Raw genomic sequence first — 56,346 nt, forward strand, 5'->3', positions numbered from 1 at the left:
GCCGAGCCCCGCCAGCGAGTAGGCGAGGGTGAGGATCGCCGTGGCCCAGGTGAGCTCACCGAAGAGGGCCTGGCCGGCCCACCAGGGCAGGGCGATGTAGCTGGCGCCGAGGGCGTAGTTGCCGAGCCAGCCGTTCTGCTTGAGCTTCAGCGGCGGCGCCGAGTAGATGAAGCTCACCAGCGAGCCGCCCAGGGCCAGCAGCAGCAGCACCGGCGTGTCGTGACCGGCCCAGACGTCGAGGCCGTAGGCCACGCCCAGGCCGGCCAGGAGCAGGATCCAGATCTGGGCCTTGACCTGCCCCAGCGGGATCGCCCCCGAGGGGATCGGCCGGTAGGGCTCGTTGATGGCGTCGATCTCGCGGTCGTAGTAGTCGTTGATCGTCTGCGTGTAGCCGGCCAGCAGTGGCCCGCTCATCAGCATGCAGGCGATCGAGGCTCCCACCTCCGGCAGGGTCCAGTGGAAGTTGCCGGAGGCGGCGGCGCCGCACACCACGCCCCAGATCAGGGGGATCCAGGTGACCGGCTTCATCAGCTGCAGCCGGATCCGCCAGATGTTGTCGCTGCCTGCGGCACCCTTCATGCCCAGCAGTTGTCGCGCTGCTGAACCGCTGCTGGCTTCGGGGTTGGGGCTGCTGGTCAAGGCCGTTGGCGCTGGGGACTCAGGCGGGGGTGATCTCGTCGTCGAAGAACCAGGCGGTCTGGCCGCCGGACAGTTCGACCACCACACCGATGCCCTGGCCGTCCACGGTGCGGAAGCCCTTCACGGTGCCGCTGGGATCACTGCGCAGGGCCTCGACCAGATCGGCGGGGATGCGGTCGCGCACGCGGGCGACGCGCACCCGGGAGCCGATGTTGATCGTGGCAGCCTGGGCCATGGGCTCTCGGCGCGGTGCAAAAGTGGCGCAACCTTATCAGTATCAGGGCCCCAGACCGGCACAGCGGTTTCGCCCGCTCCCCGGGCGCTCGGCTGCCGCCTGCTGGAGCCCCTCCTCTGGCTGGCGCCCCACTTCTGGCTGACGCCCCCGGGCGGCCCTGGCTTCAGCTGACCAAGTCCCTAGGCTCGCCCAATGGTTGCCAAGCGGATCATCCCCTGTCTCGACGTGGCCGAGGGCCGGGTGGTGAAGGGCGTGAACTTCGTGGGCCTGCGCGATGCCGGCGATCCGGTGGAGCTGGCCTGCCGCTACAGCGCCTCCGGAGCCGATGAGCTGGTGTTCCTGGACATCGCCGCCAGCCACCAGGAGCGCGCCACGCTCGTGGACCTGGTGCGCCGCACCGCCGAGGCCGTGACCATCCCCTTCACGGTGGGCGGCGGCATCAGCGGCGTGGAGGGGATCACCGCGCTGCTGCGCGCCGGCGCCGACAAGGTGAGCCTCAATTCCGCCGCCGTGCGTGATCCCGAGCTGGTGGCCCGCGGCGCCGAGCGCTTCGGCTGCCAGTGCATCGTGGTGGCGATCGACGCCCGCCGCCGCCAGACCGGTGGCTGGGACGTGTACGTCAAGGGAGGCCGCGAGAACACCGGCCTCGATGCCGTGGCCTGGGCCCGGCGGGTGGTGGCGCTGGGGGCCGGCGAGATCCTGCTCACCTCCATGGATGGCGACGGCACCCAGGCCGGCTACGACCTGGCCCTCACCCGGGCGGTGGCCGACGCGGTGGAGGTGCCCGTGATCGCCTCGGGAGGAGCGGGCTGCATCGACCACATCGCCGCCGCCCTCGACGCCGGGCCCGAGGGCGGCCATGCCTCGGCGGCGCTGCTGGCCTCGCTCCTGCACGATGGGGTGCTCACGGTGGAGGCGATCAAGACCGACCTGCTCGGCCGCGGTCTGCCGGTCCGCCCGCCCGAGCCGGAGCAGGTGCAGCCGCCGGAGCCGATGGCGCGGTGAGCTCCAGGGGCGCCCCGGCCCGGGCTGTTGCGGCACCCTGCAGTGCTCTCATCTTTGCCCCGCTGCCGTTACCAGCCGTTACATTGGGTATCAGCCGTTTCACCAGCCATCTCCTTTCTTGTGGCCGCCCTGCACCAGCCCCTGATCACCACCATCGCCCTGCTGCTGGTGGCGGCCGTGATCGCCCTGGTGGCCTGGGCATTGCAGCTGATGCAGGCCGCCACCGACCGTCAGGAGTTCTCGCTGATGCTGGCCGGCTGCATGGTGTGCTGCTCCGCCGTGGGGCTGGCCACGGTGATGGTGATCACCCTCACCGGACCGCGGCCGCTGCTGGCCGGCGCGCCGCCGCTCGACGCCGGGGTGACCCTCGATGCGGTGCTGCTGCCGGATACCCTGACCTGGCCTGACGGCGGCTGGGTGAGCCTCGATGCCGACCTTCCGGCCCGGTGATCCCGAGGCGGTCGACGACCTGTTCGAGCAGATCGCTCCCCGCTACGACCGCCTCAACGACCTGCTCAGCCTCGGCCTGCACCGGCTCTGGAAACGCCAGGCGATCGCCTGGCTGGCCCCGGTCCCCGGCCAGCGGCTGCTCGATCTCTGCTGCGGCACCGGTGATCTGGCCCTGCTGATGGCCGCCCGGGTGCGGCCCGGCGGCGGGGTGCTGGGCCTGGACCGCGCCGCCGCCCCGCTGCGGCTGGCCCGTCAGCGTGCGGCCCGCCAGCCCTGGCTGCCGCTCGACTGGCGCCAGGCCGATGCCCTGGCCACGGGCCTTGCCGACGGCTGCGTGGACGGCGCGGTGATGGCCTACGGCCTGCGCAACCTGGCCGATCCGGCCGCCGGCCTGGCGGAGCTGCGCCGCCTGCTGCGCCCCGGCGGCCGGGCCGTGGTGCTGGATTTCAACCGACCGGACACCGCCAGCGCCGGCGGTCGCCGCACCGCCGCCCTGCAGCGCCAGCTGCTGCGCCGCCTGGTGGTGCCGGTGGCCGCCACGGTGGGGCTGGAGGAGCACTACGCCTACCTGGAGCGCAGCCTGGAGCGCTTCCCCACCGCCGCCGGGCAGGAAGCGCTGGCCCGCCGGGCCGGCTTTGCCCTCGCCCGCCACCGCCCCCTGGCCGGCGGGCTCATGGGCCTGCTGCAGCTGCAGGCCCCCAGGACGACACAATGACCGCCAGCAGGCCGGCCTCCGTGCACTTCCAGGACATCATCGCCACCCTGAACCGCTTCTGGGCCGAGCAGGGCTGCCTGATCCTCCAGCCCTACGACACCGAGAAGGGCGCGGGCACGATGAGTCCCCACACGGTGCTGCGGGCGATCGGCCCGGAGCCCTGGGCCGTGGCCTACCCGGAGCCCTGTCGCCGCCCCACCGACGGCCGCTACGGCGACAACCCCAACCGGGCCCAGCACTATTTCCAGTACCAGGTGCTGATCAAGCCGTCGCCCGACGGCATCCAGGAGACCTACCTGGCCTCCCTGGAGGCCCTCGGCATCCGCGCCGCCGACCACGACATCCGCTTCGTGGAGGACAACTGGGAGTCGCCCACCCTCGGCGCCTGGGGCGTGGGCTGGGAGGTGTGGCTCGACGGCATGGAGGTGACCCAGTTCACCTATTTCCAGCAGTGCGGCGGCCTCGACTGCCGGCCCGTGTCGATCGAGATCACCTACGGCCTCGAGCGCCTGGCCATGTACCTCCAGGACGTGGAGAGCATCTGGGATCTCAGCTGGAACGGCGAGCGCAGCTACGGCGAGATCTGGCTGCCCTTCGAGAAGGGCCAGTGCACCTACAACTTCGAGGCCGCCAACCCCGAGCGCCTCCAACAGCTGTTCGCCCTCTACGAGGCCGAGGCGGGGGATCTGGTGGCCCGGGGCCTGCCGGCTCCCGCCCTGGATTTCGTGCTCAAGTGCAGCCACACCTTCAACCTGCTGGAGGCCCGCGGCGTGATCTCGGTGACGGAGCGCACCGCCACCATCGGCCGGATCCGCACCCTGGCCCGCCAGGTGGCCGAAGCCTGGCTCGCCGAGCGCGAGGCCCTGGGCTTCCCGCTGCTGGCGTCCTGAAGCCGCCCCGAGCCTCCCCACCCATGTTGCTGATTCCCGAGCGCAGGGCCCTGTTCCTGCACATCCCAAAGACCGGTGGTCAGACGATCGAGAGCCTGCTGGGGTACCCGCACCGGCACAGCCACCATTCCAAGCGCGGACTGCCCGTCGACTGGCAGCAGTGGTTCCGGTTCACCTTCGTGCGCCATCCGGTGGACCGCTTCGTCAGTGCCTGCAACTACTACGTCGACATGGCGCAGCGGCATGAGCGGCGCTACAGGCAGATCGAGGATCCCTCGCCAATGGTCCGTCTGCGGCTTTGGCTGCTGGATGACGCTCCCAGTCTTGGCGACGTGGTGGACCGGCTGCGGTCGAACGGCGCTTATAGAAAGATCTCCGGGTTCGCTCCACAGATGAAGCGTCTGAAGATCATTCAGCCCCAGTTCATCGGTCGCTTCGAGCGCTTTCACGATGATGTCAACACGCTGCTGACGCTGCTGGATGCCAGTCAGCGCCTGCAGCCCACCCTCCCCCACCTGAACCGGTCGCAGAAGCACTACCGGATCGAGCAGCTGGATCGCCACAGCCTCAACCGTCTGGCTCGGCTGTACCAGGCGGATTTCCGGCGCCTCGGCTACAGGCCAGGCGCCATCCCCTGATCTTCAGCACGTGGCCATGAACCGGCGGACCGTGCTGCTGGCGGTTGTGCTGCTCGGCTCGTTCCAGCTGGGCCGCCTCAGCGAGCGGGCCTACTGGCCCTGCCGGCTGCGGCCGGTGGCCTCCCTGGTGGCGCCGCTGCTCGGTCAGGAGCTGCCCAGCGCCCAGCTCTGCGACCTGCTGCTGCGGATCCCACGTCTCTGAAATCCCCTGGTCTCCGCCACCGATCTCCGCCACCGGTCTCCACCTCCGATCTCCACCTTCCATCGCCCCGGTGTTGGTGGCAACCCTGAGTTCCGGATGCAGCGGGAACGGCGGCCATGGGCGGACGCGGGCTCAAGGGACTGATCTGGGGGGTGCTGCTGGGCCTGGTGCTGCTGCGCGCCGTGCTCGTGTGCCTGGAGCCGCTCGCTCCGGCCCCGGGGGATCCCGCCCTGCGGCTGGATGAGCGCGGCGGGCCGCAGGCGGTGCGCCTGGTGGGCACCATGATGGCCGATCCCAGAAGCCCGGGGGGCCGTGGCGGCGACGGGGGGGAAGGGGGTGGGCGCTGCAGCGCTCTGCTGCAGTTGCCTGTGGGCCGCAGCGAGTTGCAGTTCAGCCCCTGCCCCAGTCCGGCGCTGCAGCAGGGTTGGCGGCTGGCGGTGGAGGGCCGGCTGCGGCGGCCCCGGCCGGCGCCCCATCCGCTGCTCGCCGGTCCGGCCGAACGGCTGGCCCGCCACCAGGCCGCCAGCCAGCTGCAGGTGGAGCGGTTCGAGGTGCTGGCGCGCCCCGCCACGCCGGTGGCCGACCTGCGCCGCCACCTGGCGGGGACTCTGATGGAGCGTGCCGGGCCCGAGCGTGGCGGCGTGCTGGCGGCTCTGGTGCTGGGCAGCGCCGTGGTGCCGCTGCCGGCCGAGGTGCGGGAGGCGTTCCGCGCCGCGGGCCTCTCGCATGCCCTGGCCGCCTCGGGCTTTCACCTCAGCGTGCTGCTGGGGGCGGTGCTGCCCCTGGCCCGAAGGTTGCCGCGCCTCCCCCGTGTGCTGCTGGCCGGCGGGGCCATGGGGCTGTTCGTGCTGCTGGCCGGCCCCCAGCCCTCGGTGCTGCGGGCGGTGCTGATGGCGGCGATGGCGCTGCTGGCGCTGGAGTGCGGGCGGCGCGGCCGGCCGCTGGCGATTCTGCTGGCCAGCGCCCTGCTGCTGCTCCTGGTGGTGCCCCGGTGGCTGGCGGACGTGGGCTTCCAGCTCAGCGTGGTGGCCACGGCGGCGCTGGTGGTGAGTTCAGGTCCGATGGAGCGAGCCCTGAGGCGCCGCCTGCCGGGCTGGTGCGGCGGGCTGGCGGCGGCCGCGGCGGTGCCCCTGGCCGCCTCTCTCTGGACCCTGCCCCTGCAGTTGCATCACTTCGGCGTCGTGCCGCTCTTCTCCCTGCCGGCGAATCTGCTGGCGGCGCCGCTGCTCACCCCCCTCACCCTGGGGGCGATGCTGCTGGCCGTGCTGGGTCTGATGGCACCGCCGCTGGTGGGTCCTGCCCTGGTTCCCCTGGCTGGCCTGGCGGAGCTGCTGCTGGCGATCGCCCGTGGGGTCGCCCGCCTGCCGATGGCCCAGTGGCAGCTGGGTCGTCCTGTGCCAGGGCTGGTGCTGCTGCTGTGCCTGGGGGTGCTGGGGCTGGCGATCCCCGGCCTGGCGCGGCGCTGGCGACGGCTGGCCCTGGCCCTGATCGCCGTGGCGGTGGCGGCGCACCTGGCCCTGCTGCGGGCCGATCAGCTGCTGCTGGTGCACCAGGGCCACCGTGATCTGCTGCTGGCCCGCCACCGGGGCCGTGCGGCGCTGGTGGCCCTGCAGGCCGACGGCTTCAGCTGCCACCAGGCCGGCCAGCTGGCCCGGGGCCTGGGCATCGACCGTTTCGACTGGGCCCTGCTGCTCGATCCATTGCCGCCTGAGCCCACCGCCTGCTGGCACGACCAGGCCGGTCTGGTGCTGGCCAGCGCCGATGGCAGCCCGCCGCTGCAGCCTGGTCAGCGCCTCAGGAGTGCGGGTCTCAGCGCCGAGGCCATCGCCAGCTTCAGCCGCGGGGTGCAGCTGGAGGTGGGGCGGCGCCGCTGGCTGCTGCTGCCGGATGTGCAGGACCTCTGGGCCTGGAGGGAGGCGCAACCGGTGGGCGCCGGGGCCCTGGCGCGGGGCAGCCCCAGTGCTCCGTTTGACGGTCTCTGGCTCGGCTTCCGCCCCGGTCCCCGTGAGCGCCGCTGGCTGGCGGCCCATGGGCCACCGCGGGTGTGGCTGAGCGGGGATCCGCTGGCGCAGGGCCCTCCGGGCTGGCGTGCGAGCGGCCGCAGCGGCTCGCTGCAGCAGGGCCTGGGTTGACCGGTCCCTACAGTGCTGCGGTGCCGGTGACGCAAGCGCCGACACGGTCCACCGGGAGAGGTGGCTGAGTGGTCGAAAGCGAACGACTCGAAATCGTTTGACGGGCAACCGTCCGTGGGTTCGAATCCCACCCTCTCCGTTTATAATTTGCCCCTCGGAGTCTTAGAAAGTCCCAAAACCCCTGCAATGCAAGGGGTTAGAGGGCTTTTATGGTCCCTATCAATCCCAGTAAGTCCGGTGGTACCCCGGCAAGGTGTTGTGGGATGTGTTGTGGGATGTGGACGATGTGTTGGTGGAATGGCGGCGTGTTGGTGGATACCTGGATCAAGAGGGTCTGCTGCCGAGATTGCCCACAGAAAATTTGCATTCGTGTGCCAAGTTCAGGCAGAGGGAGAAGTCATGCCTTCACTGGCATAACGCTTCATATCCAGACAACTGATAGTAAGGATTTCCATGAGACTGAGTTCTAAAGTGGACCATGGGCAACACGGATCTGGATTTGTTGAAATGAGCAGGAGTGGGCAGAAGCACTGCAGCGCAGTGGGTGCCACTTATACAACTGGCACAGTAAATCCCTAATCAGCGGAGAATTAAGATAAATTAAAGGTAATGGAGAGATGGGCGCAAAAATGCCAACTAACCAGCAGCAAGAGTAAGGCAATAAATTCAGGTCTTAAGTCTGCGCTACTGCCCTGCTTCTCAAAAGGGAAGCAGGGCATTTATTTAAACATTATTATTTAGGTGAAATCTATGAAATTAAAAGTTATTCCTACTGACTCTCAAGTGAAAGCACTTAAAGCAGGGTCAAAACGACAAAGCGTAGGTATGGGCGACTCGCTTTATCTGATTATTGAACCAGTGAAGGTTGGTGGAGGAAAGTCCTTTGAAGGTAGAACGCGATTTCCACCAGGTCGTGGTGGAACACAGGTATCGGTGAGAATTGGTTGCTATGGAAAGGGTACTGGTAAATGGACACTTAAGGAGGCAAGAGATGAGTGGAGTCGTATCAAGAATTGGTCAAAGGAAACTGGTAGAGATCCAAGAGACTTCAAAAAAAGAGATCAACCATCAGGAGAAACAAGAGTCAACCAGACGCTTGAAGAAGTAGCAAAGTCATACTTATCTGAGTCTAAGATTAAAGATTCTACTAGAAAAGACTATCAGAATATGTTATGGAACCAGATCATTCCTGAGTTCGGAGCAGAGACACCAATAAACTGCTTTGCCTGGGACTATAAGCATAGTTCAGGAAAAACTGGTAGAGAGACCGTGCTTGCTCTTTACAAAAAAGTAAGCGTCCGTGCACCAGTACAAGCGAAGAAAATTCTTATGGTATTGCGAGCAGTTTTTGATTATGCAATTGATCAAGGATGGATGGAGCGAGACCAGAATTCTGCACTAAAGGTTAAGATAGCAGATAACATGCATGAAGTAACACACCACCCAACACTCTCATGGGATCAACTACCAGCATTCTTTAACGAGTTAGAGGAAAACAAACCAAAAGCATCGTGCGTGACAATCTGCGCTGTCAAAGCATTGTTCTTAACATTTCTGCGTGTCGGTTCACTTGTCCCCATGCGATGGGATGAACTAGATTTGGAAAATAACATATGGGTTATACCTGGAAAGCGAATGAAAAATGGTAGAGATCATATTGTACCGCTGACTAATCCATTCAATGAACTCCTGAACACGCTAAGGAAATTTAACGGAGAAGAAGAGTTTGTGTTTGCATCACCAAGATCCGGCGAGAAGGGGCATATGAATCCCTATTCTATAAATCAGCATCTAATCCGTATGGGATATAAATCAGTACTTCGTGCACATGGAGTAAGATCCATTCCGCTAACTGCAGGACAAGAAGTTCTTGGATTCCCTGCACAGGTAATTCAGCGTCAAATGGCACATGTAATTGGCGACAAGGTTCGCCAAGCGTATGATAGATCAGAGTTGTTACCAGAGCGAAGACAGTTTATGGAGAGATGGTCTGAGGCACTATTAGAACAAGGTCTTAGACTCTGATACATAAAAAGCATTTAGTGACTTTAAAAGTATCTGGAAAATTCTCTTTCAAGAACTTGCTAGGGATTTACTTAGACTACCTCTTGTAACTAGCAAAATCTTGGAATGAAATGAAAAAGCAAGTCTTATGACTTGCTTTTTCATTTCTAAGAACAAAAGCAGATACAAATCTGCACAAATTATCTATTATGTCCAACCACCAAATACATCAAATATTTATAGAGGCAACAAATTATGGCAAAGTTTATCCGTCTTAAACAAGTAATTGAAAAAACAACACTGTCAAAGTCTGAGATCTATCGTTTAGTCTCCACAAACGAGTTTCCCTCTCAAGTATCCTTGGGTGGACGATCCGTTGCATGGGTTTACGATGAGGTAGATAACTGGTGTAACCAAAAAATCAATAGTAGAAACTAAACCTAAAGCATGTATAATAGGATGATTACCGTGCAAACTGGTGATCATCTTGATGTACAAAGAATGAAAATAAAGTGATTAAAAACTTGGCGCGACTCTTGCTTTGGAGATGGGCATACCATCGGTCATGCAGCATGATTGCGATTCTAATTGTTTCCTTTCTATTACTCTTCTTGTGCCTTTAAGAACTTAGAAGTAAAGTAGAAATCTCAATTTGGGTGGATGCTTATCTATAGGCATTAGGTTTTGTAGGTAAATGAAGTTTATCACTACTGGGTATTTGTACTCAGTGTCTAGTGATCTAAGAGTGCTAGTGCGAGTGCGTTGGGCAAACAAACCTCCATCGCTCCCACCAGAATCACGACATAAATCAAGAATACAACAAATAGTGGAGAAGCATTGTGCGTTTGTTCCGCGTGAGCACGAGTCACAATCATGAATGGGAACTTTGCTCATCGTGATTACAGTATAGGATAAAGGCGAATGTCCAATCTATAACACCTGGAGCGAGTGCGAAACAAATTTCTGCCCCAAAAAATTGCCTCAGGAAGGTCTCTGAGGCAAAAAGGGTCATAGAAATGAGTTAAGAGTCCTCTTCTAGTTTGGCAAGAAACTTCTTTAAATCTTGTTCTGCCTTTTGGCGCTTATATTTGTCTAGTTCACGAATGTAGTATCCTATGGTTTCGGTCAGACATGGATCAGTATTTTCTATGCGGGACTCAAGCATATCAATGATCTCTTGATTGGAGTCTTCATTACTTGGATTTGGCATATAGTTCTCGGATAATGGACTTTAAGTATTCTTGTGGTTTCTTATGCTTCTTTTTGGCGATATGCGCCAACATTGCCAACTCAACATCATCTAACAAAAATTGCTCCTTCATGTTTCTGAGGAATGAAGGGCACCAGACTTCACCAGAAGAGATTCTTCCTTCTGAATCAGGAACTTGATCAGATCGCTCTTGTTTAAACGATAATAAGAACATAGGCGATCACGAGAAGTGCGAATATGATATTCATTCTGCTTGTAGGAAATTGAATCTCGGAGTGGTTTATATGGAAATGGATAGGTCATAAATCAAAAGTGGACAAAAAGGGCAGATGAGAAATCAGAAAGAGGCATCCTGTGGTAGAACTTTCTAGACTCAAATCAATGCTGACCATTCATCTGCATATCTATTTATACATTTCAGATTCTAGAGATGTGACTATTCATTCAGGAGTGTATGCATCCTGAGGTACAGGAGAGAAAAGGAAGTCTCTTATGAGCGGAGATTTTTGAAGTGATTTCTACTCGGCAATCAAGAATATTGTTTCAATCCAATCAAGAGCGGCATCTGTAGACGAGAATCCAAGGTCCGGAAGACTCTCATGAGGAATACTACAGATATGATTAAAGACATCAGAATAGAGATGATACTGTAGTGGTGACGGTTCCTTCTGATACTCGTATTGATCTTGAATGTTCATGTTCTACTTGCTGGTTGGGTTATGATAGATTTCCAATGGTCGGGCGACTATATGACTTCATAGAATCGCCCAGAATACACATCTTGTTGGAGTGATGACGATTATGAAAGTTCAAAAGGTAGTCCAAGGTTTGGGTTCTTGAGAAACCGAGAGACTTACCCAAGAACTCAAACTGCTCAAGGGTTTGAAGGTGCCTGGTATTGAAGAATAAACTAATCACCCTGGAGTCTGATGAATGAAGATGTTGCATATTGTTCTGATGCCTCAGGTTCACTACTATTTAGTTTGGCGGAAACAATAGATCAGAGTTCTCATAGTCCAGAACAAGGTCAGCATCTTGAGAGAACTGATAGCGGTAATAGTCTTTTAGATTGTAGTTCTGGTGTCTTATTTCAATCCATGGTTTCAGAACGAAACCCTTATTGCCTTCTGATTTGCTTTTGGAAACTCTTTGAAAACCTTTAATGACCTTTTCGCCGATGAGTAAGTATAGGGATTCAAAACTATTATACTGATCGGGGCACTTGCCAAGATGAAAGTGTGTATGGTAAACAGTCTTGAAACGAGGAGTACGGTAAACAGTCTTGAAACGAGGATTCTTGGAATTTGAAGGATTGATATTGACTAATTTCTTTTCATGAAACCAGATTATTCTTGGTCTTTCTGCAGGATCAGGAATCTTAGTGGGTTTTACATTAAGAAGGGCACATAGAAGTTTATTTCTAAAGTGTCTTGCTTCTGCTTCTGCCTCTGAGTAATTTAGGATAAAAGGTTGCCATTGAATCGTACCGAACCAATGAGGTTTAAAGACTCTAGAGAATTGATAGTTGATCAGTTCTCTGGTGATCTTAGAGTAACTGATGGGATCAAGACCCTTTTGTGAATTCCAAAGGTGTCTATGATTCCTTAATGAATTCACTCGCTTTGCTCGTGAATGTTGCTCACTTCGTTCGCAACCCTCTTTGTGATTTGACATATGATATGCTCCTTATGAATAAAGTTAAAAGGATGTTATAACTGAGATTGAGTTCAATGGCAGAGACTGAATGCAATCCAGGAGTGACTTCTCATCTGCTGTGAGGTCAGTGCTGGAAGCAGATTTCACTCACCCGCCAGAATATAAATGATTGAGATTCTTGTATAGATTAAACTTGAAGATGATATAAAAAGAAATCCAAGAGATTGATTATTGAATCAGAAAGGAATCTAGAATGATTCTTCTTGAATACTTTAATTCTGATTCTTCCTTAATTCTGATGTTCTTGTGATTGAAAGACTTATGAAGAATTTGAATTCCTTAGTGGAAGATACTTCTTAGTCCTCTGCGGATCAGACCCTTCCCAGCAAATCTATAGTATTTACGCCTCTTTCAAACACAAAACCTCTGCCTTATGATCTTCCGATTTGATTGTATTAAGTTTTGTCCTCCGGAATTTCGCGTACACTTCCCATAATACTATATAGAAAATTGATAATCTTGTCAAGTCGGACAACCGTACAATCCGCAAATCTGGGGTGCCGAATGGGGCGCAGGTTGCGAAGTGGGATGTTGAGACTGGGCAGGACGCAAAAAAGGGGCAATGAATGCCCCTCAAGAATCTAATGAACCTTGCTGCTTTGGGTGGTTTAGAAGAATAATTGCTCTTGCTGAGTCCCGAACAGAACCGCAGTTGGATCATTCGGGGATACAGTCAATCTCAAATCTGATGCCGTTGAGGCACTTGTAAAGTCTGGAGAGGCAATGGTTGCAACCAGTTCATCACCTGAGCGAATTTCAAAGGTGTAGGTTGTAACCTTCTTTTTCCCCTTGCCTGAAGTTGTCTCAATACGAGTGGTAGAGAATCCATCATTTGCCATAAGAACGTAATCCTCACCTACCGTAAAGTTGCTGATGCGGGCAGATCCAGAATTTGCAGCAGCATAAGCATCGTCTAGATAGTTACTGGTTCTCAGATCAAACACATCAATAGCACCAGTGGTGCCAGTCAGAGAATCAACCAATCCTGTGGCATCACCACCTGGGGCGACGATTCCACCACCCTGAAGAAGATTCCGATAGGTTCCACCTGTGATGGAATCGGTTCCCAATTCACCCTTAATGATCAGTTGACCATCAAAGGCGGGACGACTTAATCCATCGGTGCTATTTAGATCACCTGCTCCACTGATGTTGTTGGCAGCGTCTCCTCCAGTGAAGGTGATGCCATCTACATCTGTGAATGAGTCAATCAGTGTATAGGTCTTTTGCTCTTCCCAAATTGGTTTTCCTTTGTCGGGATTAACATTCACCCTCTCTGTAGTGACACTCTCAATCTTCGCGGTGTTACCAGTTCCAAGGCGTTGTGAGAGTCCTGATATCAGAATGTTGGGATCATTTCTGGATGCGCTTGCAATGTCAAAGACAGAACTTACAATCTGTTCTGCTGTCTCAAGGACTCTTGTGTATCCTTGTGCATCAGTATATTGTAACTGAACCTTGTAAGTCCCTGCTCCATTGCCAGGAACTAGATAAGTCTGATTGATTGCATCAGCAATTTCAACGCCATCAAGGAACCATTGATACTGGTAGTTCGGCGTTGCAGAGTCACCATCAGGATCTCCCGTAACTGCTGGAGCACTAAGGGTGACTCCCTCTTCAAACACACCCGGATCTGATGAGGTGATTACACCTATTGTGCCTTGACCATTATCAACCTCTAGGATATCACGAGCAGGAGTTTCAACGGTTGCAATATTTCCTTCTGCATCCGTGTAGGTTAGTGCAACCTTGTAGGTGCCAGCACCATCATTGGGTACTGCATATGATGACCCCGTTTCACCGACGATCTCTGAGTCATCCAGGAACCATTTATACTGATAGTTCGGGGTGGCGGAATCACCGTCTGGGTCAGTAAACACAGGTGGTGCAACTAGTGTGACACCTTCCTCAAAGATACCATAGTTAGGCGGATGCGATATAATTACACCCGCAGTTCCTTGACCATTGTCAACCTGTAGCACATCCTGTGGGGCAGAATCTACAGTAGCAATATTTCCTTCGGCATCTGTATAGGTAACTGCCACCTTGTAGGTGCCAGATCCATCATTGGGTATAACAAGAGATGCTCCAGTTTCACCAGGGAGTTCCGCATCGCCCAGGAACCATTGGTACTGATAGTTAGGGGTTGCAGAATCACCATCGGGATCACCTGTCACTTCTGGCGCAAAGAGTGTGACTCCTTCTTCATATATGCCTGGAGTTGATGAGGTTATCTGACTTGCAACCCCTTGACCATCATCCTGAACCAAAGGAGCAATTGCAACATTATCAAAATATGCATAAATACCCTCCTCATCAGACGTGATATTGCCTCCTAGTTCTAGACTAAGAGTATGGACTCCCGCCTCAAGATAAATTGAACCCTCTAGGTTGCCGTGGACGTAAGTGTTCCAATTAAGGTTTCCTGTAGACCATGTATCAAGTAAAACATTGTTTACAAGAAGTCGTGTGTCTCCGTCGTCCTCAAATGATGACGAAGGTTGAGATGACATATACTTACCCGTGTATGCATCAACAACATAATTCCCGCTCTCTACAACTTCAAACGTTGTCCTAAATCCAATTATCCCATAGTTTCCTTGTGTTCGTCTAATACTTAGACGTAGTGCCGAACCATCCCCTCCCCAAATAGGTTCTTGTCCGTCCCCAACCCATGTTGGTTGGACGCTAAATGTATTTGAGACCCACTCTGGGGTGCCAAGGTCTAACCGAGACACCTCAGTGTATGGCGTACTTACGTAAGAAGTCCAACCGTCAAGAGTGTTAAAGATGCCATTTGAAATAATTGGAGTTGACGATGCCTCGGCAATAAGCGTATCTCCATTGTCGCTTCTCAACAAGACCATATCATCTGCGTATAGACTGCTATCGGATTCATGTCGGGTGTACTTTCTATGATGCAAAAGTCGTGCAAATACTTCTCCTTCGTCACCTGCAGTATCCACCTCATTGAACAAACCATCCAGATGGTGTCCAAGTTCTTCGGTGAGAACCGAAATCACCTGATCTTGTGATGCAGTTGCCAACCAGTCCCGATTGAGATAGATCTTGCCGGTGCTAAGTGCATAGGCACCCAGAGCACCACTAATGTCCTCATTGGAGAGCAGGACGATTTCGGGTAGGGCACTGAAATCTCCTGCTGACCACTGCCCGATCAGATTCGTCAGTTCCTGGGGTTCATCGTCCAGCAGCAGTGCTTCTTGTGCTGCTGCGCTCAGCGATCCATTGACAGACCACTCAGTAAGCATGTCGTGCCATGCTGGGAGAATGGATGCAAGGGCGCTGTCTGTCCTGGTAATCGTCATTGAATTTGATGCAGGTTATCAATTCAACCTCATGCCCCTTGGACACGAGACAAATCTCCTCCTGCAACCTCTACTCTTTCCTTACCGTAGCATTCTTACCGGCAAGCGTCATCACTCTGATGAACTCAATGCATAATGCAAACCGCTCTCAGTTGCAATAGCGTCAAGGTTGAAAGGGGGGAATCAGTCTGATTCCTCTTCTCGCCATTTAAGTCTCATCAAGAATCACCTCCAATGGCAACTCCATAAGAATTGGCATCGCCTCCATCTGCTCCCATATAGGCGCAAGCATCATGTTCAGCATGGTTGCAATCCATAGATCTCCATCTTCATCAAAGAGTTCAATCTCCCAGGCATAACAGAGTTCTTCTTCGCTCTCGTTTTCCATTTTCAACTCTCACACCAAAGGTCAAGTCCAAGTCCAGAAAGTGCAGATGCGCGGCGTAAACAGGAAGATGCAGCGGTTTCAACTTTCGGTGCCATTGATTTTCCGTTCAGGGGTTCAGAGGCAACCGCACTGAAATGAAGCAATCCATCCGTAGTTGGAATGCTCAACCTCCCAGTGACTACAACTGAATCAGCGATCTGTTGAACCGCCTGAATCTCAAAGCACCACCCAGGAGCACGATGATGAAGGTGCTTGGCAAGAATCGCCCAGGGGACATAGGTCAGTGTGATCGCGCCTTGCTTGCGAGTTCTGAAGTGCCTTGGATCAATCGGACGATTCAGTTCCGCAAGAGTCTCTTCGGTGGACTTCTGTGTGAACCTGACGGGTGCGGAAGATCCGTTGCGAGTCGTAAGTGTGGTCATTGAACCTCTATGGGTTTCTAGGAAGAATTATACCAGAAAAATCAGAAGTCTTCTTGCGTAAGGACCAGATAGGTCGTTCTCAGTTCGGTCGCTTCTCCGGATTCCTGAGCATCCTTCTGAATGGCACGAATGACATTTCGGATCTCAGGGGCATACTGCCAACTGGTTCGGGTTCGTTGGCGCAGGATGCATCCACCAGGGACACGAATCCCACGACGAAGTTCAGCGGGTGAGTAGGTGGTGGAGAGTTCCTCGTCAATCGCCTGACGCTCCTGCTCCAGCACCTTGAGTTGCTCTGAGACCTCCACACGCCTCTGTAGCAGTCCTTCAGGCGTGAGAAAGGCAAGGTGAGGGAATGGATCCTCACGTTCCTTTGGAAGCGCTTCCAGGACCTTCCGAAGGTCTTGTGGATTGATCGGTGTCATGCCTTGTCATTGATTTCTCCTCGCTCCACCAGAAGGTCGTAGTACGCCGTGATGGCATCCTCTACGATGGAAGCAAGAGTGAATGATTGTTGATCATGGCGTCGCTGCTCCTGAATCACCGATACCAGTTCCATCACCTCTGATGAGAGGCGAATGCCAAACTGCTTCGGTGCATCAGGATGTTCTTTTGCCATTGCTGATTCTCTAAGTGTCTTCAGTCTGCATGAAACGACTGGCAGATTCAGCAGGGTGCGAATGCATCATGATTGAACCTCTGAGTGGGTTTCTGAGTAAAAGAGTTTGAGGGGCGGATTTCTTTGAATCTCTTGCCCCTCGGAATCCAAATTATAGATTGATCGTTCAGGTCACGGGAAGAACAGTGGACACTTTCTCTGGGGATGCCCGTTCCTCCTGGATCACCAGACCCTCCAGCAGCACGGGTTCTATCGCTCCGAATCGCGCGGTCAATGTCTCGGAGCACAGAGACGAACACTCGCTGCTGATGATGCCTGCAATGACCGCAGCAGCATCCGCCCAGTGCTCCAGCACCAGGGCGTGAATGAGTTTGCCTTCGGCAGCAGCAGTGGTGGATTCTGTCTGCCACCGAGAGGATCGTTCCCGAACTGCTGTAACCAAGGAGTCCTGAACCACTCTGAGCGTGGTCAGATCAATCGTGGAAGTGTCGGAAGGCATGGTCTGAACCTCTTTGGGTTTCTTTGACCATTCAATGATATCAGATCTTCTTGATGGGATTGCCACTCTCTGAGAAGCAATGAGCAAGGAGAGTTCTGCCACCTTCTCCTAGTTAACTTAGAATATGACGCTAGAACTCACTAGTGTATTCCGACAAGATGTTGTCTACGGATAGCGAGGCAACCCTTGATGCGTCCAGGCATCCAATAATACTCCGCATCTCCAGTACATCTGAAAATGATAGTGTTCTACCTTTTCTATCCAGTATCCACTTCTTCACAGGATAGTACCCTCCAAACCTTGCGCTTAAGAGTTCCTCGCTAACGCAGTCTAGATACTGTGTTTTATTGATATATATTCTTTGACCTTCTGATTTATAGTTAACAATTGTATTGTTTCCGCTTCCTTCAAAACTTGGCAGGTTGCCCCAGTCTTTCTTCCTTAAGTGATAACATGCTAATTCGTGACCTACCGCTACTATCCTGCCAAAAACCTCATATGAGTCCACGAGAAATACATGCATAAAGTCTCTTTTTAACAGATCATCATACTTCTCCCTAAACAGATGAGACTGGGACAACCCAAATATATAGAACAAGATATCTTCTGGGTGGATTACCTCCCTATGCATGGGACGCTCTAAACCCCAATCTAGTGGCGTGCAGTCAAAACTAACGCCATACAGTTTCTGGATCTCTTCTATGAACCTCTTATCATAGTGGTTACTCCTTTGAATACTAGAACTTACTGATTGACTTACTCCTAAACCCGACTTATTGCTATATAGAGGGAAAACATAGTTAATATCATAATTGGCAAATGCTTTATGGGCGACAACGCAATCACTTATAGCGCACCCCCAGTTATCCTTTGTTTGCCTTGTTGTAACAAGAGCAAGATTTCCTGGACACAACAGATGACTATTAACACGTTCTCGTCGGTGAACTGCTACACTGCTATCAAAGACCGTGTAGCGGAAATTAAACGGTCTATACAACACCCTGACAATCATGCTTTTCCAGTCTTTAGCGCATAAACTATTCTTCGCATTAACATAGTTCCACTGATTGGTTGAGCAAAGTCGAAAACGTCGCCTTGCTTCTTCTTCTGTCTTTGTCTCCAGAAACCACTCGATCTTCTCGACTAGTTCATCCTGCGTTAATGCAAACGCGAATTCATCGTGAGTCGAAACTAGTCCTGGCGCTGGACTGCCGGCACCACTAAATATAAATGGCAACGATGGGAATCCCATGTAGTCCTGTGAACTACTTTCATTGATTGGTACAAATAACCATCGATTCTCCTGAGAAGGACTCAATATCTTCCAATCAAAGTCGTCGAGGGATGATTCCATAAGATCATTGTATTTTCTTTCCCTTTTTCCTTTAATAGATGCATAATAGACTTTTGCATCATGGTTCTCAGAACCTCCATCTGATTCATCCGATTTCTTGATAAAGAGCGTAATGGCAACCCCTTGTCCGACACCCACGAATACGTTCTCATCGCGCATACCTTCACTTGTCTTATCTTTCTTCTTTTGATTCCCATGAAGATCGATTATATAGATACTATCATATGTCAACAACAGACTCTTTCTCATCCCAAGAAACGTTGGATTATCTAAATATGAATTATCCGTGATAAAGGCAACTATTCCCTTGCCCGTTCTTTCAATTCTCCACTGGGCAAAACGAATAAACTTTACGTAGTCGTTATTTAACCACTTTGCTTGACCTGGTTTTGATAATTCACTATATCCCTTTTTGTAATCGTCTACGAGTCCTCTGATCCACGCCGTATTTGTCTGAGAATGCCCTTGGTATGGAGGATTACCTATTACTACCATCACATCCTCCTTTGACTTTACCCTTTCTGCTCCTATAGTCTCCTGCGCAATTTCATGTGCAAAGATCGAACCATGGGTTGACTCTTCTGGCGCTATGAGACTATTAGTTAAATATATGCCAATTCTGGCATCCTCATCTGGATGTACGTCAAGACCCAGTTGTGCGCTTACCAATAAGTGTGCAATAGTATATGGTGCACACTCAAGTTCAAAACCAAAGAGACGTTTGACCATGTTTTCACGAATATAACTATCCCAAATTCCTTCCATTCCTTCATTCTTAACCTCCCCTGAGATTAATCTGATTATTTCAAGCAGGAATGTACCTGTCCCTGCAGCAGGATCAAGAATTATTGGTTGCTGGAGAATTCCTGATCCAAAGTCGCCTGCAAGACCATTTTTAAATCTAAACACGTCTTTAAGTATAAGATTAATATTTCTGCATATAAATCTCACAATTGGTTTTGGAGTATAATAACTGCCTGTCTTCTCTCTGAGGTCCGGATCATACTCACTCAAGAAGGTTTCGTAAAAGTGTAGTATTGTCTCGCTATGTGGATCTCCGGTGCTAAATCCTTCTGTTATGCGACGCAGATCTGAGGCATTTAGCGTTGAGACAATATCATCTAATATCCACACAGTATTCTTGTCAGCATTGTATCCTGCTACCTGCGCTAGTAATTCACGCAAGAATGGATTCATTGCTTCAAATAACGCATTCTGTCTAGTCACTAACTTTCCATCCTTGCTTGCATTAATAGCGGCAGCAAACAGACCGTAGACAGCAGTTTGCGCCTGCATATCACAGAAACGATTAGCATCAAGATTAGATACTAGCGTCTCTTTATATGTCTGATATAACGTTGATAGTCTGCCTGCTCCGTTTTCTCGTTCGAATGCTATTTTAATACTGCTTTTTAGTAGGCGTGCTTTACCAGCAAGATTAACTGCCAGCGTTTTGGCACTTGATATCCCTTTGCCTGAATACGACAGAAAAGTGTTTATGAGAGTCTCCCACTCCGATTCATCTTGCTTTATGTTTGCGTGAAGAACTACGGTCCCATTCCTTATTAATATAAAATCTAAATAGTTAGTGAAGACTAGATTCGGTAACGCTTCTCGATATCTTTTCAATTGCTCTGACTCTAGCGATGAGGTTAGGTTATGCCCTATATCCTTGCATTCTATATATCCAATAATCACGCCTTCTCTGTATACATGAATATCTGGTGCACCGCATTCAATGTGGGCGGGATCGTTTACCGCCCTTATACCTTTGCCGCCAAGTAACTCTATCAAACTTTCAAGTTCACTTCTGTAACTTAACTCTTTTCCCCCAATCTTCCGCTTCTCTTCAATCCTCCGCAGATACCTGTTAAGTTCTTGCATTGTCATCCTCCATTCAATATGCGCTGGAAATGTTATGATGCAATCTCTGCCTGGACTCTGATACGTAACGACTGCCCAATGCTCCCATTCTCATGGTCTCCCTTCTTCTGCACTGCTCCCCAACCATTTCTGAGGTCCATATCTGTCCCCAATGTATGCTAGAGACGTCAAGATCTCGGTCACCACACTCCCCCAGGTCCTCGTCCTTGTCCTGGACGGTCGTAAAGGTCGCTGAGTCGGTCACTGGGGATCTGGATCGTCTTACCAGTTTGCCCAACCTCACCTGATTGTGCAGCGGATAGGCGTCATCCGATGCACTTTCCAACTGCCTGATCCTTTTTGTCGTATTTCTGCATTCTTGACTTCTGTTCTTCCAATAAAAGGCGCCCTCATCCGTAAGGACAAGGGCGCGGTTAACGTACAGGGTCAAATCCATGATAGGCAAAACCTTTATTTAATTCATAGGCATACTTGCAAAGGACAATATGACTAGATGATGGACCCAATATTTACTTTCTATCTGACTAGTGCTTATAATTATGGGTGTCCATCACGCCTACGAGTTCGGCACTAGCATCCAATCTTCCACAACTTACCAATCTGCATTTGCGAGCACTATTCTCGCTAAGTATCTTAGATAACCACTATACCCAGAAATCTGTGTACATCTAGAGGATTCAATGTCAATCCCTAATCCTGAAACATGTCCATTACACAAACCACATATTATGAAAACTATTGATATCTGTAGTTCCCACTCCAATTCCTGTAACGGAATAGCAGTATCAGCATACGCTGACGAATTGCGACAGTGCCCGTTACGAGCAGCAGGCAAGCAATGCTGCTCGTTGTAACTCTTTAGACCCTCAAGCAATGTGGCAGCATGATCGTTATATTTTGCCGCTTCTCTAAGGTCGAACCATTTGAAGTCTTTAGTCTTGCCTCCTCGCGTACATTCTTTCTTATAATCTAGAACAAAATCCGGGATAACATTATTCATAATTGATACACGATCAACATGAATTCCGTTCTCCCCCTTGATTTCCTGATTGTTCAGATACTTGCAAATATCTGCTTCTGAGACGCAGATTTCTTCGGGAATGCTTAGATTCCATAGATAGAGTCTTTTCTTAAACTCTTTATTCTGGATTCTTCCATCAACTACGGTCGGAATCTTGACCGTTGTGTATGCACATAAATTTTTTAAAACCATAGTCTTTATGAAATATAGGATAATTTGCCCTGTAACCCCGGATCAAGGGAAAATATTCTTTAGATTCTCTCTAAACGGTATTATCTTCCGCCCACTTGAGGCAAATTGCCCCTTTTGGTCTCCAAACTATATCACAAACCTCGTGTGCCGGCAACCGCCAATGTGCCACTTCTGCAACTGTCTCTTTATGCGTGTCTTCCCCTATTCAATCCGCTGAGAACGGTTCTCTTAGGGCAAGTGTAGTCTCCTCACACCCTTTGAGCAACCGACTCTGTGAGACAGCGCAACCCTGTATGTGCTCAACACCCTCCTGACCATTACCGCTAAACCCAGTGCCGGACAGCAATGCTGCCGTACTTGATGCTTGCTTAGACCGTGTACTTCTATGAGTTAATATACTGTCTGATATATTCAGAACTATTCCGTGCTTCAGTCACTGCTATAAGCACATATCAACAACAGTGCTGTGTATAATGCTGCTCTGTAATCACAGGTCTGCTCTTGTCTTTATATTGAGGTCTTCTGTCAAATCGTTCCGGATCAGATGTGTCAACACTGAGAGCAGTCGCATTCAACCCATGCCCTTTGCTGCTGCTGCTCCCGTTCCAGACCTTGCTACTGCCGTCCTGCTTGCTCAGGACGATCTGAGCACCCGCCTTACGGTTTTGACCCTGAGCGCACAAAGCAGATCCGAGCAGGTCGCCCAGGTGCTGGAACTGCTGAAGGATCTCTCGGATCTGGTGGGTGAATGCGAAGAGGCACTCGGTCTCTCAGGTGTTCCTAGTCTTGCCGTGCACGATTTCTAGGTGGTATCCGCTCATGCCTCTGATTCCTCGTTGGCGCTATATGACCGATGACGCAAAAGCACTCACAAAACGCACTGCCGTTTCCGGACTGGTCATTCTGGTGGTCTTGCTGGTCTTCAGATCGCTGATTCCTTGGGTGCTGGTGGCAGTGGTTGCTTGGTGGATCTGGAAGGTGTTTAGCAAGTAGTGACTTGGAACTTAGGACTTCTTTGACCACATTTTTTCTAGGGTCTTCCGAAACTCATTACCACTCATGGGTCTTGCCAGATTTCGCCTGCGAAGGAACACGCTGCCGATCCACCAGATCTGCAAAGCAGCGAAGGCAAGGGCAACCAGACCCAGTTGAATGTATCCCCAGTTCAGGTGCTCCATCACGCCCTCTGCTCATCTTTCTGCCAGATCCGTTCCAGCGACTGCCGGAAGCGATCAGTGCCGGTTGTGGCGTTGCCCAGGTGCTTTCGGAACAAGGCAGTGAGACGCCAGAACTTCATCCCTGCGGCAATCGCAAAGATTGTCCAGGGAAGCAGCATCCAGAGAGGATTGTTCATCAGGACATTCTGATTGATTAGTCGCATAGTAAACCACTCTGGATCGTGAAGTAAGTCTTTTCTTCACGGACTTTGCTGCCGGAGGGTGACTTTCCTCCTCTTGTTCTACCGATTAACCTGAATTCTTGATTATTAATATAGAAGTAGTACTGCTCGGTCAGAATTGCCAGCGTCGTGAGTTTTTGCTTGGGAGCAGTTTCGCCGGGGACTGTCTTTTTCTTTGACTGCAATGCTTTGTTGTCTCGTCCCAGGTTGTCCCCTGTTGTCTCAAATATGTGTTGTTGGAGGTGTTGGTGGATTGCCTCCTCAAGGGTATCTGCGTTCCTGTCATCTTTCTATTATTAAGGGATGATGCCCGTGCTGTGACACCTGTCTAACTGTCCTGGCGCCACACTCGCTCTTCCCTCTTCGTCCCCTGGCGTCCCCTGAGGTTTCCTTGGGTGTTGATGGAAGTGTTGTTGGAACGGTCACGCACCGCCCTAGTGCCATTGAGAAGTCTTGCGGTATCAGCACTCTTGAACCCATATTGACGGACACCCTCTCCGTTGCTGCCGACGCCGCATCCCCGCCTGCCCCTGCGGCGATGTCCAGATTCAGGCCCGGCCTCCTTGTGCGCGATCCGGGCGGGCTGCACGATGAATCGGCGTTCCCGAGTGCCGTGACCACAGCCTTCGCCTTCCTGGGAGACAGCACCCTGGATTTCGGCAACCTCAGCGAGGCCGCCGCGTTTCTGGGTGAGCCCGCTCCATTCCGCCAGAAGCGCTATGCCGGCGGCGGCAAGGTGAAGGCTTCCGATGGCTTCGTGCTCGGCGAGCAGATCGTCCGCCAGCTCGGGGCCGGCAGCCGGAGCTCGCCGGCCCGGTTGCGCTCCGCCGAGCTGATCAACCTCTCCGATCAGCCGCTGCGGCAGGGGTTGCGCGGCAAGGATCCCAATGCCCAGGTGTTCAACTTTGCCTACGCCGGGGCCACCTCGGGCCGCCGCGGATCCGATCTCGCCGGACTGCGGAACTTCGACATCGGACTGCGCCGACAGGCCTCCACCCTGGCCAGCGCCGCCCGGTTCCTGCCGCGCGGCAGCGATCTGGACGTGATCATCAGCGCCGGCAGCAACGACATCTTCGACTTCCTCGAATCCAACCGCGATCCGATCACACGGGTGCTGGTCACACCGGGTGGCAGCGACAATCGACGCCTCGCCAACAAGGTTGCCTCCAGGATCGTTGGCAACATTGATGCTGCCCTTGATTCAATCACTGGGCTTTACGATGAAGCGGTTGTCTTCGGCCCGGCTCCACTCAGTGATATTCCCATCATTCGATCTCTGTCCAATGATTTCAAAGACAAGGTGCCACTGCTCGGCGGATCTCTGCGCAGTGAGTTCAGAAGCTTCGTGAATCAGATCAGTGCTTCGGTGAACCGGAGACTGGATCGCAAGTACAACTCAAGCACCCGCAATGGGATCTTTGCCGTCGACGGGATCGAAGCCTGGAAATCCGTGAGATCTCCCGGCTTCGTCGACTCCATCCATCCTGATTCCCGCACCAACGGCCGTCTCGCCAGCAACGCCGTGACCCAGATTGCCAATGCCGCCGGTTTCGACAGCTTTGGATTGTGAGTCTTCGCTTCCCAGTGGTCAGCTGTGATGATGCATCGTGATGCATGGGCAGTCATGTGATGACTGCCGTCTGCAGTTCCTGCTTCAGATCACCTTGGATGCCGCGATTGCGTCCGTGATCTCGTAGATCGACCAGCCGTGCAGGATCAGGTGGCGCACGAAGCGAGCGGTTTCATCCTCGCCGGAAAGGCTGCGCTCTTCAAGCATCTCAGGGGTTGCCTTCCTGGCGCTCTTGAGGTGGTGAATGGCGCAGTAGTGGTGGCTGCCATTGCTGGTGCCGTTGTTGTAGACCACCCACCGGCCGCGGTAGGGAGCCTCGCAGTCACGCAGGCAGATCAGGGGGATCATGGCCGGCGGCTGGACCGGGGCCGGAGTGCCTGGGCGGGCCGCCGGTGGCGGAGAGTCCTCGACGGCTGGGCTCGAACTGGCGGGCTGGGGGATCAACATCGGAGCAGGCCGGGAGAGCGATGAAGTCTTGGGTCCACACAAGGGCGTTGCCGATGCCTCTCTCTGTAGGGATCACTACAGACTTCACGGGTTGTCATCACCCGGTGTTCGCACGGGTTGCGGCTCGTCGACGCCCGGGCGTGGCGCCATCTCTGTTTCCGGCAGCCCCTGCCGCTCCTCAGCGCTGTTCTCCTCCCCAGTGGAGCCTCCAACGGACTCGTCGGCAGGGGGGCCTGCCGCGTCGGCCTCCTGATGGCCGAAGCGATAGCGCACCCCCACCAGGTAGGCGTTGTTGTCGCAGGCCTTGATGCAGTCGAGCGTGCCGAAAATCCCCGAGCGGTGGTGCAGCCGCCCCACCAGAGACCACTGCCGGTTGATCTCGGCATCCACCTCGAAGGCCAGGTAGTTCACCAGCTGCCGGCCGTTCCCGCCACGGTCCAGCTGCAGGCGGCTGCGGCTGGTGTACAGCGACAGCCCCTCCACCACGGCAACAGACAGCCAACGGCTGGGGTAGGCCTTGAGGCCCATCCCGATCGTCCCTTCCCCGAAGCTCTGGCCGGGGGTGGTGGCTCCCTGCACGGCATCGTGCGCCATCAGGTTGGCGTCGACAATCAGCCCCAGGCGTCGCCTGCGCCAGAGGGTGCGCTGCACGCCCACGCCGCCCAGGTATTCGGAGCGGAATCCGTTGCGCAGGCGCAGGCTCTCCTCCATGTTGCCCTGGGTCATCGCGCCTCCCCAGAGCGTCAGGGTCCAGTCGCTCCAGCGCGGCGGGTCGATGGCCCAGCCGCACTGCCAAGCCCCCATCACCTCCAGCACCCCCCGCAGCACCGTGCCCAGGCCGTCCCGGCGCGCCGCCGGGTCGTCGGGCTCGCACACCGCCGGCAGGCTCAGGCGCAGCTGGGCCGGCGGTGCCACAGGCCCGGTGCCGGCCCGGACCGGCCTGCAGACCCCGGAGGCCAGGGCGATGGCGCCGGTCATGGCGGCTGTGAGCACCAGCCCCGTGCGGCGTGCAGCTGATCCCATGCCCGTGGCGGGCCTCCGGCCAGGCATCCAGACTTACCGCACACCGCCGCTGCCACCGCGCCGATGCCCTGGTACGTGAAGCTCGAGGAGGGGATCGTTTCCAAGGACCGCTTCGATGCGGTGGTGCCGGCCCACCTGGCCTGGCTGGCCGAACTCGGGCGGGAGGGGCACCATCCGCGCAGCGGCTACTGGGCTGACCGCAAGGGATGCACGGGCGATGGGGCCGGCGGCATGCTGCTGTTCCGGGCGGACGACTGGGCCCAGGCCGATCGCCTGGTGCGCAGCGATCCCCTGATCCAGGCCGGCTGCGTGCGCTGGAGCCTGCACGAGTGGAGCCTGGTGCACGGCAGCCTCTGAGTGCCGGAGCACCGGCGCCTCAGGAGTGGAAGAGCAGCACGAGGCCGGAGTTGAGCTGGTGGAATTCCCGCTCCTCCCGGCTGAGGTCCAGCCCCACCTGCAACCCTTCCTTGAGCGCATCCTCGAAGGGAGGGGAGGACGGCGCCGCACCGGCGCTCCAGAGGGCAGCGATGCCCACCGGGGTGGCATGCCAGCGAAACCGTTCGGTCGTTCCGATCTCTGGCTCGCTCAGGGCTTCTTCCAGAAGTTCGCGAATCGGCATCAGACCCAACACCCGAGAGCAGCTTCGGCAGAGGCGCGCGGGCGGGCAATCAGCTGAGAGCTTTCGTGATGAATGCCGCCGTGCCGAGCAGCAGCCATGTGCCGAGCAGCCACAGCAGCACCAGCCGCCGGTTCAGGGCCAGCATCCGCTGCACCGCTTCCCGGTCGGGCTGAGGCTGGCCGGCGGCCAGCAGCGGCTTGATGCGCTGGATGCCGCCGTAGTGGTTGACGCCCCCCAGCTGCACGCCCACCAGGTGGGCGTAGGCCGCCTGCGACACGCCGGCGTTGGGGGAGGGATCGGCACGGCCGTCGCGGCAGGCGGCGTGCAGCAGTGCCGGCCCCAGCCAGGGACGTCCAACCGCCAGCGGCAGGCTGAGGGCGGTGAGGCGGCAGGGCAGCCACACCAGCAGATCGTCGAGCCGGGCGCCGGCGGTGCCCAGCCAGGTGAGCCGGCCGCGGCGGTAGCCCAGCATCGAATCGAGGGTGCTGGCGGCCTTGAAGCCCCAGGCCAGCGCCAGCGGACCCGGCAGGCCCCAGCCGCCGGCGGCCCAGAGCCCGGCTCCCACCAGCATCCAGAACAGGGGCGCGAACAGGCCGTCGACCCCGTTCTCGCTGGCGGTTTCCGCCAGGGCACGCAGGATGCCGGCGGCATCGAGGGCCCCGCTGTCGCGGCCCACGATCCAGGCCAGGCGCCGCCGCGCCTCACCGAGATCGGGGGCGGCCGCGGGCCGGGCCGCAGGTTCCAGTGCCTCCAGCACGGCGGTCACGGCCTGCTCCAGGCTGCGGCCGGCCAGGCTGCTGGCGAGGCCCACCACCAGCAGGCCCGCGCCCAGCCAGCGGCTTGCTCCACCTGCCAGCCCGCGCCAGCTGTATAGGGCGAGGCGCTCCAGACCCCAGCCCGCCAGGCCGCTGGCCCCCAGCAGCGCCACGGTGATCAGCCCGCCGGCCAGGCGCAGGGCCCAGGGGCGATCCCCGGCCCAGGCCTCCGCCGGCCGCCTCAGCCGGCCGATCGCCCAGCCCATCACCACCACCGGGTGGGGGCACCAGCGGGGATCGCCTACCAGCCGGTCAAGAGCACAGGCCAGCGCCACCAGGGCCAGGGGCAGCAAAAAAGGGTGGGCTCCCGGTAGGGAACCCACCCCGAAAGGCTCCAGCGCCTCAGCCATGGCTGGCTTGACCCGCTCGGCTCAGGCGCTCTTCAGCCAGCTGAACATCGAGCGCAGACCCTTGCCCACCTGCTCGATCGGGTGCTGGCTGTCGCGCTCGCGGATCCTCGCCATCTCCGGCTTGCCGGACTCGCACTCGGCCACGAAGTTGCGGGCGAAGGTGCCGTCCTGGATGTCGGCCAGGATGCGCTTCATCTCGGCCTTGGTGGCGTCGGTGATCAGGCGCGGACCGCTCACGTAGTCGCCGTACTCGGCGGTGTTGGAGATCGAATCGCGCATGGCGGTGAGGCCGCCCTTCACCATCAGATCCACGATCAGCTTCACCTCGTGCAGGCACTCGAAGTAGGCCAGCTCGGGCTGGTAACCCGCCTCCACCAGGGTTTCGAAGCCCGCCTTCACCAGCTCCGAGAGGCCGCCGCAGAGCACGGCCTGCTCACCGAACAGGTCGGTTTCCGTCTCCTCCTTGAAGTTGGTCTCGAGGATGCCGGCGCGGGTGCCGCCGATCGCCTTGGCGTAGGCCATGGCCAGGTCGCGGGCCTTGCCGCTGGCGTCCTGGTGCACGGCGAACAGGCAGGGAACCCCCTGGCCGTTCTGGTATTCCCAGCGCACGGTATGGCCGGGGCCCTTGGGGGCGATCATCACCACGTCCACATCGGCCGGCGGCTGGATCAGGCCGAAGCGGATGTTGAAGCCGTGGGCGAAGCTCAGCACCTTGCCGGCGCTCAGGTGGGGAGCGATCTCGGCCGCGTACACCGCCTTCTGGGCCTCATCGGGCAGCAGCACCATGATCCAGTCGGCCTTGGCGCAGGCGTCGCCGACGCTCAGCACCTCCAGGCCGTCGGCGCGGGCCTTTTCGGCGGAACGGCTCCCCTCATACAGCCCCACCACCACGTCGATGCCGCTGTCCTTGAGGTTGAGGGCATGGGCGTGGCCCTGGGAGCCGTAGCCGATGATCGCCACCCTCTTGCCGCTCAGCAGCGAGAGATCGGCGTCGGCGTCGTAGAAGAGCTGGGCCATCCGAGACTGGTCTTGGTGCAAACGGTCACTGTAGGCCCGCATCGGTCTTGGCCTGTATGGGGGTCAGGTTCGTCCCCTTACATGAATGGCGTGGTCAGGGTAGTTCACCATCAGGCGCCTTTGTTCGGGCGAATTGCGCCAGTTGCCAGCGTAGATCTGGCGAATGTAATTTTCAGCTCGGTCTGCGAAGCTCAACGCCTTGACCTTTTTGTTGCCCCAGCTTTTGAATTCACGATCGAAACAGTAAACAGTTCTGAGATGGCGGGACAACGCTGATACTGCACTGCAAAACGTTCCTTTGCCGCTGATGAGGTTGCGAGCGTTCAATAGCACGCTCAAGTCATCGCGGAGTTCTCCGCTCACTGGAATCATCTGACGGCAGTGGTCGGGAAGCCACTGCAGCAGCGGTTCGATCACCGGATTGCCAAGGTCCTGAAACACAACGCGCACGGTTTGCCACTTGCGCTTGCGGAACAGAACAACCTTGCGATAAAAGGCAAAGGGTGGCTGGCCGTAACTTGGATGTGGCGAGGAACCGCTGAAGACATCTCCTGAGCGGATGTAGATGACGAGATCATTGTTGCCGTAGCCTTGGCTGTCGATGTCAAGCGTCAGCAGGTTGCGGACATCACGCAGAAGCCGGCGATGCCTGAGCCGTTGTCGCAGCAACGGTTTGAGAGCTACGGTGCGGAAATAGTTGCCAGACAGTACGAGCTGGTCGCGGGATAGGTCAGGTTGTTCGTTGTTGATCAGCTCTATCTCCCCATCAATCAGATGGCTGCCAGGCTTGACGTACCAGAGGTTGGGTAAGTGGATGCGCGAAACCCCCAGTGAACCTGCCATCTGTATGGCATTGCTCAGCTGCATCACGCTGTTGGCGAAGCGCTTGCCGTAGGTGATGCGCAAGGCGGTGATTGATGTGGTCGCAGAAAAGTCGCTGCAAGACCCAGGTTCTGGCGTTGGCCAGCGACCTCCTAGATCGAAGTGGTATGGATCTGTTCGATCGTGGTTGTTTGGGCCAACGGCAAAACTTTTTGTACCCTCAAGGATGCCGATGTCGAGGTTGTTTTCGGCTGCGAAACGGTTCAGGAGTGCCTTGCTGTCCAGGCCATGCATGCCGTCGGTTCAGGCCTCGCTGGGGTGGGCGATCACCCGGTCGATCAGGCCGTAATCCTTGGCTTCGGCGGCGCTGAGGAAGTAGTCGCGGTCGGTGTCCTTCTCGACCTTCTCGAAGGGCTGGCCGGTCATGTCCGCCATCGCGTGGTTGAGCATGTCCTTGATGCGCAGGATCTCGCGGGCCTCGATCTCGATGTCGCTGGCCTGGCGCTGGCTGGTGCCGCCCAGGGGCTGGTGGATCATGATCCGGCTGTGGGGCAGGGCCAGGCGCTTGCCCTTGGTGCCGGCCGCCAGCAGGAAGGCGCCCATGCTTGCCGCCAGTCCCACGCAGATCGTCACCACATCGCTCTTCACGTACTGCATGGTGTCGTAGATGGCCAGGCCGGCGGTGACCGATCCACCCGGGGAGTTGATGTAGAGGTAGATCGGCTTGGAGTTGTCCTCCGAGTCGAGATAGAGCATCTGGGCCACCAGGGCGTTGGCCACGGCGTCGTTCACCTCCGAGCCCAGGAAGAGGATGCGCTCCACCCCCAGACGGGTGTAGATGTCGACCCAGCGCTCGTACTGGCTGCCGGGCAGGCGGTAGGGAACGCTGGGGGTGCCGATGGGCATGGCTGCGGGAAGTGGTGGAGAGGAGGGGAAAAGGAGAGAGCGGGGTGGGGCCGCCGGCCTGGGCCTCGCGGGCCTCAGCCGATGCCGGCCGCGGCGGGCACCGCCGTGGGCAGGTCCTTCTGGCTGGTGAGAACCCGGTCGATCAGGCCGTACTCCCGGGCCTCCTCGGCGGTGAGGTAGGTCATGCGGTCGGAATCCCTGGCCAGCTGCTCCACACTCTTGCCGGTGTTCTCGGCCAGCATCTCCAGCATCGTGTGCTTGTTGTGCAGCACCTCCTTGGCGCGGATCTGGATGTCGCTGGCCTGGCCGCGGGCGCCGCTGCGGGGCTGGTGCAGCACGATCGAGGCGTGGGGCAGGGCCGCCCGGTGCCCCTTGGTGCCGGCGCTGAGGATCATGGCGGCGGTGCCCATGGCCTGGCCGATGCAGATCGTGTGCACCGGCGGCTTCACGTAGCGGATCGTGTCGGCGATGGCGAAGGCCTCGGTCTCGAAGCCGATGGCGTCGCCGGTGAACCAGGAGGTGCCGGTGGAGTTGATGTAGAAGAAGATCGGCTTCTCCGGGTTGTCGAACTCCAGGTAGAGCAGCTGGGCGATGATCAGCTCGGTCACGTCCACGCCCATCTGGCGCTTGGCGTCGTCGTCGCTGAACAGCGGCAGGCCCAGGTAGACGATCCGCTCCTTGAGCAGCAGGGAGGGCAGATCCGGCGGCGGGGTGCGCAGCACGGCGGAATCGCCGTAGTAGGGGGCTGACACCGACATCCGCAGACCTTGCTCGGGCACTGGGAAGGAGCCTAGCGGGGCTTGCCCGGGGCCCGCTCCGCCCGGGGGCGGCCCTGCTCCAGCTGGGCGAAGACGATGCGGCCGGTGGGGTTCTGCAGGGCCCCGGTGACCACCACCGGCAGGCGCTCGCCGAGGCGGTCGCTGGCCCCTTCCACCACCACCATGGTGCCGTCGTCCAGGTAGCCCACCCCCTGCTGGGCCTCCTTGCCCTCGCGCACGATCTTGAGCTGAAGCTCGTCGCCCGGCTGCACCTCGGGCCGCAGGGCGATCACCAGTTCGCTCAGGTTGAGCACCTTCAGTTCCTTCACCTCGGCCACCTTGGCCAGGTTGTAGTCGGCCGTCAGCAGGGTGCCGCCGGTGTCGGCGGTGAGGGCCTGCAGCTTGTCGTCCACCCCCTTGCCCTCGTAGCGGGTGCTGTTCACCACCAGCCGGCGGCCGTAGGTCTCGCGCAGCTGGCTGAGCAGCTTCAGACCGCGGCGGCCGCGGGCGCGCTTGTCGGCGTTGCCGGAATCGGCCAGGGCCTGGAGTTCGTCGATCACGCACTGGGCCACGATCACCTGGCCTTCCAGCAGCCCGGAATCCAGCAGGCCGCGGATGCGGCCGTCGATGATCACGCTGGTGTCGAGGATCTTGGCGCTGGCCGGCCGCAGCACCCCCTCCGCCACCAGCAGGGCCTCGGCGTTGCCGGGGCTGAACAGGCGCAGCAGGGTGCGGCCGTGCACCTCCGCCAGGTTGTAGCCCGACACGCCGAAGAACACGTTGCTGAGCACCGCCGCCAGGGGCTTGATGAAGATCACCTCCCAGGGCAGCGGCAGCAGCAGGATCGGCGCCAGCAGCAGGTTGGCCACCAGCAGGCCGAGGATCAGGCCCACGGCGCGGCTCACCAGCAGGTCGGTGGGCATGGAGCGCACCTGGGCCATCAGGCGCTTGCGCAGCTGGCCGAAGAAGAACCCGGCCAGCAGCCCGAAGAACGCCCCGAAGCCGGCCAGCACCGTGCGCAGCCCCTCCGGGTTGTTCACCTGCACCAGCAGGGCTTCCGGGAGCAGATCCACCCCCAGCCAGCCCGCCGCGGCCCCGGAGATCAGAAACAGGATCAGGATGAGGGAGTCCACCATTCCCGCCGACCGTGGTGTGCCGTCCGCTCAGGCAGGCAGCATGCCTGAAACCGGGGCCTCTGGCCGGCGGGGGTAACCGCACCTGAACGTGTCCCCGCCGCCGCGCAGCGCCTACCTGCACATCCCCTTCTGCCACCGGCGCTGCTTCTACTGCGACTTCCCGGTGGTGCCCCTGGGCGACCGGGCCACCGGCCAGCCCGGTGCGCCGGGGGCGGCCTCGATCGCCGCCTATCTGCAGCTGCTGCACCGGGAGATCGCCGCCGCCCCCGCAGGACCTCCGCTGAGCACGGTGTATCTGGGCGGCGGCACGCCCTCCCTGCTCACCCCCGCCCAGGTGGGGGAGCTGCTGGAGGCTCTGCGGCGGCGTTTCGGCCTGGCGCCGGCGGCGGAGATCAGTCTGGAGCTGGATCCGGCCAGCTTCGATGAGCGGCGCCTGGCCGGCTACCTGGCCGCCGGCATCACCCGGGTGAGCCTGGGGGGCCAGAGCTTCGACGACGCCGTGCTGGCGGCCCTGGGCAGGCGCCACCGCGGCGCCGACCTGGCCGAGGCGGCCGGGTGGCTGGAGCGGGCCCGCCACCGCGGTGCCCTGGCCAGCTGGAGCCTGGACCTGATCCAGGCGGCCCCGGGGGAGAGCCTGGCCGGATGGCGGCAGCAGCTGCGTCGGGCGGTCGCCACCGGTGCGCCGCATCTGTCGGTGTACGACCTCACCATCGAGCCCGGCACGGCCTTCGCCCGCCGGCTGGAGCGGGGCCAGCTGGAGCTGCCCGAGGCGGATGCGGCCGCCGATCGGATGGACCTCACCTGGGCGGAGCTCACGGCGGCGGGCTACGGCCGCTACGAGATCTCCAACTACGCCTTTCCCGGCCATGCCTCCCGCCACAACCGGGTGTACTGGAGCGGTGCCGGCTGGTGGGGCTTCGGCATGGGGGCCACCGCCGCCCCCTGGGGCGAGCGCCAGGCCCGGCCGCGCACCCGCGCGGCCTATGCCGCCTGGCTGGAGAGCGGCCAGGGCCAGGGCGGCGCTGCCCCTGCGCCGACCGCTGGCATGCCCCTCGATGAACGGCTGCTGGTGGGGCTGCGCCGCCGCGAGGGGGTGCGATTGCCGGCGCTGCTCACGGCTGCCGGTTTCGCGCCCGCGGAGCGGAGGCAGGCCCTGGCCGAGCTGCGCCGGCGGCTGGAGCCCTGGCTGGCGGACCGGCTGCTGCTGGAGGAGGGGCCGCGCTGGCGGCTGGCCGATCCGGCCGGCCTGGCCCTCAGCAACGGGGTGCTGCGGGAGCTGATCGGCTGGTGGGATGAGCGGACCGCCCCTGGGCGGCGATCCAGTGGCGCAGTGCCTCCACCGCCTGCGCCCGTCCCGGCAGCAGCGGCGGGCTGAAGGGCGGCTGGCGCGCCGTGAGTCCGAGCAGATCGGCCGTCACCCGCACCTGGCCGTCGCAGGCGTCACCGGCGCCGATGCCGATCACGGGAATCCGCAGCCGTCCGCTCAGGTCGGCGGCCAGCTCATCCGGCACGTGCTCCAGCACCAGCGCGAAGCACCCGGCCGCCTCCAGGGCCTCGGCATCGCGGCTCAGCCGATGCCGCCCGGCCGCGTCGCCGCCCTGGCGTCGGTAGCCGAGGCGGTGCACCGACTGGGGCGTGAGGCCGATATGGCCCATCACCGGGATGCCGCTGCGCACCATCCGGTCGATCACCGCCAGGGTCTCCGGTTCGGCCCCCTCCAGCTTCACCGCCGCCGCCGGGGTCTCCTTCCGCACCCGTCCGTCGGCCGCCATGGCCTCATCGGCACCGCACTGGTAGCTGAGGAAGGGCAGATCACAGATCAGCAGGGGCTCCTGGCCCGCGGCGCAGACGCCGGCCAGGCCCCGGGCCGCGGCGCGGCAGTGGTGCAGCATCTCCTCGAGGGTCACCGGCAGGGTGGTGGGGTGACCCAGCACCACCATCGCCAGGGAATCGCCCACCAGCACCGCATCGGCGCCGGCCTCGGCCACCAGCGCCGCCGACAGCGCGTCCCAGGCGGTGAGCACCGTGACCGGCAGGCCGGCCTGCTTGCGTCGCACCAGATCCGCGGGGCGCAGGGGCACGGAGAGAAGGGGCGGTGAAAGGGCATTGCTAGCATCCACTTGACTCGGACCCACGCGGCCCTGACGCCCAAACCTGGTCAGGACCGGAAGGGAGCAGCCACACGGGATGCTCAGAGCAGGCGTGGACTCCGGGTCACCCTTTTCAGCCGCAGCTTTTCAGCCGCAGGTTTCAGCCGCTGGCTGACCGTGGGACGGGACGATCGGGAGCCAGCGGCCCTCAGGACTCTCCCGACTGACGGGACTGGCGCTTGAGCAGGAACGGCGGGATCATCGCGCCGCGCTCTTCGCGTTCGGGCGGGGGTGGTGGGATGGCGCCCTGAAGCAGCGTGGCATCGGTGAAGCTCATCGCCGGCCGCTCGTGCCGGTAGGGAGCGCCGCTGTCGAAGCCGGTGGCGATCACGGTCACGTGGATCTCACCCTCGAGCCTCTCGTCCACCACCGCCCCGACGATGATGTTGGCGTCAGGGTCGACCACGTCATAGATCACCTCCGAGGCGGTGGTCATGTCCTCGAGGGTCATGTCCTTGCCGCCGCTGATGTTGATCACCACTCCCTTGGAGCCATCGATGCGGGCCGACTCCAGCAGCGGGCTGGTCATGGCGGCCTGGGCCGCCTCGCTGGCGCGGCTGCGGCCCGAACCCACACCGATGCCCAGCAGGGCCGTACCGGCGTCGGACATCACCGAACGCACGTCGGCGAAGTCCACGTTCACCAGGCCGGGGCGCACGATGATGTCGCTGATCCCCTTGACGCCCATGCGCAGCACGTCGTCGGCGGCGCGGAAGGCTTCGTTGAGCGGGGCTCCGGCGATCGCGTCCCGCAGCCGGTCGTTGGGGATCACGATCAGGGTGTCCACGTGCTCGGCCAGGCGGGCGATGCCCTCCTCGGCCTGGCGCTGACGCTTGCGCCCCTCGAAGCTGAACGGTTTGGTGACGATGCCCACCGTGAGGGCCCCCACCTCCTTGGCCACCTCCGCCAGGATCGGCGCCGCGCCGGTGCCCGTGCCACCGCCCATGCCGGCGGCGATGAACACCAGATCAGCCCCCTGCAGGGATTCCTGCAGCTCGCCGCGGGACTCCTCGGCCGCCTTCTGGCCGATCACAGGATTGCCGCCCGCGCCCAGGCCCCGGGTGAGCATCTGGCCCAGCTGGGTGCGGTGCTGGGCCGCCGACTGCAGCAGGGCCTGGGCATCGGTGTTGAGCACCCGGTAGCCCACCCCCTGCAGGTCGGAGGCGATCATCCGGTTGACCGCGTTGCTGCCGCCGCCGCCAACCCCGATCACCTCGATCCGAGCCGTCTGGCTGGGGATGATGCCTGGGGCCTTGGGAAGACTGGAGGTCATGTCGGCGGGATGAGGGGAGGCTCCGTTCACGGAAGCTGGATCAGTGCCGTTGGAACGAAGCCGTTCCACAACGGTTTCGGGATCGCGACTGGTCTCGCTGAGATCCTCGCGCCTGTGAGGCTGGGCGTGCATCCTCTCGACGACCGAGGCGGCTGAATCAGGGAAGTTTCACACAATCCCCCGGCTTCTGGGTCCCCGCTGCTCGTTTGCGCACACGTGCGGGCCCGATGGGGCTCAGGGCCGGGCGCTGGCTGTTGCCGCCTGGGTCGGTGCCGGGGCCGCCACGGTCAGCTCCGGCTGTTCCGGTTCACTGAGGTCGATGGCCTGGAGCCGGCGCCCCTGCAGCTGGGCGGGCAGCGAAGCCGTGAGGTGCTCCAGCACCGTGAGGCGGCGCTCCAGCCGCTCATCACGGGGGCCGAGGCGCACGTTGCCCAGTCGGGTGCTCTGCACCCACAGGCTGCCGTCGGGCTCGAAGCGGATCTGGCGCAGATCGGCCCTGAGGGCGTCGCTGTGCTCCATCACCATCCGCAGAGCGCTCCGGTGGCGCTCCTGCCAGCCCAGCACCTCCAGCTGGGAGCTGGCGGGGTTGGCCAGGGTCTGCCCCTGCCGGGCGCTCATCCAGTGCCCGTGGCGGTCCACGTAACCCCGCTCCATGCCCTGCGGCCCCCGCCGCTGCGCCCGGGCCACGGGCTGGCGATCCACCAGGGTCACCCGCAGCCTGGGAGGGGCGATCCAGCGGCTCACCCGCACGTCTTCCACCGGCAGCTCCTGCTTCAGGGCGGCGGCTAGCTGCTGGGGTTCGAGGCTGAGCAGGGGCTGGGGAAAACGCAGCTCGGCGGCGCTGATCACCTGCTCCCGCCCCACATGGCTGCTGCCCACCACCTCCACCTGCTCGGCACTGGTGAGGCTCCAGCCATAACGCAGCAGCAGGGTGCCCAGGCCGGCGCTCAGGCCCAGCAGCACCAGCATCCGCCAGCCATTGCGCAGACGCTCGTTGCGCCGCTGCAGGCGCAGCTGGCGCCGTCGCTCCACGCCCGGTGGCAGGGGGCGGGCCTGGCTCACAGCTCGCAACGGGAGCGGGCCATCAGCTCCCCCATCCAGCGCCGGGCGCGCTCGGCGTCGGCGAAGGGCAGATCCTTCTGCTCACCCCCGCCCACCAGCCGCAGACGGCAGGCGCCCTGCGCCTCCTCGGTGAGGGGCGCCTCGCCCGAGCGCAGGGCGAGCAGTTCCACCAGCTCCAGCTGCTTGATCACGAAGCTGTCCTCCAGCTGCAGCCGGCCGGCCTCGAAGCGGCTCCAGCTCAGCACCCCGTCCACCAGGCGCGCGGCTCCGCAGCCGTCCAGCTTCGCCAGCTCGGAGCCTTCCGCCCACTCCCGGAACAGCTGCTGCCGTCGGCGCTCCAGCCAGCCCAGGGCCGTGAGCAGCACGAACACCAGCAGCAGCGGCAGCCACAGCAGTCCGCGACTCATCGCCCCAGATCTCCCGCGAGCAGGGTGTGGCGGCATTCTCCCGCCGCCCGCACCAGTTCGTGCACGAGCGCATCGAGTGCAACACCACTGGCCTGCCAGAGCATCGGATACATGCTCTGGCTGGTGAAGCCCGGCAGGGTGTTGATCTCGTTCAGCCAGAGCTGGCCGCCGGCCTCGTCGTAGAAGAAATCCACCCGGGCCAGCCCCTGGGCGTTCACCGCCTCGCAGGCCTGGATGGCCATGGCCCGGGCCCGCTCGGCCACCGCCTCCGGCACCACGGCGGGGATCACGGTGTGGCTCCTGCCCTCGCTGTACTTGGTGTCGTAGTCGTACCAGTCGGCGTCGAAGCGGATCTCGCCCAGCACCGAGGCCTGCAGCGGGGCACGGCCGCCGCCCTTGACTGCGCACTCCAGCTCCCGGGCCGTCACCCCCTGCTCCACGACGATGCGGGGATCGAGGGCGGCGGCGGCGCGCAGTCCCGCCAGCAGCCCGGCACGGTCGGTGGCCTTGCTGATCCCCACCGAGGAGCCCAGGTTTGCGGGCTTGATGAAGCAGGGAAAGCCGAGCTGCCGCTCCAGGCGGTCGAGCAGCCCGGCCGGCTCAGAACCCTGTTCGGCGTCCAGCTCGCTGGCCTGGACGCAGGCGTAGGGCACCTGGGGCAGACCGGCGGCGGCGAAGGCGGCCTTCATGGCCTGCTTGTCCATGCCCACCGCCGAGCCCAGCACCCCCGAGCCCACGAACGGCACCTGCATCAGCGTGAACAGGCCCTGGATGGTGCCGTCCTCGCCGTTGGGACCGTGCAGCACCGGGAACCACACGTCGACGGTCCCGGCGCCGTCGGGGAAGCCGCGGAAGCCGCCCGCGCCGAGGGAGGAGCCGGCCCGGGCGGCGGCCGCCGCCAGCTGCTCGGCGGAGGCCGGCGTGCCCTGCTGCAGCACCGCCTCGGCCAGATCCGCTCCCCACCAGCGGCCCGCCGGATCGATGTAGAAGCAGCGCAGCGTGTAGCGCTCCAGGTTGGCGCCGCTGCTGAGGGCGCGGCGCACGGTGGCGGCCGAGCGGATCGAGACCGGGTGCTCGCCGGATGCCCCCCCGAAGATCAGGCCGACGCACACCGGCTGCAGCCGGGGTGGGGCGGGATCGGCTGGAGCGGAACTGGCGGCTGCAGGCATCGGCGGACTGAGGGACGCAGCCACGGGGGTGGCGGAGGCTTGCCGCCGCCGCGCCGGGCTGAACTCAGGCCAGTGTGCCGCTCAGGGAGAAGGCGCGCACCTCCTCGATCCGCACGTTCATCAGCTCGCCGGGCTGGATGGCGGTGCCATCGGGCCGCTGGCCGGGGAAGAAGGTGAGCCGGTTGGTGCGGGTGCGGCCCATCACCTGGTTGGGATCCTTGGGATTGGTTCCCTCCACCAGGATCTGCTCCACCCGGCCGGCGTAGCGGGCGCTGCGCTCCCTGGCTTTCTTCTCCACCAGGGCGTTGAGCTCCCGCAGGCGCTCCACCTTCACCTCCTCGCTGAGCTGGTCCGGCCAGGTGGCGGCGGGGGTGTTGGGCCGCGGCGAGTAGGCGGCGGTGTTCACCTGATCGAAGCCGATCTCCTCGATCAGATCGAGGGTGCGGCGGTACTGGGCGTCGCTTTCGCCGGGGAAGGCCACGATCACATCGGCGCTGATCGCGGCATCGGGTATGCGCTCGCGGATGCGCTCGATGATGCGGCGGTAGCGATCCACCGTGTAGCCGCGGGCCATCGCCTTGAGCACGGCGTCGTCGCCGCTCTGGAAGGGGATGTGGAAGTGCTCGCACACCTTGGGCAGATCGGCGCAGGCATCGATCAGCCGCTCGGTGAAATAGCGGGGGTGGCTGGTGGCGAAGCGGATCCGCTCGATGCCTTCCACGTCGTGCACATGGTGCAGCAGGTCGGTGAGGGTGTGCTGGCGGCGGCCTTCGGGCGTGATGCCGGGCAGGTCGCGGCCGTAGGCGTCGATGTTCTGGCCCAGCAGGGTGATCTCCCTGAAGCCCCGGGCGGCCAGCCCCTCCATTTCGAGCTTGATCGCCTCGGGCAGGCGCGACTGCTCCCTGCCGCGCACCGAAGGCACCACGCAGTAGGTGCAGCGCTCGTTGCAGCCGTAGATCACGTTCACCCAGGCGCACACCTGGCTGTCGCGGCGGGCGGTGGTGATGTCTTCGAGGATGTGGTGCTCGCCTGTGGCCACCACCTGCTGGCCCTGCTCCACCTGGGCCAGCAGGGTGTCGAGCCGGTTGGCGTGCTGGGGCCCCATCACCAGATCCAGCTCGGGCACCCGGCGCAGCAGCGATTCGCCCTCCTGCTGGGCCACGCAGCCGGCCACCACCAGGGTGAGGTGGGGGTTCGCGCGCTTGCGCCGGGCCTGGCGGCCCAGATAGCTGTACACCTTCTGCTCGGCGTTGTCGCGGATCGTGCAGGTGTTGTAGAGCACCAGATCGGCGCTGTGTTCGTCGGTGCCGGCCCGATAGCCCATCGCTTCGAGGATCCCGGCCATGCGCTCGGAATCCGCCTTGTTCATCTGGCAGCCGAAGGTGGTGATCCAGTAGCTGCCGCGGCCCACGCCCGCCTGGGAGGGGCGGGCCTGGGGCTCAGGAGCCGGAACCGGAGCTGCGCCCGGTGCTGAGGAGAGGGTGGCGGTCATGGACGTCCAGTGTGGTGGATCGCCACCCGCAGCTGCCGTTCAGCCCTGCTCGAGCAGCAGCAGCTGCTGATTGGTGCGCCCCAGCTTGCGGGCCAGATCCTGGTGCAGCGCCAGCAGCAGGTCGATCACCACCTGGGGCTGCTCCCGCTCCAGCCGGTCGAAGGTGCTGCGGGTGAGCACCAGACAGCTGCCCGGCTCGTCGGCAACCACATCGGCCGTGCGCGGGGAACGGGTGAGAAAGGCCATCTCGCCGAAGGACACGCTGGGACTGAAGGTGGCGAAGCGCAGGGGCTTCTCCGCCACCGGCGGGCCGAGCACGGCGCTGAACAGCCCCGATTCGATCAGGAACACCTCGTCTCCGGCATCGCCCTGCCGGCACACCAGTTCTCCCTGCGCGAAGCTGCGCCGCTCCAGCAGCGGCTCCAGCTGGCTGCGCGTCTGCGGTGGCAGCAGTTCGAGCAGACCCACGGTGCAGGTCTGGGGCGGCTGCTCGCCCGCCTCCCGCAGCAGGGCCTCCAGGAGCATGTCCTCGGCCGCCTCCAGGCCCCGGTCCAGGCTTCCGAAGTACTGGCCCTCCTTGGCCAGCTGGCCCTCGCCCTGGGGCCAGAACTCCCGCAGGTGTTCACCGCGGCAGAGCAGGCAGGGCACGTCCAGCTTGGCGAGGTCGTCGATCTCCTCCCGCAGCAGTTCGGCGTCCACCCGGGGCAGGGCCAGCACCTGCTGCAGATCGATCACCAGGATCGCGCCCGCACTCGCCTTGCTCTGCATCTCCGCCAGCAGTTCCTCCGCGGCGGCGAAATCGAGCACCCCCTGGGCCTGGAGCACATGGATGCGGTCGCCATGGCGATCCAGCTGCTGGCTCTCCTGCTCGCTGCGCCAGCGTCTTGAGCGGCGCCGCTGGGCGGTGGTGGCCGAGCGGATCGTGGTGCCGGCGCGGGAGGGCTGGTTGAACAGATGCAGCTGCAGACGCTCGGAGATCTCCTCGCACACGGCGATGCCACGGCTGGAGTTGCCGTAGCTGTCAAGGGGCGGGGAGTACACCGCCAGCCCCAGACGGCCGGGCACCACCGCCATCACCCCACCGCCCACCCCGCTCTTGGCGGGCATGCCGACGTTGTAGAGCCACTGACCGGTGTAGTCGTACATGCCGCAGCTGCCCATCACCGCCAGCACGTTGGTGGTGATGTCGGGATCGAGCACCTCGGTGCCGGTGACGGGATTGCGCCCCTGGCAGGCCAGGGTGGCGGCCATCACCCCCAGGTCCTGGCAGGTGACCGACACGGCGCACTGGCGGAAGTAGAGCTGCAGGCCCGGTTCGGGGTTGGTGTTGATGATGTCGAAGTTGCGCAGCAGATGGCCGATGGCCCGGTTGCGGTGGCCCGTATCCCGTTCGGAGCGGAACACCGACTCGTTGACGTCGAGCCGGCGGCCCGCCATGTCGGAATAGAAATCCAGCAGCAGTGTTTCCGCGCGCTCCGGATCGAAGGCCATCACCTGGGCGGTGGTGGCGATTGCCCCGGCGTTGATCATCGGGTTGCGGGGAATGCCGGTCTGCGGATGCAGGCTGATGGCGTTGAAGGCATCGCCGGAGGGCTCCACACCCACTTTCGCCTCCATGTAGGCGTCGGAGTGGAGCTTGAGCGCCAGGGCGTAGGTGAAGGGCTTGGAGATCGACTGGATGGTGAATTCCTTTCTGGTCTCTCCGATCTCGTAGATGCGACCGTCGGTGGTGGCGATGACGATGCCGAAATCCTTCGGGTTGGCCTTGCTCAGCTCGGGGATGTAATCAGCGGGCTTGCCGTCGTCGAAGTCGCGGTACTTGGCGTGCAGATCATCCAGAATCCTCTGAATCGCATCAGCGGTTCTCCCGGGGTCTGGCATCGCAGCGCGCTCTATACCCCAGGATCACACTCCCCGGACCGGCGTATCTTCTGTGGCAATCGCTACACCGGGCCGGGCTGCAGCGTCCGCCGTGCCAGGTTTGGGCCCCAGCCGCCACCCCAGCCGCCACCCCAGCCGCCACCCCAGCCGCCACCCCAGCCGCCACCCCAGCCGCCACCCCAGCCGCCACCCCAGCCGCCACCCCAGCTGCCTCAGCCGATGCGCTGCCGTCTGCACCGTTTCCCGCTCACCAAGGCCGTGCCCCTGGCGATCAGCCGCGGCACCACCACGGCGGTGGAGCACCTGCTGGTGGAACTGGAGCACGACGGCGTCACCGGCCTGGGGGAGACCGGGGGGTTCGACACCGGCCACCGCCGCCATGACACCGAGGCGATCGCGGTGGAGCTGGAGGCGATCGCCCCGCGGCTGGAGGGTCTGTCTCCCGAACCGCTGCAGGTGCTGGACCCCCTGCTGGCGGAGCTCTCGCCACCGGCGCGCTGCGGCCTCGATCTGGCCCTGCACGACTGGTGGGGCCGGCGGCTGGGGCAGCCGCTGCACCGGCTCTGGAGCCTGGATCCAGGCGCCTGCGCCGCCACCAGCGTCACCCTGGGGCTGGCGCCGCCCGCGGCTGTCCTGGCGCGGCTGGAGCGCTGGTGGGCCCAGCTGCCCGCCAGCCGCATCAAGCTCAAGCTGGGCAGCCCCGACGGCCTCGACCACGACCGCCGGCTGCTGGAGGTCGTGGCCGGGGCCATCGAACGGCGCCGCCAGGCCACGGGCGGCCCCTGCGAGCTGCAGGTGGATGCCAACGGCGGCTGGGATCTGCCGGCCGCCCGGTTCATGCTGGAGCCCCTGCAGCGGGCCGGGGTGGTGCTGCTGGAGCAGCCGCTGCCCCCCCTGGCCGAGCCCGAGCGCGATGCCGCCGGCTTCGCCGCCCTCAGGCCCCACTGCCCCATGCCGCTGGTGGCCGATGAGAGCTGCTGGGATCTGCCCGACCTGCTGCGCCTGGCCCCCCATGTGGATGGGGTCAACATCAAGCTGCTCAAGAGCGGCGGGCTGGCGGAGGCGCTGCTGATGGCCCGCACGGCCCGGCGGCTGGGGCTCGGGGTGATGCTGGGCTGCTACTCGGACGCCAGCCTGCTCAACGGCGCCGCCGCCCAGCTGCTGCCGCTGGTGCGCTGGCCCGATCTGGACAGCCACCTCAACCTGGTGGACGATCCCTTCGTCGGTCTGGAGCTGCGTGGCGACATCGTGATGCCAGCGAGTGCTCCCGGGCTGGGGATGGCGCTGCGGGAGCGCCTGGGGGAGCCATGCTGAGGGCCGATCAGCGGGTGGTGCTGCTGCAGCACGGCGGCCTGGCCGACCTCTCCGGCAAGACCGGCCTGGCGATGCTGCGCTACCGCTCCGGTCCGATCGTGGCCGTGGTGGATCCGGCCCACGCCGGCCGGCCGTTGCTGGAGGTGAGCGGCATCGACCGGCCGGTGCCGGTGGTGGGCTCGCTGGCGGCGGCTCTGCCCTTCGAGCCCGAGGTGGCGGTGGTGGGCCTGGCCCCCTCGGGCGGCCGGCTGGCGCCGGAGGTGCGGGCCGATCTGGCGGCTGCGCTGGCGGCCGGCCTGAGCGTGGCCAGTGGCCTGCACAGCCGCATCGGCGACGACCCCGAGCTGGCGCCGCTGCGGCGCGATCCGGCCTGGATCTGGGATCTGCGCCGGGAGCCGCCCGGGCTGGCGGTGGCCAGTGGCCGGGCGGCGGAGCTGCCCTGCCGGCGGCTGCTGGCGCTGGGCAGCGACATGGCCGTGGGCAAGATGAGCGCCTGTCTGGAGCTGGAGGCGGCTGCCCGCCGGCAGGGGCTGCCGGCCCGCTTCGTGGGCACCGGCCAGGCCGGCATCCTGATCAGCGGCGCCGGTGTGGCGCTCGATGCCGTGCGGGTCGACTACGCGGCCGGTGCGGTGGAGGCGGCGGTGCTCGAGGCCGGCGCGGATCTCGGTTCCGGCGGCCTGCTGCTGGTGGAGGGGCAGGGATCCCTGGCCCATCCCGGCTCCAGCGCCACCCTGCCGCTGCTGCGCGGCAGCCAGCCCACCGACCTGCTGCTGGTGCACCGGGCCGGTCAGCGGCACCTCAAGGGGCTGCCGCAGCTGCCGATCCCACCCCTGGCAGAGCTGATCGCCGCGGCGGAGGCCCTGGCGGCCCTCGGCCGTCCGGATGGTCTGCGGCCGAAGGTGCGGGCCGTGGCGCTGAACACCGCCCACCTCGATGCCGGGGCTGCGGATCAGGCCTGCACCGCGGTAACGGCGGAAACAGGTCTGTTCTGTGTCGATGCGGTGCGTGGTGGCGCTTGCACGCTTCTCGATGCGCTGCGTCGCTGAAGCAACGGTTGGCTACCTGGATCACAACAGGCTGAACGCTCAGCAGCAGCAGCAGCAGCAACAGCAACAGGCTCTCGAGCGCCTGAGCAGTCAGGCCTGTTCCCCTTCTCTAGGATTCAACGGCGCCGCCAAGGATCAGGCATGGCTGAGAAACAGCAAGTTGTTGTTCTTAACTGGAAAACGGCCACGAACACTGTGCTGGACGGCAAGGGCGGCTGGTTCAACGAAGGTCGCCCAACTCAGCTGGTGATCCAGTCGCAGTTCCGAAACGGTGAATGGAAGCGACCTCAGAATTTCGTGTTCAAGAACTGGAAGCTGAATGGCTCGATCCGCGTCCTTGGTGCAGGCAGCAGTTCCTCCGCTCCGGTGAAGGAATCTTCCTTCAGCCTTGGCCACACCGAGAGGATGCAGGAGGCGGCTCCAACCAATATCACCTTTTCCGGGCTGACCCTCAATGCCAACCGCAAGATCCCAGTGATCGTTGGACCAGGAGCAACAGGAGTCACCGTTCGCAATTCAACGCTGAGAGGCAGCAGTCGAAGCGTTGGCGTTTATCTCGATGCCGAAAGTGCTAACAACAGGATCACCGGTAACCGCTTCAGGCTGGACCTTGATCGGGAGGTGATCGCGGTTGATGGCTCGCGCCGGAATGTGATTTCTGGTAACACATTTTCCCGTCTTCCCTGGGGTGGAGTTTATGTGTATCGCAATTGCGGCGAGAGAGGCATGGTCAGGCATCAAAAGCCCACGGAGAACCGCATCAGATCGAATACCTTTAATCTCGATAGTCTGCGTAGCTTTTGGGAAGGAAATCCGATCAATGGCCGTCAATTTGAGTATCGCTATGCGATCTGGCTTGGCTCGCGTGAGTCAAGGCCTCCATCCTTCTGCGGCGAGGATGACGGTTTCCCGTTTGGCAGTAGTATTGATAATGGAGACTTTGCTGATGACAATATTGTCAGTGGCAATATCCAAAAGGGATCTTCGAGGGGTTATCTGCTGAAGATTGACGAGGATCTGGGTATTGGGGGCTATGACAAGTTCGTCAAGGACGATGGGCTCAATAACCGTATCGATGTTGGATCCTCCGCCCAGTCGAAAGCCCGGACCCGTCTCAACGGCGACACAAAGCGTTTCAGGCGTCTTGGGGTGGGGTCCGCGAACTTGGGTCTCAAGCCCTCTGCGACGCCCAGCCGGGACGCTGACAGGCTGCTTGCTGCCATGGCTGGCCGCGATTGCGGTTGCCTGTCTCTGTCAGGCACGTCTGAACTTTGTCTGGCCTGAGCCGAGCCTGATCCACTCCGGTTCAGCAGTTCCAGCTGCTGGGAGCGCAGCAGGAGGAGCCACGAATCCGAGGAGTCACGAATCCTGAGGGCCTGTTCTGACTTCAGGGCTGGTGCTGGAAGACAGATGCCACCCCTGGCTTTGCGGCCGGGGGGGCTTCAAGGGCGAGCGAGGGGATTCGAACCCCCGAATGGCGGCGCCACAAGCCGCTGCCTTAACCACTTGGCGACGCCCGCCGTGGTCGGTGCCAATGTACCAATGCGTCCGGCAGTCGCTTCCGCTTGCGTTCCGCGGTCCGAGGGTCCTGGCTGGGGGGACTGGTGCTCACGGCCGTGGCGGCGGCCGGGCTGGCCCTCAGCAATCCGAAGCAGGCGGCGTTCGAGCGCTTCGCCGCCGCCCATCTGGTGGATGTGATCGAGCGCGAGGTGTGCGAGGGCGATGTGCTGCCGCCGCTGGTGCGGCTGGCGCTGCCCAACTGCGCCGAGCTGGTGCAGGCCCAGAACGTGGCCATCGGCGCCCTGGTGAGCCGCCAGACCCGCCGCTGGAACCTCGGTGTGTGCAGTCTGTACCGCACCGATGTGGGCGGTCAGCAGGTGCTGGTGTGGCAGGTGCCCCGTTTCCGCGCCACGGTGCTCGGGGTGGCGGGCCGCTTCCTGGTGCTTCACGCCAGTGTCGACGACGAGGGGGCATGACCGCCGCTCCCGCCCGGCTGCGCCTGCGTCTGCCCAGGGCCCTGGTGGATCCTCGGCTCACGGGCCTGCCCGTGGGCCACGGCGATGGTCTGGTGGCGCTGGAGCTGGAACAGCGCCAGGGCCGGATCACGGCCCTGAGGCCCCTGGAGGCTGGCTCCCGGACCGGGGACGCGCCGGCGCTGCCCCTGGCCCTCACTCCCCTGGTGGAGCCCCACGCCCACCTGGACAAGTGCTTCACCGCCGCCGCCTTCCCCAACCCGGAGGGCACCATCGCCGGCGCCCTGGCGGCCAACCGCTGTGAGGACGGGCAGCGCACCTACGAGCAGGTGCTGGCGCGGGGCGAGCGGGCCCTGGATCGGGCCTGGCGCCATGGTGTGCGCGCCATCCGCAGCCACATCGACAGCGGTGGCGCGGCGGCCCGTCCCAGCTGGGAGGCGCTGCTGGAGCTGCGCCGGCGCTGGGCCGACCGGGTGCACCTGCAGCTGGTGGCGCTGGTGCCCCTGGCCCACTGGAGCAGCCCCGAGGGGGAGGCTCTGGCCCGCTGGGTGGCCGATCACGGCGGCTGGCTCGGGGGCGTGCTGGGCCCGCCCTACGGGCACCTGCGCTCCGACCGCGATGCCCTGGCCACGCTGCTGGGGCTCGCCGAGCGGCTGGGCACCGGAGTGGATCTGCACGTCGATGAGGCTGAGGACCAGCCCGGCCGGGGGGTGGATCTGGTGAGCGCGGTGGCCAGCGACCTGCGCAGCGGCGTGCCGATCACCTGCAGCCATGCCGCCAGCCTCGCCCTGCTGGGGCCGCGGCGGCAGGAGCGGCTGGCGGAGCGCCTGGCGGCGGCCGGCATCGCCGTGGTGGCCCTGCCGCTCACCAACCTCTGGCTGCTGGGCCGACGGCCGGAGCGCACGCCCTGGCTGCGGCTGCAGGCGCCGATCCGCAGCCTGCAGCGGGCCGGGGTGCTGGTGGCGGTGGGCGGTGACAACGTGCAGGATCCCTGGTATCCGGGCGGCGACTTCGACCCGATCGAGCTGCTGCGGCTCTCCCCGCTCACCAGCCACCTCTGGCCGGCCACGCGCCAGGGCCTGACGCCGTTCAGCACCGCTCCGGCGCGGCTGCTGGGGCTGGAGTGGGATGGGGTGGTGCGTGAGGGCGGCCCTGCCGATCTGGTGCTGCTGGACGCGGGCAGCTGGCCCGAGCTGCTGGCCCGCACCCCCCAGCGCCTGGTGCTGCGCGCCGGTCGCGCTCTGCCCCCCCCGGCCCTGCAGCAGCCCGCGGCTCTGCTGCCGGCCGCCAGCATGGGCTGAACCTCCACCGCCGCCATGGAACCCGCTGCCAGCGATGCCCTGATCGACGCGCTGGCGCAGGATCTGCGGCGGCAGGACCCTGCGCTGCAGCTGGTGACGGCGGCCGAGGCCGGCGAGCTGGAGCGCCTCTCGCGTGATTACCACGACTACTCGCCGGTGCTGGTGCAGCGCTTCGCCGGCAAGCGGGCCCAGCTGGCGGTGCTGGCCACCGGCGTGGAGCAGGTGCGTCTGGTGGCCGGGGCCTGTGCCCGCCACGCTGTTCCCCTCACCGTGCGCGGTGCCGGCACCGGCAACTACGGCCAGTGCGTGCCCCTGGCCGGCGGGGTGGTGCTGGATGTCACCGGCCTCAACCGGCTGCGTCATCTGGAGCCCGCCAGCGGCGTGATCGAGGTGGAGGCCGGCGCCGTGATGGCCGCCATCGACCAGCAGCTGGCCCCCCATGGCCGTGCCCTGCGGCTGCTGCCCAGCACCTGGCGCAGCGCCACCATCGGCGGCTTCATCGCCGGCGGCTCGGGTGGCATCGGCTCGCTGCGCTGGGGCTTCCTGCGCGATCCCGGCAACCTGCTGGGGCTGGAGGTGGTGACGGTGGAACCGGAGCCGCGGCTGCTGCGCCTGGATGCGGCCGCCAGCGCCCCGCTCAACCATGCGTACGGCACCAACGGCATCCTCACCGCCCTGCGGCTGCCCACCACCGAGGCGGTGGCGTGGGAGCAGCTGGTGGTGGGCTTCGCGCGCTGGGAGCAGGCCCTGGAGGCGGCCCGCGCCCTGCCGGCCACGGCCTTCCTGCTCAATGGCCTCACGCTGCTGGAGGCTGCGATCGCGGCGCGCTCCCCCTGGCCGGCCGGCTGCCCGGCGGCGGCCGACGGGGAGCACCGCCTGCTGCTGCTGGCGGCCCCTGACGCCCTCGAGCCCCTGCCCGGCTGGCTGGCGGCGCGCGGCGGCGCGCTGGTGTGGCAGGCCCCCCAGGGCGCCAGCCGCGGCCTGCCGCTGCGGGAGCTGTGCTGGAACCACACCACCCTGCACTGGCGGGCCCAGGTGAGCGGCTGGACCTACCTGCAGCTGCTGCTGCCCGATCCCCCGGACCCCTGCCTGGCGGCCCTGCGCCGGCGCTGGGGCGACGATCTGCTCTGGCACCTGGAAGCGGTGCGCCAGCAGGGAGCGCCCCGGCTGGCGGCCCTGCCGCTGCTGCGCTGGCAGGGGGAGGAGCGCCTGCAGGAGCTGATGGACCAGGCCCGGTCTCTGGGGGCGGTGCTGTTCAACCCCCACGTGCTCACCGTGGAGGATGGCGGGCTGGGGGTGGTGGATGCCGATCAGGTGGCCGCCAAGGCGGCCTACGACCCCGCCGGCCTTCTCAACCCCGGCAAGCTGCGCGGCTGGGCTGCCGCTGATCCGGACACCATCTGAAGGCGGCGCCCGGTTCAGCGGCAGCCCAGGCTGAGGCGGGTGTCGGCGCCGGTGTGGGGGTTGGTGCCCTCGGCCTCCCGGCAGAGCTGCAGCTGATCGGCCCGGTCGATCAGCGCCTCGCTGAAGTCGGCGCCGGCCACCGTGGCGCCGCTGAAGTTGCTGCCCGAGGCGATCACGCCGGTGAGCACCGCGCCGGAGAAGTCGGCGCCGGAGAAGTCCACCTTGTCCATCAGCACGTCGCTGAGGTCGGCGCCGCTGAAGTCGGCCTCGGGGAAGGCGGCCTGGGTGAGGATCGCCCCGTGCAGGTTGGCGCCGGCGAAGTTCGCGTGGCGTCCGGAGGCCCCGGCGAAGGAGGTGTTGGCCAGGTTCTGGCCGTGAAAATCAGCCTCGTTCTGGTTGGTGAGGGTGTAATCCACCCCGGAGAACTCGGCCTGTGCCGGGGCGGGCGCCAGCAGCAGCCCCAGCATCACCAGCATGGGCAGCAGTCTCCGCTGCAGCCAGGCGGCCGCCCAGCGCCAGGCGGCGGCTGCCGGCGGGACCGGGGATGGGGCAGCGGGAGGGCTGGATCGGTCCATCGCCAGGCGTCCGGGGGGCTGTTCTCACTCTGACCCCCCCGGCTCCGCGGTGGCCAGCAGCTGGCCGATCAGGTAGAGCGAGCCGGCAACGATCACCGGACCATGGGTGGGTCCGGCCATGGCCCCCTCGCCGGCGGCCGCGTGGATGGCGCCGGCGGCATCCGGTGCCGCCTGCAGCTGCTCGGCCAGGGGGGCTGCAGGCCCGGCGCGCAGGGTTTCGTTCAGCTGCGCCAGCGTCCAGCTGGCGTGCCCCGGCACCGGCACGATCCAGGCCCGGTCGCCGGGGCCCAGCAGGGCCTCCAGAATCTGCGGCCCCTCCTTGCTGGCCAGCATCCCCAGCACCCACCGCCGCGGCCCCGGCGGCAGCCCGTGGCGCGCGGGGTCGGCATCCAGCTCTCGGCGCAGGGCACGGGCCGAGGCGGGGTTGTGGGCGCCGTCGAGGAGCAGGGGAATCCCCCGCCAGCGCCGTCGCTCCAGCCGGCCGGGCCAGCGGGCGGCGGCGAAGCCGCGGGCGATGGCGGCGTCGCTGATCGACCAGCCCCGTTCGGCCAGGGCCCGCAGCATGCCCAGGGCCACGGCGCCGTTGTGGGCCTGCACCGCCCCGTGCAGCCCGAGGGGCCAGCGCCGGCGGTCCAGCGGCGGCTGCCAGCGCAGGTCGGCCCCCACGGCTGCGGCCCGGGCGCGCAGCACGGCTTCCGCCTGGGGCTGCTGGGCCGCGCTGATGGCCACGGCTCCGGTCTGCAGGATGCCCGCCTTCTCGGTCGCGATCGCGGCCACGTCCGGCCCCAGCACCTCGGCGTGATCCAGGTCGATCGCCCCGAAGCCCACCACCTCCCGGCCGGGATGGCAGCTGGTGGCATCCAACCGTCCGCCCAGCCCCACCTCCAGCACCACCAGCTCCTGGCCGCTGTCGGCGAAGGCCAGGAAGGCCGCCGCCGTCACCAGCTCGAAGGGCGTCAGTCGGTGACGGCGGGCCGCTGGCCCGGCGGTCAGCAGGTGCCGCCGCAGCTCGGCGGCGGCGATCGGGTCGCGCCCCAGCCGGATGCGCTCGGTCCAGCTCACCAGATGGGGCGAGGTGTAGAGCCCGGCCCGGATGCCGGCGGCCAGCAGGGCCTCGTGCACCAGGGTGCAGATCGAGCCCTTGCCGTTGGTGCCCGCCACCTGCACGGCCGCGAAGCGCCGCTCCGGATGGCCCAGTTCCGCCAGGGCGGCCCGCAGCCGCTCCAATCCCAGATCCACGCCGCGATGGCTGAAGGGCTCGATCAGGTCCGCGAAGGGATCGGCGGGCCCCAGGTGGGCTCCCTCAGGCAAGGCTGAGCAGGGCCCGCTCCAGGCGCTCCACCGCCAGACGCAGGTGCTTGGGCTTGATGGTGAGCGGCGGCACGAAGCGCACCACGCTGGCGCCGGCCGGCACCAGCAGCAGCCGCTCGGCCAGGGCGGCCTTCACCACCTCCGGGGCGCTGGGGGCCTCCGCACTCAGCACCAGTCCCCGCAGCAGGCCCCAGCCCCGCTGGCCGGCCAGCAGCAGGGGGTGACGGGTCACCAGGCCAGCGAGGAGTGCCTCGAGCTCCTCGCCCATCCGCTGCACGTGGACGAGCAGATCGCGTCTCTCGATCTCCGCCAGCACCGTGAGCCCGGCCCGGCAGGCGAAGGGGTTGCCGCCGAAGGTGCTGGCGTGGTCGCCGGGGCGGAAATGGTCCACGGCCTGTTTCACGGCCAGGGCGCCGATGGGGATGCCTCCGCCCAGGCCCTTGGCCAGGGTGAAGGCGTCGGGCTCCACCCCCAGCTGCTCGTAGCCCCAGAGGCGGCCGCTGCGGCCCACGCCGATCTGCACCTCATCGAAGATCAGCAGGATGCGGTGCTGATCGCAGAGCTCACGCAGGCGCTGGAAGAAGCCCCGGTCCCCGGGGTTCACGCCGCCCTCGCCCTGCAGCGGTTCCACCAGCACGGCCGCAACCCGGGGCCCCTCGGCCTCGCATTCGGCCAGCAGCGCCTCGAAGGCGGCGGTGTCGTTGTAGGGGAAGTAGCGGAAGCCCTGCACCATCGGCTCGAAACCCTGGTGGTAGCGGGGCTGACCGGTGGCGGTGACCGCCGCCAGGGTGCGGCCGTGGAAGCTGGCCTGGGCCGTGAGGATCAGGGGCGGCCGGCCATCGGCGCCGCTGATGCCCCGCACGAGGCCGGCGTGCTTGCGGGCCAGCTTGATGGCGGCCTCGTTGGCCTCGGCGCCGGAATTGCAGAAGAACACCCGGTCGAAGCAGCTGTGCGCGGTGATCGCCGCCGCCAGCTGCTCCTGCTCGGGAATCCGGTAGAGGTTGGAGACGTGCTGCAGGCGCCCCAGCTGGCGGCTGAGGACCTTGCGCAGGCGCCGGTCGCTGTGTCCGAGGGTGCACACGGCGATCCCGGCGACGCAGTCGAGGTAGCGGTCACCGTTCGTGTCCCACACCCACACCCCCTTGCCCCGGGTGAGTGCCACCGGGAAGCGGGCGTAGGTGTCCATCACCGGATGGACGGGTTGGCAAGGCTCTTCGCCGGACTCCGGGGGGCCTGGGGCCGTGGTGGCGATAGGAGCGGTGGGACTTGAACCCACATGCCCGAAGGCGCTCGATTTTGAGTCGAGTCCGTCTACCAATTCCGGCACGCTCCCAGTGCTGGGAGCTTAGGTGGGCAGGACGCCGTGGCCGGACCTGGCACTAGCCGGCAGGCGGGTGATCGATGCACCCACGGCGTTCAGCTTGGCTTCGAAGTCGGCGTAACCGCGATCGAGATACTCAAGCCCGAACACCTCGGTGATCCCCTGGGCCGCCAGGCCGGCCAGCACCATCGCGGCCGAGGCGCGCAGGTCGGTGCCCTGCACCGGCGCTCCGCTCAGGCGGGCGACGCCCTCGATGACGGCGGTGTTGCCCTGGCTGCGGATCGAGGCGCCCATGCGCTGCAGCTCGGCCACATGCTGCAGGCGGTTCTCGAAGATCGACTCGGTGACCATGCTGGTGCCCTCGGCGGTGGCCAGCAGACTCATGAACGGCGCCTGCAGATCGGTGGGGAAACCGGGGAACGGCTGGGTGCGCAGGTCGACGGCGGTGAGGTGCTCGGCGGAGAGGATGATGCCGTCGCCGTCGGTCTCGATCCGGCAGCCGGCCTGCTCGAGCTTGCTGAGCACGGCGCAGAGATGGGTGGGAATCACCGGAGCGACCCGCAGCCTGGAGCGGGTGATGGCGGCGGCGAGCAGGAAGGTGCCGGCCTCGATGCGGTCGGGAATCACGGCGTAGTCGGCACCGTGCAGGCGATCGACGCCGTCGATGAAGATCGTCGGGGTGCCGGCCCCGCGGACCCGGGCACCCATGGCGGTGAGCAGATCGGCCAGATCCACCACCTCAGGTTCAAGGGCGGCGTTCTCGATCACGGTCTCGCCGTCGGCGAGGGCCGCGGCCATCATCAGGGTCTCGGTGGCACCTACGCTCGGGCAGTCGAGCACGATCCGTGCACCCTGGAGGCGCCGGGTGGGACCGGGGATCGAGGCCGTGACCACACCGTGCTCGATGCTCACATGGGCGCCGAGGGCCTTCAGCCCCTTCACATGCTCCTCGACCGGGCGGCTGCCGATCTTGCAGCCGCCGGGCATCGGCACCCGCGCCGTGCCCATGCGCGCCAGCAGGGGGCCGATGCAGAAGAAGCTGGCCCTGAGGCTGTTGACCAGTTCGTAGGGGGCGGCGGAGGAGTGGATGCCGGAGCCGTCGAGTTCGAGCGCATCGCCCTTGCGCTCCACGCGCCCGCCCAGGCTGAACAGCATCTCACCCATGCCGGCGATGTCGGTGAGGGCCGGCACGTTGCGCAGACGGATCGGGTCGCGGGTGAGCAGGCAGGCGGCCATCAGCACGAGGGCCGAATTCTTGGCGCCGCTCACGCGCAGTTCGCCGCTCAGGCTGTGACCGCCTGAGATGCGCAGAAAGGGGCGATCGTTGGTCACAGGAGAGTCGCCCGCAGCGGCTGCGGACTGGGCGCTGGTGAGGACGTCGGCAGGCTGGGCGGCGACAGGCTGGGTGGATGGGGGCACAACGGTGGGGACGGCGCTCTGGCTCACGGTATGGACTGCCCCACGTCGCAATGTCGCCGCATGATGCCAACAAACGTCCAATCCGTCTAGACGGCCGCCGGGGGAACTGGCCGGGGCGCCGCAGCCTGCAGGCGGTCAGCGGAGGGCGGGCCGGCGATGTCCTACCCTTTGCAGGTCGCCTGAGGCGACAGCCACGCGGATGTGGCGGAATTGGTAGACGCGCTAGTTTCAGGTACTAGTGGCAGCAATGTCGTGGGAGTTCAAGTCTCCCCATCCGCACTTCTGTCCCAGGACGGCTCATTTCAATCCATAGTCTTGCCAGGCACGGCATAGCTTTGCCACTAAGTGCATAACCGTCCCCCCTCGTCCACGACATCCAGCGGGGTCTATCGGCCCCGGCCCGGAGCCTGATCGAGCGATGACCGCCAGGGCGGAGCAGATCACCAGCCGCCGCAATCCGCTGGTGCGGCGGTTGCGGGAGCTGCGCGAGGCCAGGGGCCGCCGGGAGCAGGGACTGCTGCTGCTGGAGGGCACCCACCTGCTGCAGGAGGTGCTGCGCCTGGGGCTCACGCCCCTCCACCTGCTGGCCAGCGAGGACTGGATGGCGGGCCATGCCGAGCTGCTGCGGCGGTTGCCTGCGGACTGCCGGCCCCAGCCGGTGACGCGGGAGGTGCTCGAAGCCCTGGCCACCACCCGCCATCCCGACGGGGTGGTGCTCACCCTGGCGGCGCCGCAGCCCGCTCAGCCGGACTCAGGCCTGGGGCTGCCATCGGGCCTGGTGCTTGCGCTCGACACGGTGCAGGATCCCGGCAACCTCGGCACGCTGATGCGCACCGCCCTGGCCGCCGGGGTGGAGGCCCTGTGGCTGGCCGACGGGGCCGATCCTCTCCAGCCGAAGGTGCTGCGTGCATCGGCCGGCGCCGCTCTGGCTCTGCGTCTGCAACGGGTCAGTCGCCCGGCGCTGACCGCCCATCTGCGCTCGCTGACCACCGCCGGCGGGGTGCAGCTCGTGGCCGCCCAGCCCCCCCACAGCGGCGCTCCGCCCTACTGGAGCCTGGACTGGTGCTGTCCCACGGTGCTGCTGCTCGGCAGCGAGGGGGCAGGGCTGGCCCCGGAGCTGCTGGCGCTGGCCACGCACCTGGTGACCATCCCCCATGACGCCGCGGTGGAGTCGCTCAACGTGGCCGTGGCGGCGGCGCCCCTGCTGCTGGAGCGCCTGCGTCAGCAGGCCGGCGGCTGACGCCCAACCCCGCAGGGGAGAGAATGCCGGCCAGCTGAACAGTGGCCCCGGTGAGCGCAGCCCCCTCCATCTCTTCCGGTTCTCCAGGCGCCTTTGATTTCGACGTGATCGTGATCGGGGCCGGCTACGGCGGCTTCGATGCGGCCAAGCACGCGGCGGAGCACGGGCTCAGCGTGGCGATCGTGGAATCGCGCGACATGGGCGGCACCTGCGTGAATCGCGGCTGCGTGCCGTCGAAGGCCCTGCTGGCCGCCAGTGGCCGGGTGCGGGAGCTGGCTGACGCCGAGCACCTGGCCGGCTTCGGCATCCACGCCGCGCCGGTGCGCTTCGAGCGCCAGAAGATCGCCGACCACGCCAACCAGCTGGTGGCCACGATCCGCACCAACCTCACCAAGACCCTGGAGCGGGCCGGCGCCACGATCCTGCGCGGCAAGGGGCGCCTGGCAGGCCACCAGCAGGTGACGGTGCGCGAGAGCGGCAGCGGCGTGGAGCGCACCTATTCGGCCCGCGACGTGATCCTCGCCACGGGCTCGGAGCCGTTCGTGCCGCGCGGCATCGAGACCGACGGCCGCACCGTGTTCACCAGCGACGAGGCGGTGAGCCTGGAGTGGCTGCCCCGCTGGCTGGCGATCATCGGCAGCGGCTACATCGGCCTGGAATTCGCCGATGTGTACACCGCCCTGGGCTGTGAGGTGACCATGATCGAGGCCCTCGATCGGGTGATGCCCACCTTCGATCCCGACATCGCCAAGATCGCCGCCCGCAACCTGATCGACGGCCGCGACATCGATGCCCGTGCCGGCCTGCTGGCCCGCAAGGTGACCCCCGGCTGCCCGGTGACGATCGAGCTGGCCGACATGCAGACCAAGGAGCTGGTGGAGACCCTGGAGGTGGATGCGGTGCTGGTGGCCACCGGCCGGGTGCCGAGCAGCGCCGAGCTCAACCTGGCGGCCCTGGGTGTGGAGACCGAGCGGGGCTTCATCCCCGTGGACGACCACATGCGGGTGCTGGTGGGCGGTGAGCCCGTGCCCCACCTCTGGGCCGTGGGCGATGTGACCGGCAAGATGATGCTGGCCCACACCGCCGCCGCCCAGGGCACGGTGGCGATCGACAACATCCTGGGTCACGCCCGCCGCATCGACTACCGCTCGATTCCCGCGGCCACCTTCACCCACCCCGAGATCAGCTCGGTGGGCCTGAGTGAGGCCGATGCCAAGGCCCTGGCGGAGAAGGAAGGCTTTGAGCTGGGCGCTGTGCGCAGCTACTTCAAGGCCAACTCCAAGGCTCTGGCCGAGTTGGAGAGCGACGGCCTGATGAAGCTGCTGTTCAACAAGGCCAGCGGCGAGGTGCTCGGCGCCCACATCTACGGCCTGCACGCCGCCGACCTGATCCAGGAGATCGCCAACGCCGTGGCCCGCCGCCAGAGCGTTGTGCAGCTGGCCAGCGAGGTGCACACCCACCCCACCCTCAGCGAGGTGGTGGAAGTGGCCTACAAGCAGGCGGCCATGGCTGTTGCCTAGTGCACAGGCTGTTGCCTAGCGCAAGTGGCTGTGGCCCGCCGCGCCTACGATCGGGTCCCCCTGCCCTGCACCGTTGGAGATCCGC

51 protein-coding genes, 4 tRNA genes, 1 other RNA gene and 1 pseudogene (2 of these 57 only partly in view) are annotated in these 56,346 nt (G+C 62.9%); 26 read left to right on the forward strand and 31 right to left on the reverse strand.

Annotated elements, in window-relative coordinates; all coding sequences use genetic code 11:
* Together chlG and KBY90_RS00655 are read right to left on the reverse strand one after the other, a co-directional pair.
* Positions 1-639: the 5' portion of a chlorophyll synthase ChlG gene (gene chlG / locus KBY90_RS00650; RefSeq protein ID WP_254966465.1), read on the reverse strand. Its footprint begins 342 nt before the window's first position; 639 of the gene's 981 nt are visible here — the first part of the coding sequence; it begins with the start codon at positions 637-639; its stop codon lies beyond the left edge, outside the window.
* A gap of 19 nt (positions 640-658) precedes the next feature.
* Positions 659-874, reverse strand: coding sequence for a DUF2862 domain-containing protein (locus KBY90_RS00655; RefSeq protein WP_254966467.1), 216 nt, complete (start codon positions 872-874; stop codon positions 659-661).
* A gap of 192 nt (positions 875-1,066) precedes the next feature.
* Here KBY90_RS00655 and hisF point away from each other — a divergent pair, with 192 nt between their 5' ends.
* The 10 genes from hisF (at position 1,067) to KBY90_RS00705 (ending at position 9,348) form a co-directional block, all read left to right on the forward strand.
* Positions 1,067-1,879, forward strand: a complete 813-nt coding sequence (gene hisF / locus KBY90_RS00660; RefSeq protein WP_254966468.1) for an imidazole glycerol phosphate synthase subunit HisF — start codon at positions 1,067-1,069, stop codon at positions 1,877-1,879.
* Between the two features lie 120 nt (positions 1,880-1,999).
* Positions 2,000-2,329: a hypothetical protein gene (locus KBY90_RS00665; RefSeq protein ID WP_254966470.1), complete on the forward strand. Its 330-nt coding sequence runs from the start codon at positions 2,000-2,002 to the stop codon at positions 2,327-2,329.
* Complete coding sequence (gene ubiE / locus KBY90_RS00670) at positions 2,307-3,044, forward strand: bifunctional demethylmenaquinone methyltransferase/2-methoxy-6-polyprenyl-1,4-benzoquinol methylase UbiE (protein ID WP_254966472.1); 738 nt, start codon at positions 2,307-2,309, stop codon at positions 3,042-3,044. Before KBY90_RS00665 ends, ubiE begins: the two co-directional genes overlap by 23 nt.
* A 20-nt stretch (positions 3,045-3,064) precedes the next feature.
* A complete protein-coding gene (gene glyQ / locus KBY90_RS00675; protein WP_254966473.1) occupies positions 3,065-3,934 on the forward strand; it encodes a glycine--tRNA ligase subunit alpha in 870 nt (289 codons plus the stop codon).
* Positions 3,935-3,957: 23 nt separating this feature from the next.
* Positions 3,958-4,572: a sulfotransferase family 2 domain-containing protein gene (locus KBY90_RS00680; protein WP_254966474.1), complete on the forward strand. Its 615-nt coding sequence runs from the start codon at positions 3,958-3,960 to the stop codon at positions 4,570-4,572.
* A gap of 16 nt (positions 4,573-4,588) precedes the next feature.
* Entirely contained in the window at positions 4,589-4,774 is a 186-nt protein-coding gene (locus KBY90_RS00685; protein WP_254966475.1) for a hypothetical protein, read from the forward strand.
* Positions 4,775-4,890: 116 nt separating this feature from the next.
* On the forward strand, positions 4,891-6,906 hold the full coding sequence (locus KBY90_RS00690) for a ComEC/Rec2 family competence protein (protein ID WP_254966476.1): 2,016 nt from the start codon (positions 4,891-4,893) through the stop codon (positions 6,904-6,906).
* Positions 6,907-6,960: 54 nt separating this feature from the next.
* Positions 6,961-7,045: transfer RNA gene (locus KBY90_RS00695), tRNA-Ser, on the forward strand.
* Positions 7,046-7,656: 611 nt separating this feature from the next.
* Positions 7,657-8,931, forward strand: coding sequence for a site-specific integrase (locus KBY90_RS00700; RefSeq protein ID WP_254966477.1), 1,275 nt, complete (start codon positions 7,657-7,659; stop codon positions 8,929-8,931).
* Between the two features lie 234 nt (positions 8,932-9,165).
* Positions 9,166-9,348 (forward strand): AlpA family transcriptional regulator, encoded by a 183-nt coding sequence (locus KBY90_RS00705; RefSeq protein ID WP_254966479.1) that lies wholly within the window; start codon positions 9,166-9,168, stop codon positions 9,346-9,348.
* Positions 9,349-12,444: 3,096 nt separating this feature from the next.
* On the opposite strand, the gene KBY90_RS00710 is transcribed toward KBY90_RS00705, so the two are convergent.
* The 6 genes from KBY90_RS00710 to KBY90_RS00735 all read right to left on the reverse strand — a co-directional run bounded on the left by KBY90_RS00710 (position 12,445) and on the right by KBY90_RS00735 (position 20,334).
* Positions 12,445-15,105 carry a hypothetical protein gene (locus tag KBY90_RS00710; protein ID WP_254966480.1) on the reverse strand — a complete coding sequence of 887 codons (2,661 nt, stop codon included), beginning with the start codon at positions 15,103-15,105 and terminating at the stop codon, positions 12,445-12,447.
* Between the two features lie 265 nt (positions 15,106-15,370).
* Positions 15,371-15,550: a hypothetical protein gene (locus tag KBY90_RS00715; protein WP_254966481.1), complete on the reverse strand. Its 180-nt coding sequence runs from the start codon at positions 15,548-15,550 to the stop codon at positions 15,371-15,373.
* A 463-nt stretch (positions 15,551-16,013) separates the two neighbouring features.
* Complete coding sequence (locus KBY90_RS00720; RefSeq protein WP_254966482.1) at positions 16,014-16,397, reverse strand: hypothetical protein; 384 nt, start codon at positions 16,395-16,397, stop codon at positions 16,014-16,016.
* Positions 16,394-16,591, reverse strand: a complete 198-nt coding sequence (locus tag KBY90_RS00725; RefSeq protein WP_254966483.1) for a hypothetical protein — start codon at positions 16,589-16,591, stop codon at positions 16,394-16,396. Before KBY90_RS00725 ends, KBY90_RS00720 begins: the two co-directional genes overlap by 4 nt.
* Before the next feature lie 166 nt (positions 16,592-16,757).
* On the reverse strand, positions 16,758-17,192 hold the full coding sequence (locus KBY90_RS00730; protein WP_254966484.1) for a hypothetical protein: 435 nt from the start codon (positions 17,190-17,192) through the stop codon (positions 16,758-16,760).
* 28 nt (positions 17,193-17,220) lie between these two features.
* Positions 17,221-20,334 carry a type ISP restriction/modification enzyme gene (locus KBY90_RS00735; protein WP_254966485.1) on the reverse strand — a complete coding sequence of 1,038 codons (3,114 nt, stop codon included), beginning with the start codon at positions 20,332-20,334 and terminating at the stop codon, positions 17,221-17,223.
* Between the two features lie 1,785 nt (positions 20,335-22,119).
* On the opposite strand from KBY90_RS00735, the gene KBY90_RS00740 reads away from it, so the two are divergent.
* On the forward strand, positions 22,120-22,347 hold the full coding sequence (locus KBY90_RS00740; RefSeq protein ID WP_254966486.1) for a hypothetical protein: 228 nt from the start codon (positions 22,120-22,122) through the stop codon (positions 22,345-22,347).
* Positions 22,348-22,387: 40 nt separating this feature from the next.
* Positions 22,388-22,534, forward strand: a complete 147-nt coding sequence (locus KBY90_RS00745) for a hypothetical protein (protein WP_254966487.1) — start codon at positions 22,388-22,390, stop codon at positions 22,532-22,534.
* A 184-nt stretch (positions 22,535-22,718) separates the two neighbouring features.
* Here the strand turns inward: KBY90_RS00745 and KBY90_RS00750 are convergent, their stop codons facing one another.
* Positions 22,719-22,895: a hypothetical protein gene (locus tag KBY90_RS00750; protein WP_254966488.1), complete on the reverse strand. Its 177-nt coding sequence runs from the start codon at positions 22,893-22,895 to the stop codon at positions 22,719-22,721.
* Positions 22,896-23,421: 526 nt separating this feature from the next.
* Between KBY90_RS00750 and KBY90_RS00755 the strand changes: the two genes are divergently transcribed.
* Positions 23,422-24,510 (forward strand): SGNH/GDSL hydrolase family protein, encoded by a 1,089-nt coding sequence (locus KBY90_RS00755; RefSeq protein ID WP_254966489.1) that lies wholly within the window; start codon positions 23,422-23,424, stop codon positions 24,508-24,510.
* Between the two features lie 84 nt (positions 24,511-24,594).
* Here KBY90_RS00755 and KBY90_RS00760 read toward each other — a convergent pair whose 3' ends face one another.
* Together KBY90_RS00760 and KBY90_RS00765 are read right to left on the reverse strand one after the other, a co-directional pair.
* Positions 24,595-24,858, reverse strand: a complete 264-nt coding sequence (locus KBY90_RS00760; RefSeq protein WP_254966490.1) for a hypothetical protein — start codon at positions 24,856-24,858, stop codon at positions 24,595-24,597.
* Between the two features lie 183 nt (positions 24,859-25,041).
* Positions 25,042-25,980 carry a hypothetical protein gene (locus KBY90_RS00765; protein ID WP_254966491.1) on the reverse strand — a complete coding sequence of 313 codons (939 nt, stop codon included), beginning with the start codon at positions 25,978-25,980 and terminating at the stop codon, positions 25,042-25,044.
* A gap of 63 nt (positions 25,981-26,043) precedes the next feature.
* Here KBY90_RS00765 and KBY90_RS00770 point away from each other — a divergent pair, with 63 nt between their 5' ends.
* Positions 26,044-26,337, forward strand: coding sequence for a YciI family protein (locus KBY90_RS00770; RefSeq protein WP_254966492.1), 294 nt, complete (start codon positions 26,044-26,046; stop codon positions 26,335-26,337).
* A 19-nt stretch (positions 26,338-26,356) separates the two neighbouring features.
* Here the strand turns inward: KBY90_RS00770 and KBY90_RS00775 are convergent, their stop codons facing one another.
* From KBY90_RS00775 to KBY90_RS00805, 7 genes are all read right to left on the reverse strand, one after another.
* On the reverse strand, positions 26,357-26,599 hold the full coding sequence (locus KBY90_RS00775; RefSeq protein ID WP_254966493.1) for a hypothetical protein: 243 nt from the start codon (positions 26,597-26,599) through the stop codon (positions 26,357-26,359).
* A gap of 49 nt (positions 26,600-26,648) precedes the next feature.
* Entirely contained in the window at positions 26,649-27,764 is a 1,116-nt protein-coding gene (locus tag KBY90_RS00780) for a CobD/CbiB family cobalamin biosynthesis protein (protein ID WP_254966494.1), read from the reverse strand.
* 21 nt (positions 27,765-27,785) lie between these two features.
* Positions 27,786-28,781: a ketol-acid reductoisomerase gene (gene ilvC, locus KBY90_RS00785; protein ID WP_254966496.1), complete on the reverse strand. Its 996-nt coding sequence runs from the start codon at positions 28,779-28,781 to the stop codon at positions 27,786-27,788.
* A 63-nt stretch (positions 28,782-28,844) separates the two neighbouring features.
* The gene (locus tag KBY90_RS00790; RefSeq protein WP_254966497.1) at positions 28,845-29,897 is read right to left on the reverse strand and encodes a hypothetical protein; all 1,053 of its coding nucleotides are present in this window, start codon (positions 29,895-29,897) and stop codon (positions 28,845-28,847) included.
* Between the two features lie 9 nt (positions 29,898-29,906).
* Complete coding sequence (locus KBY90_RS00795) at positions 29,907-30,509, reverse strand: ATP-dependent Clp protease proteolytic subunit (RefSeq protein WP_254966498.1); 603 nt, start codon at positions 30,507-30,509, stop codon at positions 29,907-29,909.
* Between the two features lie 74 nt (positions 30,510-30,583).
* Entirely contained in the window at positions 30,584-31,267 is a 684-nt protein-coding gene (locus KBY90_RS00800; protein ID WP_254966499.1) for an ATP-dependent Clp protease proteolytic subunit, read from the reverse strand.
* Between the two features lie 32 nt (positions 31,268-31,299).
* Positions 31,300-32,403 (reverse strand): PIN/TRAM domain-containing protein, encoded by a 1,104-nt coding sequence (locus KBY90_RS00805; protein ID WP_254966500.1) that lies wholly within the window; start codon positions 32,401-32,403, stop codon positions 31,300-31,302.
* Positions 32,404-32,569: 166 nt separating this feature from the next.
* Between KBY90_RS00805 and KBY90_RS15130 the strand changes: the two are divergent.
* A pseudogene (locus tag KBY90_RS15130) lies at positions 32,570-32,914 on the forward strand (radical SAM protein); the annotation flags it as partial.
* 742 nt (positions 32,915-33,656) lie between these two features.
* Here the strand turns inward: KBY90_RS15130 and panB are convergent.
* Positions 33,657-34,478, reverse strand: coding sequence for a 3-methyl-2-oxobutanoate hydroxymethyltransferase (gene panB, locus KBY90_RS00815; RefSeq protein ID WP_315858698.1), 822 nt, complete (start codon positions 34,476-34,478; stop codon positions 33,657-33,659).
* Positions 34,479-34,525: 47 nt separating this feature from the next.
* Between panB and ffs the strand changes: the two genes are divergently transcribed.
* An RNA gene (gene ffs / locus KBY90_RS00820) (signal recognition particle sRNA small type) lies at positions 34,526-34,622 on the forward strand.
* Between the two features lie 79 nt (positions 34,623-34,701).
* Here ffs and ftsZ read toward each other — a convergent pair.
* The 6 genes from ftsZ to glsA all read right to left on the reverse strand — a co-directional run bounded on the left by ftsZ (position 34,702) and on the right by glsA (position 41,837).
* On the reverse strand, positions 34,702-35,826 hold the full coding sequence (gene ftsZ, locus KBY90_RS00825) for a cell division protein FtsZ (RefSeq protein ID WP_254966502.1): 1,125 nt from the start codon (positions 35,824-35,826) through the stop codon (positions 34,702-34,704).
* Positions 35,827-36,060: 234 nt separating this feature from the next.
* Positions 36,061-36,888, reverse strand: coding sequence for an FtsQ-type POTRA domain-containing protein (locus KBY90_RS00830; RefSeq protein ID WP_254966905.1), 828 nt, complete (start codon positions 36,886-36,888; stop codon positions 36,061-36,063).
* Entirely contained in the window at positions 36,885-37,295 is a 411-nt protein-coding gene (locus tag KBY90_RS00835) for a hypothetical protein (protein ID WP_254966503.1), read from the reverse strand. Before KBY90_RS00835 ends, KBY90_RS00830 begins: the two co-directional genes overlap by 4 nt.
* Positions 37,292-38,464 carry a D-alanine--D-alanine ligase family protein gene (locus tag KBY90_RS00840; protein ID WP_254966504.1) on the reverse strand — a complete coding sequence of 391 codons (1,173 nt, stop codon included), beginning with the start codon at positions 38,462-38,464 and terminating at the stop codon, positions 37,292-37,294. The genes KBY90_RS00835 and KBY90_RS00840 overlap by 4 nt, the downstream gene beginning before the upstream one ends.
* 64 nt (positions 38,465-38,528) lie before the next feature.
* Complete coding sequence (miaB, locus tag KBY90_RS00845; protein WP_254966505.1) at positions 38,529-39,956, reverse strand: tRNA (N6-isopentenyl adenosine(37)-C2)-methylthiotransferase MiaB; 1,428 nt, start codon at positions 39,954-39,956, stop codon at positions 38,529-38,531.
* Between the two features lie 39 nt (positions 39,957-39,995).
* A complete protein-coding gene (glsA, locus tag KBY90_RS00850) occupies positions 39,996-41,837 on the reverse strand; it encodes a glutaminase A (RefSeq protein WP_254966506.1) in 1,842 nt (613 codons plus the stop codon).
* Positions 41,838-42,056: 219 nt separating this feature from the next.
* Here glsA and KBY90_RS00855 point away from each other — a divergent pair, with 219 nt between their 5' ends.
* The 3 genes from KBY90_RS00855 (at position 42,057) to KBY90_RS00865 (ending at position 45,481) form a co-directional block, all read left to right on the forward strand.
* The gene (locus KBY90_RS00855) at positions 42,057-43,151 is read left to right on the forward strand and encodes a dipeptide epimerase (RefSeq protein WP_254966906.1); all 1,095 of its coding nucleotides are present in this window, start codon (positions 42,057-42,059) and stop codon (positions 43,149-43,151) included.
* A complete protein-coding gene (locus KBY90_RS00860) occupies positions 43,145-44,197 on the forward strand; it encodes a DUF1611 domain-containing protein (RefSeq protein WP_254966507.1) in 1,053 nt (350 codons plus the stop codon). Before KBY90_RS00855 ends, KBY90_RS00860 begins: the two co-directional genes overlap by 7 nt.
* A 141-nt stretch (positions 44,198-44,338) precedes the next feature.
* Positions 44,339-45,481, forward strand: a complete 1,143-nt coding sequence (locus tag KBY90_RS00865; RefSeq protein WP_254966508.1) for a right-handed parallel beta-helix repeat-containing protein — start codon at positions 44,339-44,341, stop codon at positions 45,479-45,481.
* Positions 45,482-45,644: 163 nt separating this feature from the next.
* Here the strand turns inward: KBY90_RS00865 and KBY90_RS00870 are convergent.
* Positions 45,645-45,717 (reverse strand) — tRNA-His (locus KBY90_RS00870).
* Positions 45,718-45,762: 45 nt separating this feature from the next.
* Between KBY90_RS00870 and KBY90_RS00875 the strand changes: the two genes are divergently transcribed.
* From KBY90_RS00875 to KBY90_RS00885, 3 genes are read left to right on the forward strand one after another with little or no spacing between them, the layout of a single operon-like run.
* Positions 45,763-46,173, forward strand: coding sequence for a DUF4359 domain-containing protein (locus KBY90_RS00875; RefSeq protein WP_254966509.1), 411 nt, complete (start codon positions 45,763-45,765; stop codon positions 46,171-46,173).
* Positions 46,170-47,471, forward strand: a complete 1,302-nt coding sequence (locus KBY90_RS00880) for an amidohydrolase family protein (RefSeq protein WP_254966510.1) — start codon at positions 46,170-46,172, stop codon at positions 47,469-47,471. Before KBY90_RS00875 ends, KBY90_RS00880 begins: the two co-directional genes overlap by 4 nt.
* A 15-nt stretch (positions 47,472-47,486) precedes the next feature.
* Positions 47,487-48,875: an FAD-binding oxidoreductase gene (locus KBY90_RS00885; RefSeq protein ID WP_254966511.1), complete on the forward strand. Its 1,389-nt coding sequence runs from the start codon at positions 47,487-47,489 to the stop codon at positions 48,873-48,875.
* A gap of 14 nt (positions 48,876-48,889) precedes the next feature.
* On the opposite strand, the gene KBY90_RS00890 is transcribed toward KBY90_RS00885, so the two are convergent.
* The 5 genes from KBY90_RS00890 to murA form a co-directional block, all read right to left on the reverse strand.
* On the reverse strand, positions 48,890-49,351 hold the full coding sequence (locus tag KBY90_RS00890; protein WP_254966907.1) for a pentapeptide repeat-containing protein: 462 nt from the start codon (positions 49,349-49,351) through the stop codon (positions 48,890-48,892).
* Positions 49,352-49,474: 123 nt separating this feature from the next.
* Complete coding sequence (locus KBY90_RS00895; RefSeq protein ID WP_254966512.1) at positions 49,475-50,761, reverse strand: folylpolyglutamate synthase/dihydrofolate synthase family protein; 1,287 nt, start codon at positions 50,759-50,761, stop codon at positions 49,475-49,477.
* A complete protein-coding gene (locus KBY90_RS00900; RefSeq protein ID WP_254966513.1) occupies positions 50,754-51,947 on the reverse strand; it encodes an aspartate aminotransferase family protein in 1,194 nt (397 codons plus the stop codon). The genes KBY90_RS00895 and KBY90_RS00900 overlap by 8 nt, the downstream gene beginning before the upstream one ends.
* A 65-nt stretch (positions 51,948-52,012) precedes the next feature.
* Positions 52,013-52,094 (reverse strand) — tRNA-Leu (locus KBY90_RS00905).
* A gap of 12 nt (positions 52,095-52,106) precedes the next feature.
* Positions 52,107-53,414, reverse strand: a complete 1,308-nt coding sequence (murA, locus tag KBY90_RS00910; protein ID WP_254966908.1) for a UDP-N-acetylglucosamine 1-carboxyvinyltransferase — start codon at positions 53,412-53,414, stop codon at positions 52,107-52,109.
* A gap of 282 nt (positions 53,415-53,696) precedes the next feature.
* Between murA and KBY90_RS00915 the strand changes: the two genes are divergently transcribed.
* The 4 genes from KBY90_RS00915 to trpC all read left to right on the forward strand — a co-directional run.
* Positions 53,697-53,780, forward strand: a tRNA-Leu gene (locus KBY90_RS00915).
* Positions 53,781-53,919: 139 nt separating this feature from the next.
* On the forward strand, positions 53,920-54,741 hold the full coding sequence (locus KBY90_RS00920) for an RNA methyltransferase (RefSeq protein WP_254966514.1): 822 nt from the start codon (positions 53,920-53,922) through the stop codon (positions 54,739-54,741).
* A 50-nt stretch (positions 54,742-54,791) separates the two neighbouring features.
* Positions 54,792-56,261 carry a dihydrolipoyl dehydrogenase gene (gene lpdA, locus KBY90_RS00925; protein WP_254966516.1) on the forward strand — a complete coding sequence of 490 codons (1,470 nt, stop codon included), beginning with the start codon at positions 54,792-54,794 and terminating at the stop codon, positions 56,259-56,261.
* A gap of 73 nt (positions 56,262-56,334) precedes the next feature.
* A protein-coding gene (trpC, locus tag KBY90_RS00930; protein ID WP_254966517.1) for an indole-3-glycerol phosphate synthase TrpC crosses the window boundary here: on the forward strand, positions 56,335-56,346 show its beginning. 873 nt of this gene lie beyond the right edge of the window; 12 of the gene's 885 nt are visible here — the first part of the coding sequence; it begins with the start codon at positions 56,335-56,337; its stop codon lies off the right edge, out of view.

The organism is Cyanobium sp. CH-040 (genome assembly GCF_024346135.1).
Taxonomy (GTDB): domain Bacteria; phylum Cyanobacteriota; class Cyanobacteriia; order PCC-6307; family Cyanobiaceae; genus NIES-981.

Bases quoted from the DNA above. Each gene is read 5' to 3' on its own strand.
- KBY90_RS00655 (WP_254966467.1), bottom strand. From the start codon at position 874: ATGGCCCAGGCTGCCACGATCAACATCGGCTCCCGGGTGCGCGTCGCC.
- hisF (WP_254966468.1), top strand. From the start codon at position 1,067: ATGGTTGCCAAGCGGATCATCCCCTGTCTCGACGTGGCCGAGGGCCGG.
- ubiE (WP_254966472.1), top strand. From the start codon at position 2,307: ATGCCGACCTTCCGGCCCGGTGATCCCGAGGCGGTCGACGACCTGTTC.
- KBY90_RS00680 (WP_254966474.1), top strand. From the start codon at position 3,958: ATGTTGCTGATTCCCGAGCGCAGGGCCCTGTTCCTGCACATCCCAAAG.
- KBY90_RS00685 (WP_254966475.1), top strand. From the start codon at position 4,589: ATGAACCGGCGGACCGTGCTGCTGGCGGTTGTGCTGCTCGGCTCGTTC.
- KBY90_RS00690 (WP_254966476.1), top strand. From the start codon at position 4,891: ATGGGCGGACGCGGGCTCAAGGGACTGATCTGGGGGGTGCTGCTGGGC.
- KBY90_RS00700 (WP_254966477.1), top strand. From the start codon at position 7,657: ATGAAATTAAAAGTTATTCCTACTGACTCTCAAGTGAAAGCACTTAAA.
- KBY90_RS00705 (WP_254966479.1), top strand. From the start codon at position 9,166: ATGGCAAAGTTTATCCGTCTTAAACAAGTAATTGAAAAAACAACACTG.
- KBY90_RS00710 (WP_254966480.1), bottom strand. From the start codon at position 15,105: ATGCTTACTGAGTGGTCTGTCAATGGATCGCTGAGCGCAGCAGCACAA.
- KBY90_RS00715 (WP_254966481.1), bottom strand. From the start codon at position 15,550: ATGGAAAACGAGAGCGAAGAAGAACTCTGTTATGCCTGGGAGATTGAA.
- KBY90_RS00720 (WP_254966482.1), bottom strand. From the start codon at position 16,397: ATGACACCGATCAATCCACAAGACCTTCGGAAGGTCCTGGAAGCGCTT.
- KBY90_RS00725 (WP_254966483.1), bottom strand. From the start codon at position 16,591: ATGGCAAAAGAACATCCTGATGCACCGAAGCAGTTTGGCATTCGCCTC.
- KBY90_RS00735 (WP_254966485.1), bottom strand. From the start codon at position 20,334: ATGACAATGCAAGAACTTAACAGGTATCTGCGGAGGATTGAAGAGAAG.
- KBY90_RS00740 (WP_254966486.1), top strand. From the start codon at position 22,120: ATGCCCTTTGCTGCTGCTGCTCCCGTTCCAGACCTTGCTACTGCCGTC.
- KBY90_RS00745 (WP_254966487.1), top strand. From the start codon at position 22,388: ATGACCGATGACGCAAAAGCACTCACAAAACGCACTGCCGTTTCCGGA.
- KBY90_RS00750 (WP_254966488.1), bottom strand. From the start codon at position 22,895: ATGAACAATCCTCTCTGGATGCTGCTTCCCTGGACAATCTTTGCGATT.
- KBY90_RS00760 (WP_254966490.1), bottom strand. From the start codon at position 24,858: ATGATCCCCCTGATCTGCCTGCGTGACTGCGAGGCTCCCTACCGCGGC.
- KBY90_RS00765 (WP_254966491.1), bottom strand. From the start codon at position 25,980: ATGGGATCAGCTGCACGCCGCACGGGGCTGGTGCTCACAGCCGCCATG.
- KBY90_RS00770 (WP_254966492.1), top strand. From the start codon at position 26,044: ATGCCCTGGTACGTGAAGCTCGAGGAGGGGATCGTTTCCAAGGACCGC.
- KBY90_RS00775 (WP_254966493.1), bottom strand. From the start codon at position 26,599: ATGCCGATTCGCGAACTTCTGGAAGAAGCCCTGAGCGAGCCAGAGATC.
- KBY90_RS00780 (WP_254966494.1), bottom strand. From the start codon at position 27,764: ATGGCTGAGGCGCTGGAGCCTTTCGGGGTGGGTTCCCTACCGGGAGCC.
- ilvC (WP_254966496.1), bottom strand. From the start codon at position 28,781: ATGGCCCAGCTCTTCTACGACGCCGACGCCGATCTCTCGCTGCTGAGC.
- KBY90_RS00790 (WP_254966497.1), bottom strand. From the start codon at position 29,897: ATGCATGGCCTGGACAGCAAGGCACTCCTGAACCGTTTCGCAGCCGAA.
- KBY90_RS00795 (WP_254966498.1), bottom strand. From the start codon at position 30,509: ATGCCCATCGGCACCCCCAGCGTTCCCTACCGCCTGCCCGGCAGCCAG.
- KBY90_RS00800 (WP_254966499.1), bottom strand. From the start codon at position 31,267: ATGTCGGTGTCAGCCCCCTACTACGGCGATTCCGCCGTGCTGCGCACC.
- KBY90_RS00805 (WP_254966500.1), bottom strand. From the start codon at position 32,403: ATGGTGGACTCCCTCATCCTGATCCTGTTTCTGATCTCCGGGGCCGCG.
- ftsZ (WP_254966502.1), bottom strand. From the start codon at position 35,826: ATGACCTCCAGTCTTCCCAAGGCCCCAGGCATCATCCCCAGCCAGACG.
- KBY90_RS00835 (WP_254966503.1), bottom strand. From the start codon at position 37,295: ATGAGTCGCGGACTGCTGTGGCTGCCGCTGCTGCTGGTGTTCGTGCTG.
- KBY90_RS00840 (WP_254966504.1), bottom strand. From the start codon at position 38,464: ATGCCTGCAGCCGCCAGTTCCGCTCCAGCCGATCCCGCCCCACCCCGG.
- miaB (WP_254966505.1), bottom strand. From the start codon at position 39,956: ATGACCGCCACCCTCTCCTCAGCACCGGGCGCAGCTCCGGTTCCGGCT.
- glsA (WP_254966506.1), bottom strand. From the start codon at position 41,837: ATGCCAGACCCCGGGAGAACCGCTGATGCGATTCAGAGGATTCTGGAT.
- KBY90_RS00855 (WP_254966906.1), top strand. From the start codon at position 42,057: ATGCGCTGCCGTCTGCACCGTTTCCCGCTCACCAAGGCCGTGCCCCTG.
- KBY90_RS00860 (WP_254966507.1), top strand. From the start codon at position 43,145: ATGCTGAGGGCCGATCAGCGGGTGGTGCTGCTGCAGCACGGCGGCCTG.
- KBY90_RS00865 (WP_254966508.1), top strand. From the start codon at position 44,339: ATGGCTGAGAAACAGCAAGTTGTTGTTCTTAACTGGAAAACGGCCACG.
- KBY90_RS00880 (WP_254966510.1), top strand. From the start codon at position 46,170: ATGACCGCCGCTCCCGCCCGGCTGCGCCTGCGTCTGCCCAGGGCCCTG.
- KBY90_RS00885 (WP_254966511.1), top strand. From the start codon at position 47,487: ATGGAACCCGCTGCCAGCGATGCCCTGATCGACGCGCTGGCGCAGGAT.
- KBY90_RS00890 (WP_254966907.1), bottom strand. From the start codon at position 49,351: ATGCTGGTGATGCTGGGGCTGCTGCTGGCGCCCGCCCCGGCACAGGCC.
- KBY90_RS00900 (WP_254966513.1), bottom strand. From the start codon at position 51,947: ATGGACACCTACGCCCGCTTCCCGGTGGCACTCACCCGGGGCAAGGGG.
- KBY90_RS00920 (WP_254966514.1), top strand. From the start codon at position 53,920: ATGACCGCCAGGGCGGAGCAGATCACCAGCCGCCGCAATCCGCTGGTG.